The organism is Ramlibacter aurantiacus (genome assembly GCF_016722895.1).
Taxonomy (GTDB): Bacteria; Pseudomonadota; Gammaproteobacteria; order Burkholderiales; family Burkholderiaceae_C; genus Ramlibacter; species Ramlibacter aurantiacus.
The window spans coordinates 332,476-387,750 of record NZ_JAEQNA010000004.1 but is presented as its reverse complement, the minus strand read 5'-3'; the positions used below and the strand labels follow the sequence as shown (position 1 = coordinate 387,750).

Here is a 55,275-nt window from a genome sequence, read left to right as displayed (position 1 = left end):
CGGTCGATCCCGCTCGCCTGGGGCACAAGTGCCTGGCCGTCAACCTCAGTGACCTGGGCGCCTGCGGCGCCCGGCCCGTCGCCTTCACCCTGGCCCTGTCGCTGCCGCAGGCGGACGCGGCGTGGCTCGCGCCGTTCGCGAACGGACTGCTGGCGCTGGCGGACGAGCACGGCTGCGAACTGGTCGGCGGCGACACCACGCGCGGGCCCCTGACGGTCTGCATCACCGTGTTCGGCGACGTGCCCGCCGGGCAGGCCCTGCTGCGCAGCAGCGCTCGTCCCGGCGACGAGGTCTGGGTCAGCGGCCACCTGGGCGATGCCCGGGCGGCGCTGGAAGTGTTCCGGGGCCGGCTGTCGCTGCCCACCCCGGCATTCGAGAAGGCGCGCGCGCGCCTCGAACAGCCCACGCCTCGGGTGGCGCTGGGGCAGGCGCTGCGGGGCACGGCCACGGCGGCCATCGATGTCAGCGACGGCCTCGCCGGCGACCTGGGACACATCCTGCGCCAATCGGGCGTGGGCGCCTGCCTGTCGCAGCCGGCCCTGCCGCCGCTCATGGCCATCTCGGACGCGTTGGCGACCGACCCCGCACTCGCGTGCGTGCTGCACGGCGGCGACGACTATGAGCTCGCGTTCACCGCGCCGGCGGAGCGGCACCAGGCCGTGATCCGCGCCGCGGCCCGGTCGCGCACCCCGGTGCATTGCATCGGCCGCATCGAGGCCGAGCCCGGGCTGCGGCTGCGCGACGCTCAAGGTCACATCACCTCGGTGCGCGATGCCGGATTCGATCACTTTGCCTGAGCGCTCTTGCTCCTTGCCCGCGCGCCGAGCCACCTGTCGGCTGCTGCTGGCCCTGTTGCCGCTGCTGGCGCCGCCGGCTTGGGCCGAACCACGGCTGCTGCGCGGTGTGGTGACGCACGTCACCGACGGCGACTCGATTCGCGTGCGCCCGGCCGATGGGGGCGCGCCGCAGGCCGTGCGCCTGCGCGGGATCGATGCGCCGGAGATCTGCCAGCGCCACGGACGCGCCGCGCGCAGCGCCTTGCAGGAGCGCCTGCTGCACCAGCCGGTGCTGCTGCGCATGCACGGGCGTGACAGCTACGAACGCTTGCTGGCCGACGTGGCCGCGCCGCACACGCCCGACCTGGGTGCCTGGCTGGTGGCCCAGGGCCATGCCTGGGCCGCCGCACGCGGCCCCCGCGGCCGCTATGCGGCCGAACAGGCCCTGGCGCGCAGCGAAGGGCGGGGGCTGTGGGCCCAGCCACGCCCGCTCGCGCCGCGCGAGTTCCGGCGTCGCCACGGGCGCTGCGCATGACGCCGTTGCAAGCAGTCATCCCGCTCGCCGAAATCGAGGCGATGGCACCGGGTGCCGCGCCGGCGCAGCGGCCGGGCTGGCGTTTCGTGTTCGCCCACCCGGCGCACGCGCTCGCCATGGGCTTCGGAGCAGGCCTGTCGCCGGTCGCCCCGGGCACGGTCGGCACGCTCTGGGGCTGGGCCAGTTTCCTGCTCCTGCAGGCCGTGCTCGCGCCGGCCATGCTGGGCTGGGTGATTGCCGGCGGGGTCGCCCTGGGTTGGTGGGCCTGCGCGGTCACCGCGCGCCGGCTCGGCGCCTGCGATCCGCGGCCGATCGTCTGGGACGAGATCGTCGCGTTCTGGATCGTGCTGTGGCTGGTGACGCCGGCCGGCTGGCTGGCCCAGCTGGCCGCGTTCGCCCTGTTCCGCTACTTCGACGCCGCCAAGCCAGGGCCCGTCGGCTGGGCGGACCAGCTGTTCCACGGCTGGGGCTGGCGCGGTGGACTGGGCGTGATGTTCGACGACCTGGTGGCGGCGTTCTGCGTGCTGCTGGTGATGGCAGCCTGGAGATGGTGATGACCGATTCGCCCGACGCGACCGCCGTGCCGATTCTGTGCGCCGAGCTGGCCGAGCGGCTGCAGGCGCGCGGCTGGATGTTGGCCACGGCCGAGAGCTGCACAGGCGGCCTGATCGCCGCGGCCTGCACCGACCGCGCCGGCTCCAGCGGCTGGTTCGACCGCGGCTTCGTCACCTACTCGAACGAGGCCAAGACCGAGGTGCTCGGGGTCGATCCCGGCTGGATCGCCGCGCACGGCGCCGTGAGCGAGGTGGTCGCGCGGGCCCTGGCGCACGGAGCCATCCGGCATTCACGGGCGCAGGTGGCGGTGGCCGTCACCGGCATCGCGGGTCCGGGCGGTGGCAGCGCGGACAAGCCGGTGGGCACCGTGTGGTTCGGCTTCGTCGTCGATGGCCGCCTCAGCAGCGAAGCGCGGCACTTTCCAGGCGACCGCGCCGCCATCCGCGCGGCGACGGTGCGCCACGCGCTGCAGCGGCTGGTGGTGCTGGTCGATGCGGCGCCGTTTCCGCCTGCGATCGACTCGTCATCGGGCGATTCGGCCTAGGCGCCGTGGCACTTCTTGTATTTCTTGCCGCTTCCGCAGGGGCACGGATCGTTGCGGCCCGGCTCCGGCGCCTTGCGCAGGGGCTGCGTATTCGGGCCCAGGCTTTGCCAGAGGCGGTACAGGTCGAGCACCGACCACACCGAATGGCCGTATGCGTGCAGGCGCTCCTCGCTGATCGTGGGCGGCCCGTTCTCCTCGAACATGGACAGCGAAGGCGTACCGGTGTCGGGCGTGGTCAGGGCCGCGATCGCGTCCAACGCGTCGTCGAGGACGACCGCCAGCTCCTTGTCGCGCGGCGGCGCCCAGTCTTCCTCGAACGCCTCGACGGCCCACAGGAAGCCGTGCGCCCAGGCCGCGCCGAAGGGGGGCAGCTGGTCGAGGTCCACGCCTTCACGCTCGTCCTGCGGCAGCGCCAGGTGGGCGCCCCGCAGGTCCAGCATTTCAGGAAAGTAGCGCGGCACTTCGTCCGGCTTCTGGTCCATGGCCTCCTGGAACAGCACCCGCACTTCCGCCAGCCGGCGCTTGAAGCCCAGGACGAACTCCATGTGCTCCATCGGCCGGAAGGATTCGCCCATCAGCACGGGCCAGTACTCCTCGGACTCGATCTCGCGCCGCGTGCACACCAGGGCCGCCAGGAAGCCGTCGCAGAACTCCCAGTTGGGAATGGATTCGTCGTGCTCGCGCATGGCGTCGAGCGCTTCGTCCAGCGCATCGAAATCTTCGGGCGTGAGGGGAGCTTGCAGGTCTTTCATGGGCGGGACGGGGGCCAGTTCGGATGGACGGGAATCGACCAGGCCGCCAGCCGCTTGCGCAGCGCCAGCACGGCCCGGTCGCGGCTGACCAGCGCGGCACGCCGGGCGAAAGCCAGGTCGATGAACATCTGGTCGTCGGGGTCGCGGCAGCGCACGGGTGCCGCGGCGCCCGGTTCGACCCGGCGCACCTGCCGGTCGAACGCGTGCAACACGGCTTGCGCGCCCTGCCGCAGGCGCGGCGCGATGGCCGGGTAGGCCAGCACCCGCGCCAGTTCGTCGCGCATGGGGTCGGTGGCCAGCCAGTGGACCCGCTCCTCGTGCAGCGCGTGCCGCAGCGGCTCGCACCGGCTGTCCATGAAGACGAGCAGGTCGAGCGCGATGTGGGTGTCGAGGACGAGGGCCTCAGGCATGGCCGCCCCGCACGCGGGCCGAGCCGGCCACCATGTCGAAGCGGAACAGGCGGCACTCGATCGGGCCGTTCCACATCGGCACGCGGCGCGACTCCTTCAGCCGCATGCGCGTGGGCAGCTTCAGGTCGGGCGTGAGCACGTAGGCCGTCCAGCCGGCGTAGTTCTTCTTCCAGTGCGCCGCCAGGGCAGCGAAGAAGTCGCCCGCTTCGTCGGTCTGCGCGCGTTCGCGGCCGGCCTGGCTGCGGCCGGCGAAGCCCGCGGATTCAATGCGCTCGCCGTAGGGCGGATTGACCAGCATCACCCCCGGCTCCTGCACCGGCGGCAGCCGCTGCAACGCGTCGCCGCCCCGGAACTGCACCATCCCGGCGACGCCGGCGCGCTCGGCGTTGCGGTTGGCGAAGTCGACCATGCGGAAGGCCACGTCGCTGCCGTGGATGGGGACGGGCGAAGGCCGCTGCATCTGCTCGGCCTCGGCCTTGAGCTGCGTCCAGGCCGAAGCCTCGAAGGGCAGCAGGCGTTCGAAGCCGAAGCGGCGGCGCGAGCCCGGCGCGATGCGGCAAGCCAGCTGGGCCGCCTCGATGGCGATGGTGCCGCTGCCGCAGAAGGGGTCGTACAGCGGAACCTCGGCGTCCCAGCCGCTGGCCGCGAGCATGGCGGCCGCCAGCGTCTCCTTCAGCGGCGCCTCGCCCTTGTCCTCGCGCCAGCCGCGTTTGAACAGCGGCTCGCCGCTGGTGTCCACGTACAGCGTGGCCTCGGCCGGCCCGAGGTGGGCGTGCAGGCGCACGTCGGGCCGCTGCGTGTCCACGTCGGGCCGGGTGCCGGCGCGCTCGCGGAAGCGGTCGACCACCGCGTCCTTGACCTTCAGGGTGGCGAAGTTCAGGCTTTTCAGCGGGCTGTGCTGCGCGGTGAGTTCGACCTTGAAGCGCTGGCGCGCTTGGAACCAGGTTTCCCAGGCCACGCCGTGCGCCAGCTCATACAGGTCAGCCTCGTTGCGATAAGGACCGTGCGCCACCTGCACCAGCACGCGCTGCGCGAGCCGGCTGTGCAGGTTCAGCCGCAGGGCCTGGTCCCAGCCTGCGCGCAGCAGCACGCCCGCGCGGCCGACCAGCAGGTCATCGCCAGCCAGGCCGGTGAGGCGGTGCACCTCGTCGGCGAGAAAGCCCTCGACGCCGGCGGCGCAGGGCAGGAACAAGGTCATGGGGGCGGGCATCGATCGGTCCTAGAGCGCCTTGCGCAGGTTGGCCGGCGCGATCCGCAGCGCCTCGCGGTACTTGGCGACGGTGCGGCGGGCGCATTCGATGCCCTGCTCCTTGAGCATCTCGGAGATCTGGCTGTCCGACAGCGGCCTGCGGTTGTCCTCGCTGCCGACGAACTGCTGGATCAGCGCGCGCACCGCGGTGCTGGACGCGTTGCCGCCAGTCTCGGTGCCCAGCGAGGAGCCGAAGAAGTACTTGAGCTCGAAGGTGCCGTAGGGCGTGGACATGTACTTGGCGGTGGTCACGCGCGAGATGGTCGACTCGTGCAGGCCCAGCTCGTCGGCGATCTCGCGCAGCACCAGCGGCCGCATGGCCAGTGCCCCATGCTGGAAGAAGGCCTTCTGGCGCTCGACGATCGCGTTGGACACCCGCAGGATGGTGTCGAAACGCTGCTGGATGTTCTTGATGAACCAGCGGGCTTCCTGCAGCCGTTGCTGCAGGCCCTGGTGGCCGCCGCCCCGATGGGCCTTGAGCGCGCCGGCATAGATGTCGTGCACCCGCAGCCGCGGCATCACGTCCGGGTTGAGCTGCACCCGCAGGCGCAGCTGGCCCCCGCGAAGACTGCGCGTGACGATGACGTCGGGCACCACGACGTTGCGCTCGACATCGACGAAGCGGCGCCCGGGCTTGGGGTCGAGCCTGGCGATCAAGGCCAGCACCAGGCGCAGCCGGGCCTCGGGGGCGCCGGTGAGCTGGGCCAGGCGCCGGAAGTCACGCCGCGCGAGCAGTTCCATCGGGTGCCGGCAGACCTCGAGCGCCAGGTCACGCAATTCGGCATCGTCGGCCTCGCCGCCCTGCGCGCGCAGCTGCAGGCTGAGGCACTCGGCGAGGTTGCGCGCACCGACCCCGGCCGGCTCCAGGTGGTGCAGCAGGCCCAGGGCCACGGTGAAGTGGTGCACCAGCTCCTCCTGCTGGGGAGGGTCGTCCGGCGCGAGCGAGGCGGCGAGGGATTCGAGCGAGTCCTCGAGGTAGCCGTCGTCGTCGAGCGACTCGATGAGGAAGCGCAACGCCGCGGTGTCGGCCTCGTTCAGCCGCAAGGCCAGGGCCTGGCGATGCAGGTGCGCCTGCAGCGATTCGCCGCTGCGCGCCAGCTCGGTGGCATCGACCTCGTCGCCGTCGTCGGTGCGACGCGCGGGCGCATCGCCACCCCATTCGGCATCGTCGGCGGCCACGTCGGTGCTGCCATCGCCGCCCCAGTCGCTGGGCTCGACCTCAGTAGCACCGCCCTCGTCGTCCCCGCCGGACCCCGCATCAGGCAGCTCGGCCGGGCCGGCGTCCTCGGCCGGCGCATCGGCCACCGCCACCCCGAACTCCTCCCGCGGTGCCGCGTCCTGCGCCAGCTCCAGGAAGGGGTTGTCGTCGAGCATCTGCTCGACCTCCTGCGACAACTCGAGCGTGGACAGCTGCAGCAGCCGGATCGACTGCTGCAGCTGAGGCGTGAGTGCCAGGTGCTGCGAGACCCGGAGGGAGAGGCCCTGTTTCATGGGCTACATCCGGAAGTGTTCGCCGAGGTAGACGCGCCGCACGTCGGCGTTGTTGACGATCTCGTTGGGCGTGCCTTCGGCCAGCACCTGCCCGTCGCTGATGATGTAGGCGTGATCGCAGATGCCCAGCGTCTCGCGCACGTTGTGATCGGTGATCAGCACGCCGATGCCGCGCGACTTGAGAAAGGCGATGATTCGCTGGATCTCGATGACCGCGATGGGATCGATGCCGGCGAAGGGCTCATCCAGCAGGATGAAGCGTGGCTGGGTGGCCAGCGCCCGCGCGATCTCCACCCGCCGTCGCTCGCCACCGGACAGGGCGACCGCCGGCGAGGCGCGCAGGTGCTCGACCCGCAGCTCTTGCAGCAGCTCCGTCAGCCGGCGCTCGATCTCCGATCGAGCCAACGGACGGCCCTGGCCATCCCGCTGCAGTTCCAGCACGGCACGCACGTTGTCTTCGACGTTGAGGCGCCGAAAAATCGAGGCCTCCTGCGGCAGGTAGGACAGGCCCAGGCGCGAACGGCGGTGGATGGGCATGTCCTGCACCGGCCGCCCGTCGATGGAGATTTCGCCGGCATCGGCGCGCACCAGCCCGACGATCATGTAGAACGAAGTGGTCTTGCCGGCGCCGTTGGGGCCGAGCAGGCCCACCACCTCGCCCTTGGCGACGTCCAGCGTCACGTCCTTGACCACGCGGCGGCTGCCATAGCTTTTCTGCAGGTGCCGTGCCTGCAGCAGGCTTTGGCCCGGCTCTTCCAGCGGGCGAGACGAGGCAGCCTCGGTCACCGGCGCTCCCCGCCGGTGGTCGTGCTCGGGCGCAGCGGCGCAGCCGGCGCAGGGCGCGGCGCGGCGGCACCAGCCGACGACTCGGTGGTTCGCGGCGAGAGCACGGCACGCACGCGTCCACCCGGATTGGCCGGCGTGGCGCGGCCCGCGGTGGTGCTGCCATCGACCGTGTAGACCTCGGTGGTGTTGTCGTAGGTGATCAGGTTGCCGCTGGTCTCGTCGGCCACGGTGGGCCCGACCAGCCGGCGCATCTCGGCCCGCCCGATGAAGCGCACGCGGTCGGCGCGGCCGTCGTATTCGATGGTCTCGCCCTCGCCTTCGATGTACTCGTCCACGCCCTCGCGCTTCTGGCGCCAGAAGGCGCGCTGCCCAGGCTCGGCCGTCACCACGGCGTGCTGGAAGCCCTGGGGGTCCTGCCGGACCTCGATGCGCGCGCCGCGCACGACGATGGTGCCCTTGGTGGCCACCACCTTGCCGGTGAAGACGCTGGTCTGGCGCAGGTCGTCATACCGCAACGCGTCGGCCTCCACGTTCAGCGGCTTGTCGCGATCGGCCTTCTCGGCCAGCACCGGAGGGACCGCGAAGGCCCCGACCAGCAGCACCAGGGTCAGGATGTGGGTTCTCATACGGCACGAATCTTGCGTGGCATTGTAGCCACCGACCCTTGGCATCCGTGCGGCCGGGGATTGGGAGGTCAGCGGCCGTTTCAGTTCGGGCTCTTTCGCGCTTCGGCGATCAGGAAATCGGCCAGCTGCAATGAGCGGCCGAGGCTGCCCGCCATGCTGGCGTCGGTGTAGTAGCGGCCGGCGATGCCCAGCGCCGGCACCCCTTCGACGCCATACGCATCCTGCAGTTGCACGGCCTGCCGCGCCTTGGCGGTGACTTGCTCGGAAACGAACACCTCCTGGAAGCGCCGCTCGTCCAGCCCGTTCTTGACCGCCCACGCCAGCATGCCGTCGGGCCGGTTCATGGGCTGGCGCTCCATGTGGATGGCGTGGAACACCTTGGCATGCAACTCGTCGAGCTTGCCCAGGGCCTGCAGCGTGTAGAACAGCCGCTGCTGGGGCGCGAAGTCAGGCCGGAACGCCACGGGCACGCGGCGCAGCACCACGTCCGCCGGTTGCTGGCGCGACCAGGCTTCCAGCTGCGGCTCGAAGGCATTGCAGTGCGGGCAGCTGTACCAGAAGAACTCGATGACCTCGACCTGCTTCGGGCCGGCCTCGGTGGGCACGCGCCGCGCGAGCGCCCGGTAGTCCTGGCCTTCACGCGGCAGGCGCTGGGCCCGGGCCCAGCCGGTGGTCGCGAGGGCGGCGGCGCCCAGCAGGGCGGCGGACAGGTCACGTCGGTTCATGGTGCGGGCTTTCCTTCCGGTTCAGCGCTGGACGCGCACGAGGGCGGCTTCGAAGCCACCCGACTCCAGGCGCGAGCGGCTGCGCTCGGCATCCTCCTTGCGTTCGAAGGGGCCCACGCGCACGCGGTACACCTGGCGGCCCAATTGCTCGCGTTCGGTGACCCGCGCGTCCAGCCCCATCAGGGAGAGCTTGGCCCGCTGGGCTTCCGCATCCTCGGCGGTGCGGAAGGCGCCGGCCTGGACGAAGTAGATGAACGGATCGGCGGCAGCCGTGCTGGCCCGGGAGGCGGCGAATTCGCCCAGGGGATCGCCGGGTGTGGCCGCGCTGCGTGCCGGTGCGGGCGCCGGTGCCGCAGCGGCCGGCGCCTGGACCGGCGCACCGGGTTCGGCGGCAGGTGCTGCCTGCGGCCGAGCCGGGTTCTTGCCGTAGAGGGGCGCGTTGGGATCCCAGTTCTGGTTCTTGCGGGATTCGGCCGCGTCCTGCTCGGGCGTGCGGCCCTGGCTCTTGTTCAGGAAGGGGACGGGCACCTTGGTGACGTAGACCGCGACCGCCAGGGCGGCCGCGAGGCCGAGCACCACGCCGATGATGAGTCCGAGGAAGGTATTTCCTCGCTGCTGCTGGATCTTCACGCTGTTCCTGCCGATCACATCTTGTGCGGAGCGCTCACGCCCAGCATCGCCAAACCATTTTGCAGCACCTGTGCGCACGCGGCCACCAGGGCGAGACGGGCCTTCTTGACCGCCTCGTCCTCGACCAGGATGCGCTCGCTGTCGTAGTAGCTGTGATAGGCCGCCGAGAGCTCGCGCAGGTAGAAGGTGACGTCATGCGGCGCGAAGTCGGTGGCGGCCGCCGCGAGCATGGCCGGATAGCGCGACAGCACCATCATCAGCGCCTGCGCCGCGGGGCTGTCCAGCGGCGACAGGTCGGCCCCGTGCAGGTCCTGCACCCGCCCGCCCCAGGCCGACAGCACCGAGCAGATGCGGGCATGGGCGTACTGCACGTAGTACACCGGGTTGTCGTTGTTCTGCGCCAGCGCCAGGTCGACATCGAAGACGTACTCGGTGTCGGGCTTGCGCGAGAGCAGGAAGAAGCGCACCGCGTCCTTGCTGGTCCACTCGATCAGGTCGCGCAGCGTGACGTAGCTGCCCGCGCGCTTGGAGATCTTGACCTCCTGGCCGCCACGCATCACGCGCACCATGGTGTGCAGCACGTAGTCGGGGTAGCCGGGCGGAATGCCCACGCCGGCCGCCTGCAGCCCCGCGCGCACGCGGGCGATGGTGCCGTGGTGGTCGGTGCCCTGGATGTTCACCACCTTCTCGAAGCCGCGCTCCCACTTGGTGATGTGGTAGGCCACGTCGGGGACGAAGTAGGTGTAGGTTCCGTCGGACTTGCGCATCACGCGGTCCTTGTCGTCGCCGTACTCGGTGGAACGCAGCCACAGCGCGCCGTCCTGCTCGTAGGTCTTGCCCGCCTCCTGGAGCCGGCGCACGGTGTCGGCCACCTTGCCGCTGGTGTAGAGGCTGGACTCGAGGTAGTAGTGGTCGAAGCGCACCGCGAAGGCCTGCAGGTCCAGGTCCTGCTCGTGGCGCAGGTAGGCCACGGCGAACTGGCGGATGCCGTCGAGATCGTCGACGTTCCCCGAGGCGGTGAACGCGCGGTCGTCGGCCTTCACGGTCTTGCCGGCCATGAAGTCGTCGGCGATGTCGGCGATGTAGTCGCCGTTGTACGCCGCCTCCGGCCACTCGTCGTCGCCCGGCTTGCAGCCCTTGGCGCGCAGCTGGGTCGAGCGCGCCAGGGTCTCGATCTGCACGCCCGCGTCGTTGTAATAGAACTCGCGGTGCACCTGCCAGCCCTGGCTGGCGTACAGGTTGCAGATGGCATCGCCCAGGGCGGCCTGCCGGCCGTGGCCCACGTGCAAGGGACCGGTGGGGTTGGCCGAGACGAATTCGACCATCATGCGCCGGCCGTTGGCCGGCTGGTGGCCGTAGGCGGCGCCGCCTTCGAGGACCTCGCGCACGACCTGCTGCTTGGCCAGCGGCTTGAGGCGGATGTTGATGAAACCGGGACCGGCGAGGTCGACGGCATCGACCCAGCGCTGGAAGGCCTCGCGCGCGAGCAGGTCGGCGCGCAGCGATTCGGCCACCTGCCGCGGGTTCTGCTTCAGCGCCTTGGCCAGCTGCATGGCGGCGGTGCAGGCCAGGTCGCCGTGGGCCGCCGCCTTGGGCGATTCGAACGCCGCTTTTGCGCCGGCGCCGGGCTGCAGCCGTTCGAGCGCGGCGGCCAGCGCGCCGAGCAGTTCTTGGGTCACGAGGAGCATCGCGGGATTTTACGGGCCGGTCATCGCGCGCCCCGGTTGCCGCGTTGAGCCGGCATCCCGCCCCGGGATGTCGTCGAAGGACCCCTCGTGAAGCAGTACCCACGCCTCCTGATCGCCGCCCTCACCCTGGCCGCCGCCGCGGCCCAGGCCCAGGAGGCCAAGCCCAATCCGCAGCAGACCCGCATGGCCCAGTGCAACCAGGAGGCCGGCGCCCGCAAGGGCGACGAGCGCAAGGCGTTCATGTCGGCCTGCCTGAAGAAGCAGCCCGTGTCCCAGCAGGACCGCATGAAGGCGTGCAACGCCCAGGCAAAGGACATGAAGGGGGACGCCCGCAAGGCTTTCATGTCCGACTGCCTCAAGACGCGGCAGCCTGCCTGAACACGGCGGAGCGGCCGTAGTGCAGCCGCAGGAAGTCGACCCACAACCGCACCCGCAGCGGCAGGTGCCGGCGCTGCGGCAGCACGGCATAGATGCCGTTAGGCGGGGCGGCGAAAGCGGCCAGCACCTCGACCAGCCGCCCTTCTGCGATGTCGGCCTGGACCTCCCAGGTGCTGCGCCAGGCGATGCCGTGGCCCTGCACGCACCAGGCGTGCAGCACCTGGCCGTCGGAGCAGTCGAGTGGCCCGTTGGGCCGCAGGTAGACCACCTCGGCACCCTGGCGGAAGGCCCAGCCCCGCGTCTGCGAGGCATCGCTGGACAGCACGAGGCACGCGAAGCGCGCCAGGTCGGCCGGCGCCTGCGGCGTGCCGTGCCGCTTGAGGTAGGCCGGCGCGGCCACGCACAGTCGCCGGTTGTCGGCCAGGCGCACGCTCACCAGGGACGAATCGGGAAAGTCACCCACCCGCACGGCGCAGTCGTAGCCCTCGGCCGCGAGATCGACCACGCGGTCGCCCAGGTTGAGCGAGACGGTCACCTCCGGATGCTGCTCGCGAAACAGCGGCACCAGGGGGGCCACATGGTGACGGCCAAAGCCGGCCGGCGCGGTCACCCGGAGGTGGCCGCTGGCCTTGACGCCGCCGGCGCTCACGCTGGCCTCGGCACTGGCCAGTTCACCGAGCACGCGCTGGCAGTCCTCCAGGAAGGCGCTGCCCTCGTGCGTCAGCGACAGGCGCCGCGTGGTGCGCACCATCAGCTTCACGCCCAGCCGCTCCTCCAGCGCATCGAGCCGGCGTCCGATCACGGCGGGGGCCACGCCCTCGACACGCGCCGCCGCGGTCAGGCTGCCGCGCTGGGCCACCGAGACAAAGGTCTCCAATTGCTTGAGCTTGTCCACCGGCGCAGATTACATCCATCCAGGTCATGAATGTAGTGACTTCGCGCCTGCTTCATGAATGCTGCGGTATCAAATAAAGTCGCAGCTGCACGAAAAACCGGAGGACCCCCGATGACCCCACGCACTTCCATCCATGGCCTGCAAGTCGACACCGCGCTGGCCCGCTTCATCGACGAGCAGGTGTTGCCCGGCACCGGCGTGCAGCCCACGCAGTTCTGGAAGGGGTTCGACGCCATCGTGCGGGACCTCGCGCCGCGCAACGCCGCCCTGCTGGCCGAGCGCGACCGACTGCAGGGCGAACTGGATCGCTGGCACGAGGCCCACCCCGGCCCCATCCGGGACTTGCCGGCCTACACCGCCTTCCTGGAGGACATCGGCTATCTGGTGCCGCAACCGTCGGGGGTGCGGGCCACGACCGCCAACGTCGATGCCGAACTCGCCCTGCAGGCCGGCCCGCAGCTGGTCGTTCCCATCCTGAACGCCCGCTATGCGCTCAACGCCGCCAATGCGCGCTGGGGCTCGCTCTATGACGCGCTGTACGGCACCGACGCCATCCCCGAAGCCGGCGGCGCCGAGCGTGGCCCCGGCTACAACGAGGTGCGCGGCGCCCGAGTGATCGCCTATGCCCGGCAGGTGCTGGACCAGGCGGCGCCGCTGGCCAGCGGGTCGCACCGCGACTCCACCGCTTACCGCATCGAAGGCGGCCGGCTGCTGGTGTCGCTCGCCGACGGCTCCCGCACCGGCCTGCGCGACGAAGCCGCCTTCGTGGGCTACCAGGGCGACCCGTCGGCGCCTTCCGGCGTGCTGCTGCGGCACCACGGGCTGCACCTGGACATCCGCATCGACCGCAGCCAGGCCATCGGCGCCAGCGACCCGGCCGGCATGAGCGACCTGGTGCTGGAGGCGGCGCTGTCCACCATCCTCGACCTGGAAGACTCGGTGGCCGCCGTGGACGCCTCGGACAAGCTGCTGGCGTATCGCAACTGGCTGGGCATCCTCGATGGCTCTCTCACCGAGGAGGTGGTCAAGGGTGATCGCCGCTTCACCCGCGGCCTGAACCCCGACCGCGCCTACCTCACGCCCGACGGCCGGGGCGAGCTTCGCCTGCACGGCCGCTCGCTGCTGTTCCTGCGCAACGTGGGGCACCTGATGACCAACCCGGCCATCCTCTGGGACGGAGATCGGGAGATTCCGGAAGGCATCATGGATGCGGTCGTCACCACCGCCATCGCGCTGCACGACCTCCAGGGCCGGGGCAGCCAGGGGATTCGCAACTCGCGTACAGGCTCGGTCTACATCGTCAAGCCCAAGATGCACGGACCCGCCGAGGTGGCGTTCGCCAGCGAATTGTTCGCGCGGGTCGAGCAGCTGCTGGGCCTGCCCGAGTACACCGTGAAGCTGGGCATCATGGACGAAGAGCGTCGCACCAGCATCAACCTGCAGGCCTGCATCGCCGAGGCCGCCGCCCGGGTGGCGTTCATCAACACCGGCTTCCTGGACCGCACCGGCGACGAGATCCACACCGCCATGCGCGCCGGCCCCATGCTGCGCAAAGGCGACATGAAATCGAGCGCCTGGATCCAGGCCTACGAGCGCAACAACGTGCTGGTGGGCCTGTCCTGCGGCCTGCGCGGGCGCGCGCAGATCGGCAAGGGCATGTGGGCCATGCCCGACCTGATGGCTGCGATGCTGGAACAGAAGGTGGCGCATCCGCGCGCCGGCGCCAATACCGCCTGGGTGCCCTCGCCCACCGCGGCCACGCTGCACGCGCTGCACTACCACCAGGTGGACGTCGCCGCCGTCCAGCAGGAGCTGGAGCGCACGCCGGCCGAGGCGGAGCGCCAGGCGCTGCTCACCGGGTTGCTGCAGGTGCCGGTGGTCGAACAGGCCACCTGGTCGGCCCCCGAACGCCAGCAGGAGCTGGACAACAACGTGCAGGGCATCCTCGGTTACGTGGTGCGCTGGATCGACCAGGGCGTGGGCTGCTCGAAGGTACCCGACATCCACAACGTGGGCCTGATGGAGGACCGCGCCACGCTGCGCATCTCCAGCCAGCACATCGCCAACTGGCTGCAGCACGGCGTGGTGATCGCCGAGCAGGTGCACGAGACCTTCCGCCGAATGGCCGCCGTGGTGGACCAGCAAAACGCCGGCGACCCGTTCTACCGGCCCATGGCCGGCAATTGGGAACGCTCCTTCGCCTACCGCGCTGCGCTCGACCTGGTCTTCAAGGGTGCTGAGCAGCCCTCGGGATACACCGAACCGCTGCTGCACGCGTGGCGCCAGCGCTGCAAGTCCGCGCAATGAGTCGCTGAGCAGGCTGACGTAAACGTCAGTTTTCACGGGGGTGCTCGGTCCACGGGTATGAGGCCTTTCTTACACTGGCCCGGCCATGTTCCAGGTGAGCCTTCCGTTTCACACCGCGTCAAGCGAGGCGTCAGCCAGCGGCATCCGTCAACTGCTCGGCCGCGCCACGGGGATGGCGGGTTCGCGCTGGCGCCTGAGCGGTGGCTGGTCGGCTTTCTCCGGCGCGAGCTCCACGGGCGGAGAGCTGGGCGACTGGCAGGACAGCCCGCCCGATTCGCTGGTGCTCGAAATGGTGCAATTCGGCCAGCGCCGCCAGGCCCTGGCCGAACACATCGCCATGGAGCTGCTCCAGCGGCCTGACCTGCGCGAGGCACCAGGCACCGTGCAGGACTTCCTGCTCGAAGTGTGGCCACTGGTGCTCGCGCAGGCGCGGCTGTCCTGCCCCGACGACATCCAGGACCCCGGAGGCTACCTCGACACCGCCACCCGCCTGCTCTGGAGCGTGCGCCGCGACGCCGCGCTGAGGCGGCCGGGCAAGGTGCTCGAGCTGATCCCCAAGCTGCTCGAGCAGCTTCGCAGCGGCATCAGCCTGCTGGGCCGCCATCCGGGCGAGTTCGAGGGCTTCTTCCGTGCCCTGGAAGTGCTGCACCTGCCGGCCCTGCAGTTGTGTGCCAAGCGGCGCCGGGTCGACCTGTCGCTGCCGCCGCCGCCGGCCGAACCGCCGCAGCCGAGCCCGGCGGAGCTGCTGGCGCAACTGCAGCCGGGCGTGTGCATCGACCTGTACTGCGGTCGGCGCTGGCGCCAGGCCCGCCTCGACTGGGTCGACGCACGAGGTCGGCAGTTCATGTTCATCGGCGAAGGCGGCCAATCGCACGCCATGACGCGGCGCATCCTGGTGCGGCTGCTGCGTGAGCGGCTGGTGCGCATCCTGGCACCCCTGCCGCCGACCGGGGGCCCTCGCTTCTGCTAGCGTGGGCGCATGCCCGACCTGCCTCTCAGCGTGCGCCCGGACACATGCCCGTTGTGTGGCGGACCCAATGGCTGCGCCGTGGAGGTCGCCCGGGCCCGCGGTGAGCCCCCGCCGGCTAGTTGCTGGTGCACCGCGCAGCGGTTCAGCCCCGACCTGCTGGCACGCGTGCCCGGGCAGGCCCGACGCCGGGCCTGCATCTGCCCGCATTGCGTGCAAGCCCCACCGGAGCACCCGCAGGCACCACAATGACGCCATGTGCCAGCTCCTGGGGATGAACTGCAACACGCCGACGGACGTGACCTTCAGTTTCGCCGGCTTCGCCCAGCGGGGCGGCCGCACCGACCACCACGGCGACGGCTGGGGCATCGCCTTCTTCGAGGGCAAGGGCGTGCGTCACTTCGTGGACCACGAGCCGGCGTGCAACTCGCCGGTGGCCGAGCTGATCCGCCGCTACCCGATCAAGAGCCGCACGGTCATCGCGCACATCCGCAAGGCCACCCAAGGCGTCGTCGCGCTCGAGAACTGCCATCCCTTCGTTCGCGAGCTGTGGGGCCGCTACTGGGTGTTCGCCCACAACGGCGACCTCAAGGACTTCAACCCCCGGCTGCACGCCCAGTTCCAGGCGGTCGGCAACACCGACAGCGAGCGCGCCTTCTGCTGGTTGATGCAGGAGATCTGGAAGTCGCATGCCGGCGTGCCCAGCGCATCCGAGCTGACCCTCACGCTGCGCGAGCTCGCGCCGAGGATTGCGCGCCACGGGACGTTCAACTTCCTGTTGTCCAACGGCGTGGCGCTGTGGGCACACTGTTCGACCCACCTGTTCTACCTGGAGCGCGAGCACCCATTCGCCCACGCGCAGCTGGCCGATGAAGACCTGTCGGTGAATTTCGCGCACCACACCACGCCTGAGGACAAGGTGGCGTTGGTGGTCACGGCGCCGCTGACCACCAACGAGAACTGGGTGCCGTTCAAGCCGGGCGAGCTGCGGATGTTCGTGAACGGCGCGGCCGCCGCCTGAGTGCAAGGCGCGTGCGGCGCCTCCTGCAGCGGCGTTGGCGAACGGCAAGCCAGGGCATGCGACGATCGCCGCCTTTTGCGGAGCCTGACCCCATGCGCTCATCCACCTGGCGCGCGGCATTCCAGCGCACGCAGCTCGCCTTGAGCCCGTCCACAGCCGCCTTCGCACCGCCCGGTCCGGGCAACCGCCCAAGCAGATCGACAGACCGGAAAATGCCGCTTTCGGCGCTGGGTCGGCCGGGCGCGTCGGCCGCCCCTGTGAATGGCAGCCGGAGCGTCCCGGTTCGGGAGCGGACGGCCCTGAGCGTCGCTGACACTGCAGCGCCACGGATCGCCCCGATCGCGCGCGCATTTCTTCAGCCCTTCGGCCGCATCCTGTGGGTGGCGCCCTCGGGTCAGGCCGCACGTGAGGGCGCACCGGCCGGGACCTTGTTCTGCGACCCTCGCAGCGGCACGTCCCACCTGATCCGCGAACTCCAGCGCACCCGGCCGACCGCAGTGGTGCTCGGCGACCTAGCCGTCGGAGCCGACGTGCTGGGCGCGTGGCGCGCTGCGTGTCCAGGCGCTGAGCTGGTTCTTCTGCGGCGTGGGACCAGCACGGATCGCATCGACGCGCAGGCTTGCACACGCCTTGGCATTGCGCTGCTTCGGCTGCCCGGCCTGAACGCCTCGCATGTCGCCGGCTTCATCGCAACAAAGCTGGCGGATCCTGATGGGAACGTGCCTGCCGACATCCGGATCCTGGGAGGCGGGCACGTGGGCCAAGCCCTGGCGCGGCAGCTCGCCGCAGGATCCCAGCCACCCCGGATCACGATGTTCACGCGACCTGGCATCACGGGGGCATCGCTCGGCCTTCCCGGAAGCGTCCGCGTGGTGCACGAGCTCGACAGAACGCTCCAGGGTGCACGTGCGATCGCCGTCTGCCTGTCCCTGCGCGAGGACTCCCGCGCGCTCGTGAGCGCCACCCACATGGCGGACCTGGCGCGGGGCGCGAGGATCGTCTGCGTCTCCAAGCCCGACGTGTTCAGCGACGCGGCGCTGACCGCGCTCGCCGGCCGAGCGTGCGTGAGCCTGGTGCTGGATTACGGCCCCCATGTGCTTGATGCCTTCCGGGCTCGCCTGAACGCGCTCGGCAGTCCGCCGCCGATATGGGGTGCCCGCCTGACGCTGACCTCAGAAGCCGCCACGTCCGCAGCCTGCGCGGCCGAGCTCGACACAGGCGTGGTCCACTCCCTCGCACGTGAGGCATTGGACCAGCACGTGTCCCGGCTGCTGACGGATCCGGCGTTTTCGCTGCGCATTCCGCCAGGGCCACCCGGTGCTCAGGCGCCGGTGGCCCATGTGATTGGAAGCGGCATCAACGGCCTGTACACCGCTCTCGTGCTGCGCCTGCAAGGCTATGCGGTGCAGGTCACCGGCCAATCGGATGGCGCCAGCCACCGGGCGAACATTCGCCACGTCAGCCTGACCGAAACCTCGGCCCAGCCCCTGCGCAATCCTCGCCTGCAAGAGATCAACCAGGCGCTGGTGACCTCGACCAATGCGGCCGGCTACGCTCTGCTTCGTCGCTTCGTGCAGGACAACCCCAGGTTCGGCGGCCTGTTCGACGAAGGCCTGATTCGCACGACCCCGGCAACGGACACGGACGCCACCGCGGCTTTGTCCGCTCAGACCGCTATCCACCAGCGGGCATGGATCCGGGGGTTTGCACCGGGTCGGGTGGAGGCGATTCCTGCGGGGACGCTGGGGTCGGCCGTGAAAGCCATCGGACCCGCTGTTCGATGCCCGGGACTTTCCGTGCCCGTCCTCGACTTGCTGCGGGAGCTGAAAAGCGCCCTGGCGCAAGCGGGCGTCGGGTTTGTCGAGGGCCGGGTCGGCCGCGCTGAACTCGAAGCCCGTTCGGCCCGCGGCGAGCCCGTGATCATCGCCACTGGCGCCGACCAGCCAGGCATCGTGCCGGTCACGGGCTGGTTCTTCCGACTGCCGGCACAAGACGGCGAAGGCCAGGCCGGCGCCGGCGTCAAGGTGCATCACCCGCTGCCGATCGGCGTGATGAACGTGCGGCGTGACGGCACCGACCTGCTCGTCTCCGCCGGGCAGGTGCCGCCGCACCTGGGCGCCGCACGGGCGCAAGCGGTGAAGGCCTTGGTGTTGGCCGCCGCACGGCAGCACTTCCCGGCCTCCTTCTTCCATGCGGAACGCCAGGGCCTGTTGCAGGTGACCGAGTGCGTACGCCCCGGGTCCGAAGACGGGCTGTCACGAATCGAGCAGGCGGCTCACCAGCAAATCCTCACAGGCGGCACCTTTGCCGCCGGATTCACCCAGGCGCTGGTACTGCCACTGTTCGTCCGGGAATTGCTGCAGGCGCGCGCGGATCAGAGCCCGGTGCCGGCGCAGCACCCAGGCGAGCTCATGGGGCAGTGAACACCGCCGCTTCGAGGGCGTCGATGAACATCGCCGGCACATCGAAGCCGGTCTGCTCGGTGATCTCCTGGAAGCAGGTCGGGCTGGTGACGTTGATCTCGGTGAGACAGTCGCCGATCACGTCGAGCCCCACCAGCAGCAGGCCTCGCGCCGCCAGCACCGGGCCCAGGGTTTGCGCGATCTCGCGGTCGCGCGCGGTGAGTGGCTGCGCCACGCCCTTGCCGCCGGCCGCCAGGTTGCCGCGCACCTCGCTGCCCTGCGGAATGCGCGCGAGGCTGAAAGGAACCGGCTTGCCGCCGATCACCAGCACCCGCTTGTCGCCCTGGACGATCTCGGGCACGAAGCGCTGCACCATCATCGTGGTGGTGCCACCGCCGTTGAGCGTCTCGGTGATGGAGCCGAGGTTGAGCCCGTCGGCGCGCACCCGGAAGATGCCCATGCCGCCCATGCCATCGAGTGGCTTGAGGATGATGTCGCCGTGCGCCTCGTGGAAGCGCCGCACCTCCTGCTCGTCGCGGGTGACCAGGGTCGGGCTGACGAACTGGGGAAACTCCATCACCGCCAGTTTTTCAGGGTGGTCGCGCAGCGCGGCCGGCTTGTTGAACACGCGCGCGCCCTCTCGCTCGGCCTGCTCCAGCAGGTGCGTCGCATAGAAGTACTCGCTGTCGAAGGGCGGGTCCTTGCGCATCAGCACCGCGTCGAACTCGCGCAGTGGCCGCGACGCGACGTCGTTCTGGATGAACCAGGGCTCGACCTGCCCCGTCAGCTGCAGCTCGCGCACCCGGGCATGGACCTCACCACCGGAGCGCCAGCTCAGGAAGCGCGGCTCGCAGGCGAACACCGCGTGGCCGCGGCGCTGTGCCTCCCGCATCATGGAGAAGGTGGTGTCCTTGTAGATCTTGAAGGATTCGAGCGGATCGGCAACGAAGAGGATGTTCATCGGGTGCAGGCATTCAGATGGAGACTTTGGAGCCCAGCTCCACCACCGCATTGTTGGGAAGCTTCAGGAAGTCGGCCGCCGCACTGGCGTTGCGGTGCATCTGGGCGAAGAGTTTCTCGCGCCACAGCGCCATGCCACTACCCACATGCGGGACGACCACGTCCCGCGACAGGAAATAGCTGGTCGTCATCGGGTCGAGCTCGCAGCCCCGGTTGCGCATCAGCTCCAGCGCGCGCGGCACGTCGGGGTCATTCTTGAAACCGTAGTGGACGATGACCTGCCAGCAGTCGTGGCCCAGCGCCTCCACATCGAGCCGGCGACTCATCCCCACCCAGGGCGTTTCGTGGCTGCGCACCGTGACGAAGACGTTCTGCTGGTGCAGCACCTTGTTGTGCTTGAGGTTGTGCAGCAGCGCATTGGGCACCGAGCCCGGCTCCGCCGTGAGGAAGACCGCGGTTCCCGAGACCCGCACCGGCGGGCTCACGAACACGGCGTCGAGGAAGCTGCGCAGGTCGATGGCGTCGGTGCGCAAGGCCTCGTTGAGGATGGTCCGGCCGCTCATCCAGGTCATCATGAGCGTGAAGATGCCGATGCCGATCAGGATGGGAAACCAGCCACCGTCGAAGAACTTCAGCAGGTTGGAGGCGAAGAAGGCGGCGTCGATGACGAAGAACACACCGGTGGCGGCCACGCACAGCCACAGCGGGTACTTCCAGCCGTAGCGGATGACGAAGAAGGTCAGGACGGTGGTGATCAGCATGTCCAGGGTCACCGCGATGCCATAGGCCGATGCCAGGTTGCTGGACGAGCGGAACAGCACCACCGCCAGCACGATGGCGACGAACAGGCCCCAGTTGACGAAGGGCAGGTAGACCTGGCCGGCTTCGCGCACGCTGGTGTGCTGGATCGCCAGCCGCGGCAGGTAGCCCAGCTGGATCACCTGCTTGGTGACGCTGAAGGCACCGGTGATGAGCGCCTGGGAGGCGATCACGGTGGCCGCCGTCGCCAGCCCCACCAGCGGCAGCAGCGCCCACTCGGGCGCCATCATGTAGAACGGGTTGCGCACGGCCGCCGGCTGCTCCAGCAGCAGGGCGCCCTGGCCGAAATAGTTGAGGGTCAGCGCCGGCATGACGGCCGAGAACCAGGCCAGGCGGATCGGTCGCTTGCCGAAATGGCCGAGGTCCGCATAGAGCGCCTCGGCGCCGGTGACCACCAGCACCACCGCGCCCAGGATGATGAAGGTGGTGCCGGGCTCGGCCAGCATGAAGCGCAAGGCGTGGTGCGGCGACAGGGCCAGCAGGATCTCCGGATGGCGCAGGATGTGCATCACCCCCATCAGGGCGATCACGCCGAACCAGGCGAGGGTGATCGGCCCGAAGAACTTGCCGATCCCGGCCGTGCCTCGCTTTTGCACCGCGAACAGACCGAACAGGATCAGCAGCGTGAGCGGGATCACATACCCGGTGAAGCGGGGCGAGACGACCTCCAGGCCCTCGACCGCCGACAGCACCGAGATCGCCGGCGTGATGACCCCGTCGCCGTAGAACAGGCAGGTGCCGAAGATTCCGATGGTGAGCAAGGCGCTGCGCAAGCGCGGCTTGTCCTTCACCGCCTGGGAGGCGAGCGCCAGCATCGCCACCAGCCCGCCCTCGCCCTTGTTGTCCGCGCGCAGGACCAGCACCACGTACTTGAGCGACACGATGGTGGTGAGCGTCCAGAACAGGATGGACAGGATGCCGTAGACGTTGGCCTGGGTGAACGGCACGTGGCCGGAGCCGAACACCTCCTTGAGCGCATACAGCACGCTGGTGCCGATGTCACCGTAGACGACTCCGATGGCGGCCAAGGTGAGGCCCGCGAGCGAGGATTTGGGAGTTGGCACAAGAAGAGGCCGCCCGATGAGGCGGCCGGTCATGGAAGGCGGTATTGTGCGCCCGCCGCCCGGACGGCCTGGACGGCCGGGACGGCGGGTCAGTCGTAGATTTCGGCTTCGGGATCGGTGGCTTCGAGTTCGTAGCTGGCCGCCAGCATGGCCAGCCGGGCGATCACGCCGTACATGTAGAAGCGGTTGGGGGCGCTGGCGCCGGGCTTCTGGCCCGGCTGCGGCAGCCGGGTGCTCTCCGCGAAGGCCAGCGGGACGAACCCGGCGCCCGGCGCGTTGAGGTTCTCGTCGACACCGCGCTCGGCATGCACGCGGTAGAAGCCGCCCACCACGTAGCGGTCCATCATGTAGACCACCGGCTCGGCCACTGCCTGGTGCATGCGCTCGTTGGTGAGCACGCCCTCCTGGATGATCACGCCGCGCGCGGCCTGGCCGCCGGGACGGTTGGCACGCTCCTGCAGGGCCGGCAGCAGCCGCTCGAGGTCGCGCACGTCGCGCACCGTCACGATGCCCATGCCGTAGCTGCCGTTGTCGGCCTTCACGATCACGAACGGCTTCTCGTTGATGCCGTATTCCTTGTATTTCTTGCGGACGCGGCCAAGCAGCGCGTCGACGTTGGTCCGCAGGCACTCCATGCCTTCGTCCTGGCTCATGTCGACTTCGCCGCAGGTGTTGAACATCGGGTTGATGAGCCAGGGGTCGATGCCCAGCATCTTGCCGAAGCGCTTGGCCACTTCCTCGTAGCTCTGGAAGTGCCGGCTCTTGCGCCGCACGGTCCAGCCCGCGTGCAGCGGCGGCAGCAGGTACTGCTCGTGCAGCTCTTCCAGGATACCCGGCGGCCCCGCCGACAGATCGTTGTTCAGCAGGATGGTGCAGGGATCGAAGTCCTTCAGGCCCAGGCGATATTTGCCGCGCACCACCGGCTCGAGGCAGAGGGTCTCGCCGCCGGGGATGTCGATGCGGGTCGGCTCCTTGATGTCCGGGTTCACCGATCCGACGCGCACGTTCAGCCCGGCCATGTGGAAGATCCGTTCGAGCTGGGCGATGTTGCTCAGGTAGAAGGTGTTGCCGGTGTCGTTCTCCGGAATGATCAGCAGGTTCTTGGCTTCCGGGCAGATCTTCTCGATGGCCGCCATGGCCGCCTGCACCGCCAGCGGCAGCATCTCCGGGGTCAGGTGGTTCCAGCCGCCGGGGAAGAGGTTGGTGTCCACCGGCGCGAGCTTGAACCCGGCATTGCGGATGTCGACCGAGCAGTAGAACGGCGGCGTGTGCTCCATCCACTCGAGGCGGAACCAGCGCTCGATGGCGGGCATGGACTCGAGCACGCGCTGCTCGAGCTCGTTGATGGGGCCGCTCAAGGCGGTGGTGAGATGGGGAACCATGCGGGGGATCGCCTTCCGGGAACGGGAATGCCGAAGCCCATTCTAGATTTGGGCTGCGGCGCGCAGGGCAAGGCCCGGCGCGGGCTCGGCCGCACCTGCGCCTACGACGGCCGCGCCAGGGGCAGGTTCAGCAGCAGGTTCTGGGGCTTGAGCCGCAGCCGCTGGGCGGCGTCCATGGCCATGGCCAGGTACACCGGATGGCCCGCCAGCTCGGGGCGCGCGGCCGACGGGTCGGCGAACCGGAGGCTGAACAGGCAGAGCATGCGCTCCATGCGCGCCGATTCGATTTCCTGGCCCTGGTAAAGCGCGTTGAGCACGGCGCTGGCTTCGGCGTCCAGGCCCACGTGCCAGACCCATTGCTCGTCGTCGATCTCGCGTTCGACCGCCACCCGAACCTGCAGCCCGAGCAGCTGCGCGATCCAGCGCTCCATCACCCGGCACAGGGCCTCGAGCCCGGGCTGGCCATGGTGGATGGGCAGCACCCAGTCATGCGCTTCGCTGCGCGGCCAGTAATCGTCCTCGACCTCCGGGCGCAGCACGTCGAGCTCGGCGCTGCGCAGCGGCGCGCCGGCTTGCCGCAGCAGTTCGCCCAGATCGCCGAAGGAGGCCACGGCCAAGCGATCCACGGTGTCGTCGTCGGCCGCCATCACCTGCCCATCGCCCGGCAACGCGATCTTCTGGGGCCGGAACAGCATCTCGGCGGCGCGCGCTTCGAAGGGCGTGCAGGCATCGCCCAGCGCCTGCCGCAGCAGCACCTGGGTGAGCTCGTGCACCAGCAGCGGCGGCACGTCGACCTGGGAGCGGAAGATCTGCAGGTAGCTGGCCTCCAGCGTGGGCTGGGCCAGCAGGCGCTGGCGGAACCGCAACCAGATGGCGTAGTTGGCGCGGGCATCGGCGTCCTGCAGACGGTCGAGCTCGGTATCGGCGACGCTGCGGCGTGGCTCGCTCAGCAGCGCCCTGTGCAGCGCCTGTTCCGCATCGCACGATTGCGCGATGGGCGCCAGCTCCGGCCGGCCCAGCAGGTGCCGCAGGTAGTCGTCCGTGACGAGCAGGCGCCCGTGCGCGTCATGCTGGAGCAGCTCCCAGCCGCAGGAGGGCCAGTAGGTGGTCATCCCTTGCGAATCTCGCCTTCGCCCAGCACCACCCACTTCAGCGAGGTCAGGCCCTCGATGCCCACCGGCCCGCGGGCGTGGAACTTGTCGGTGCTGATGCCGATCTCGGCGCCCAGCCCGTACTCGAAGCCGTCGGCGAAGCGGGTGCTGGCGTTGACCATCACGCTGGCCGAATCGACCTCGCGCAGGAAGCGCTGCGCGTGCAGGTGGTCGCGCGTGAGGATGGCGTCGGTGTGGTGGCTGCCGTAGTGGTTGATGTGCGCGATGGCTTCATCCAGCCCGGCCACCACCTTGATGCTGATGATGGGCGCCAGGTATTCCTCGAACCAGTCCTGCTCGGTGGCGTCGACCACGCGGGCCCCGGGCACGCCACGCATCAGCGCGCCAGACTCGGCGTCGCAGCGCATCTCGACGTCCTTGGCGGCGAACACCGCGCCGATGCGCGGCAGGAACTGCGGCGCGACCGCGCGCGCCACCAGCAGGCCTTCGCTGGCGTTGCAGGGGCTGTATTTCTGGGTCTTGGCGTTGTCGGTCACGCGCACCGCCATGTCGAGGTCGCATGGGTCGTCGACATAGGTGTGGCAGTTGCCGTCGAGATGCTTGATGACCGGCACCTTCGCGTCGCGGCTGATGCGCTCGATGAGGCCTTTGCCGCCGCGCGGGATGATCACGTCGACGAACTGCGGCATGGCGATCAGCTGGCCCACGGCCTCGCGGTCGGTGGTGGGCACCAGCTGCACCGCATCCGGCGGCAGGCCGGCGTCATCGAGGGCGCGGCGCACCAGCGCCGCCAGTGCCTTGTTGGACTCGATGGCCTCGGAGCCGCCGCGCAGGATGCAGGCGTTGCCGCTCTTGATGGACAGGCTGGCCGCCTCGATGGTGACGTTGGGCCGGCTCTCGAAGATCATGCCGAACACCCCGATGGGCACGCGCATCTGGCCCACGCGGATGCCGCTGGGCTGCTGCCGCATGCCCACGATCTCGCCAATGATGTCGGGCATGGCCGCCAGCTGCTCGCAGCCCTCGGCCACCGTATCGATGACCTTGGGCGTGAGTCGCAGGCGATCGACCAGGGGCGCCGCCAACCCGGCCCGGGTGGCGCGTTCGATGTCGCGGGCGTTGTCCGCGCCCAGCGCCTGCGCGTTCTCCCGCAGCAGGGCGGCCAGTCGCTTGAGGGCTCGGCTGCGCACGGCGGCCGGCGACCTGGCCATGGCGGCCGAGGCCTGCCGGGCCTGCGCACCCATGGCGTTCATGGTCTCGGCGATGTTCAAGGCGTTCATGATTCGATTCTGGCACGCGGTGGAAGGGCACACGCCAGGCACAGTTCCATGGCCAGGCGGTGCAGCGCCTGCCAGCCGTTGCTCGGCCAACCGGGCGCCTTCAGGCCCTTGACGATGCCATCGACCTGGTGCGCCGAGTGCAGCAGGCTTTCGAGGGTGAGCGGGGTGAGCAGCGGCAGCACGCGTTCGAACAGGCGCTCCTTGAGCCCCCAGACGCGCTGCTCGCGCAAGGCCATCGGCAACGGCCGGCCCTCGGCCATGGCGTCGCTGACTCGCTTGAGCGCCCGGATGTCCTCGGCCAGCGTGTAGTGCACCAGCACTTCGGCCTCGCCTTCGGCCTGCAGCCCGTCGAGCATGCGCTGCACGCGCCGCGCCTGCCCCGCCAGCACCGCCTCGGACAGCTTGAACACGTCGTAGCGGGCCACGTTGAGCACCGCGGCTTCCACCTGCTCGAAGGACAGCTCCCCGGCGGGGTACAGCAGGGCCAGTTTCTGGATCTCCTGGTGGGCCGCCAGCAGGTTGCCTTCGACCCGGTCGGCGAAGAACTGCAGGATGCGCTGGCCGGCCTCGCCGGAGGGCACCTGCTGCTGCTGACGCGCCAGGCGCTGCGCGATCCACTGCGGCAGGGCCGAGCGCTCCACCGGGTCGGCCTGCAGCGTGACCCCGTGGCTTTCGAGGGCGCCAAACCAGCCGCCGTTGCGGGTGGCGCGGTCCAGCCGAGGCAGCAGCACCAGCGTGAGCGTGCTGTCGTTGCCGCGCGCCTGCTCGGCCAGCTGCTGGAGCGCCTGGCTGCCGTCCTTGCCGGGCTTGCCGGTCGGGATGCGGACCTCGAGCACCTGCCGGTCCGCGAACAGGTTGAGCGAGCCGCCCGCGGCCAGCACCGCGCTCCAGTCGAAGTGCGCGCCGGCCACGGTGAACACCGAGCGCTCGGTGTAGCCCTGGCGCCGGGCTGCCGCACGAATCGCGTCGGCCGCTTCCTGCACCAGCAGGGGCTCGTCGCCGTGGATGGCGTACAGCGGCCGCAGCGTCTTTTGCAGGTGCGCCTCGAGCTGCGCGATGGGCAATTGCATTTCAGTTCTCCAGGTACGCCACGACCGAAGCGGCTCAAGACCAGTGCCACCGCGGATCCGGCTCCGCCCGTCCGCCGGTGGCGCCCCCTGGGGGGAGGCGCCGCCGGCACTTCGGGGGGGTCAAGTCTTCACGGCCGCCAGCCGCCGCATGAGCTGCTGCACCAGGTCGGCCTGCATGTCGCGGTAGAGGAGGTTCTCCTCGGCTTCCTTGGAGAGCACGGCCGATTCGTTGAAGCTGATGTCCCGGTGCTGGCTCAGTTCGGTCGGCGGAATGACCGTGGCCCCGTTGGGCCGGCGCAGGTTGAAGCTGATGATGGTGCGCAACTGGAACTCGCGGATCTGCCCGCCGGAGCTGCGCGCCACCACGGTCTTCAGCCGCCGCTCGGGCCCAAGCTCGAGCACGACGTCCGCGGACTGCGGCGGCTCCCCCGCGTCGAGCACGCGCAGGTTGCGCGCCGACTGCAGGTTGCGCCGCAGCTCGGCCACCAAGGGCGAATTGCCGGGCACCGCCAGGTAGACGCTGCCGAAGCCGAATTCGGGCGGCTGCCGCAGCTGGAAGCCGCAAGCCCCCAGCAGCGCGGGCCCGGCCATGACGATCAGGGAACGACGATCCACGATGGGTTCACCTCACGATGCGGCTCGCACGTCTGCACGACAGAAGTGACCGAACGCACGGCCAGGCCGAAGGCGCTTCGAGGAAGGGCTCACGTTCAGACGACGACGTTGACCAGGCGGCTGGGAACGATGATGACCTTCTTCGGCGCCTTGCCCTCGGCGAACTTCTGGAAGGCCTCGCTTGCGAGCGCTGCGCGCTCGATGTCTTCGCGGCTCGCGCCCGCGGCCACCGAGATGGTGCCCCGGTGCTTGCCGTTGACCTGCAGCACCAGCTCGACCTCGTCCTGCACCAGCGCCTGTTCGTCCAGGTGCGGCCAGGGGGCGTCGATCAGGTCACCGTGCAGGTCGGCGTAGCCGAGCTGCTGCCACAGCGCATGGGCGATGTGCGGCGTGGCCGGATAGAGCACGCGCAACAGGATGCCGAAGCCTTCCGCCAGCGCGGCACGGGCGCCCGGCTCTTGGGGCGCCTTGAAGTCTTCCAGCGCGTTGAGCATCTTCATGGCGCCGGAGACCACGGTGTTGTATTGCATGCGGCCGTAGTCGTAGTCGACCTGGCGCAGCACCGTGTGGATCTCGTGGCGCAGCGCCTTGACCGCCTTGCCGAAGCCGCTCGGGTGGGCCAGCGCGTGGGTCTGGCCGGCCACCGCCTCGTGGCCACCGAGCTTCTGCCCGAACTGCCAGACCCGGCGCAGGAAGCGATAGCTGCCTTCCAGCGCCGCGTCGTTCCATTCGAGCGTGGCCTCGGGCGGAGCGGTGAACATGGTGTACAGGCGGGCGGTGTCAGCGCCGTATTTCTCGATCAGCGCCTGCGGATCGACGCCGTTGTTCTTGGACTTGGACATCGTGGTCCAGCCCTCGTAGTCCACCGGCAGGCCATCGGCTTTGGAACGGGCCGAGATCACGCGGTTGTGCTCGTCGCGCTCGATGTCCAGCTCGTGCTGCCAGTAGTACTGCTTGCCCGTGGTGGTGCGGGAAAACGCCTCGTTGAGCACCATGCCCTGCGTGAGCAGCCTGGTGAAGGGCTCGTCGATGGTGACCAGGCCCAGATCGCGCATGACCTTGGTCCAGAAGCGCGCGTACAGCAGGTGCAGGATGGCGTGCTCGATGCCGCCGATGTACTGGTCCATCGGCATCCAGTAGCGGGTGCCCTCGCCCACCATGGCGGTGTCCAGCTGCGGATCGCAATAGCGCATGAAGTACCAGGAGCTGTCCACGAAGGTGTCCATGGTGTCGGTCTCGCGCCGCGCGTCCTTGCCGCATACCGGGCAGGTGCAGCGCAGGAAGTCCTCTCGGCGGTTCAGCGGGTTGCCGGTGCCGTCGGGCACGCAGTCGGGCGGCAGCACCACCGGCAGGTCCTGCTCGGGCACCGGCACCGCGCCGTGCTCCTCGCAGTGGATGATGGGGATCGGGGTGCCCCAGTAGCGCTGGCGGCTGATGCCCCAGTCACGCAGGCGCCAGGTGGTCTTCTTCTCGCCCAGGCCCTTGCGCTCCAGCGCATGGGCCACCGCATTGACCGCATCCTTGTAGTTGAAGCCGCTGAAGTCGAAGGAGTTGCAGGTCAGCCCGCGCTCCTTGTCGGCATACCAGTCCTGCCAGCGGCCGTAGTCGTAGGCTTCGCCATCGATCTGCACCACCTGCACGATCGGGATGCCGTACTTCTGCGCGAAGGCGAAGTCGCGTTCATCGTGGCCGGGAACGCCCATCACGGCACCGTCGCCGTAGCCCATGAGCACGTAGTTGCCGACCCAGACCTCGACCGGCTCCTGGGTGATGGGATGGATCACCGACAGGCCGGTGCGCATGCCCTCCTTGTCCTTGACCGCGAGTTCGGCCTCGGTGGTGCCACCCTTCTTGCACTCCTCGATGAAGGCGGCCAGCGCGGGATCGCGGCGGGCCGCCTGGGTGGCCAGCGGATGCTCGGGTGCCACGGCGCAGAAGGTCACGCCCATGATGGTGTCGGCGCGCGTGGTGAACACGTACATGCGCCCGCCGCCGATCAGCTCTCCGGCGTCGTCGCGGATGTCGTGCGTGAAGGCGAAGCGCACGCCCTCGCTCTTGCCGATCCAGTTCTCCTGCATCAACTTGACGCGCTCCGGCCAGCCGGGCAGCTTGTGCTGCACGTGCTGGAGCAACTCCTCGGCGTAGTCGGTGATCTTGAGGTAGTAGCCCGGGATCTCGCGCTTTTCGACCACGGCACCGGTGCGCCAGCCCTTGCCGTCGATGACCTGCTCGTTGGCCAGCACCGTCTGGTCCACCGGGTCCCAGTTGACGACCTGGGTCTTGCGATAGGCGATGCCCTTTTCGAGCATCTTGAGGAACAGCCACTGGTTCCAGCGGTAGTAGGCCGGATCGCAGGTGGCGACCTCGCGCGACCAGTCGATGGCCAGCCCCATCGCCTGCATCTGCTTCTTCATGTAGGCGATGTTGTCGTAGGTCCACTTCGCCGGCGGCACGCCATTCTTCAGCGCGGCGTTCTCGGCCGGCAGGCCGAAGGCATCCCATCCCATGGGCATCAACACGTTGTAGCCGCTCATGCGCAGGTACCGCGTGAGCATGTCGTTGATGGTGTAGTTGCGCACGTGGCCCATGTGCAGCTTGCCGCTGGGGTACGGCAGCATCGAGCAGGCGTAGAACTTCTTGCGGTGCGAATCCTCGACGACCCGGTAGGCATCGCGGGCGGTCCAGTGCGCCTGCGCCGCGCGCTCGACTTCCAGGTGGTTGTACTTGTCTTGCATGGTGGCGCAAATTGTAGGGTGGGCTGTCGTGCCGCCCTGCGCCCGGCCCGCTCGCCTACGGGCGCTCGGCGACGAAACCGATGCGATTCAGGCCCGCCTGCTGTGCCGCCCCGATGACCTCCACCACACGGCCGTAGGGCACGCCGCGGTCCGCCCGCAACTGGATCTCGGTGTCGGGGTTGGCCGCCGCCGCCTGCGCCAGCCGCCCGGCCAGTTGCGCGGCATCGACCGGTTGTTCGTCGACGAACAGCCCGCCCTGCGCGTCCAGCGCCACCGTGATCGCGACCGCCGGTTCGGCGGGTTGCGCCGCGTCGGTGCGTGGCAGGTCGAGCCGGATCGACGAGGCCAGCAGCGGTGCGGTGACGATGAAGATCACCAGCAGCACCAGCATGACGTCGACCAGCGGCGTGACATTGATGTCGCTGAAGGGCTTGCTGCCCTGGGCCCGCTCGAGCCGGCCGAAGCTCATGCCTCAGGCACCGACGCTGGCCACGCCAGGTGCGCGCATGCCTTCGGAAGCGCCGAGGTCATCCGCTGCCGAATGCGGCGCCTGGGCCAGCAGCTCGCGCAGGTCGAGGGCGAAGCCTTCCAGGTCGGCTTCGATGCGGGCGATGAGCCGGCCGAAGATGTTGTAGCCCAGCACCGCGGGAATCGCGACCGCGAGTCCGGCCGCGGTCATGACCAGGGCTTCCCCGACCGGGCCTGCGATCTGGTCGATGGTGATCTGGCCCGCGGCGGCGATCCCGGTGAGCGCGTGATAGATGCCCCACACGGTGCCGAGCAGTCCGATGAAGGGGGCCGTCGAGCCGACCGTGGCCAGCAGGACCTGGCCGAACTGCAGCTTGTCCAGCACCCGGTGCAGCGCATCGCGCAGCAGCCGCGTGAGCTGCTGGCTGCGGTCTCCGGCAGCCCCGAGCAGACCGGGCGCCGGAGCCTGGGTGGCCTGCACCAGGGGCAGCACCAGCGACTCGCGATCGAAATGAGGCAGCCGCTGGCAGGCCTCGGCCACCGAGCCGGCCTGCCAGAAGGCAGCGGTGCCGCGCGGCACGTCACGGGCTGCGCGCCGCAGCAGCCACCCCTTCCAGACGATGACGACCCAACTGCCGACGGACATGAACAGCAGCAGGAGCGCGAGCACCTGCGTGAGCGCGTCTCCCTGGCGCAGCAGCTCCCAGACGGCCACTTAGTGCACCGTGGGGCCAAGCCGCGGGGACGGGCAGGCGGACCCGCTCACGGGCGCAGCCCCAGCACGTCGAACATGTCGAACAGGCCGCTGCTGCGTCCGGCGAGGAAGCGCACCGCACGCAAGCTTCCCTGCGCGTAGGTGGCCCGGCTGCTGGAGCGATGCGTGATCTCGATGCGCTCACCGGTGCCGGCGAAGAGCACGGTGTGGTCGCCCACGATGTCGCCCCCGCGGATCGTGGAGAACCCGATCGTGGATGGATCGCGCTCGCCGGTGATGCCCTCGCGGGCGTACACCGCGCACTGCCTGAGGTCACGGCCGACCGCCTCGGCGATCACCTCGCCCATCTTGAGGGCCGTGCCCGACGGGGCGTCGACCTTGTGCCGGTGGTGCGCCTCGATCACTTCGATGTCGTAGCCCGACGCCAGGGCCTGTGCCGCCGTCTCCAGCAGCCTGAGCATGACGTTCACGCCGACGCTCATGTTGGGCGCCATGACGATCGGCACGTCACGCGCCACTTCCGCGATCTGGGCCTTCTGGGCGTCGGAAAAGCCGGTGGTGCCGATCACCGCGCCCACCCCGAGTTCGCGGCAGGCGGCCAGGTGAGCCAGCGTGCCTTCGGGCCGGGTGAAGTCGATCAGGACATCGACATCGGACAGCCCCTCGCGCACATCGGCCGTCACGGGCACGCCGCTCGCGTGCCCGAGGAACGCCGAGGCATCGTTGCCGATGGCCGGGCTGCTGGGCAGGTCGAGCGCGCCAGCCAGGCGGCAATCGTCGGCGGCCCGAATGGCCTCGATCAACATGTGTCCCATGCGGCCCGATGCGCCGGCGACGGCCACGCGATGCACGGAAGGGGTCGGGGCGGAAATCGCCATGGTGTTCTTGTTCAACGGACGGCGCTGGACTCCAGCGGGGGATAACTGGCGCTGGCGGGCGGCTGCACCGGCACGGGCGCGGCGGGTGCTCCGGGCCGCTCGAAGCGTTGCAGCTGGGCCTCGGTGGCCTCGAGGACCGGCACGCGAGCCGTACGGCGACGGGTGTCGATCTGGTCGGCGAACTCCGATTCGGTGGGCAGCTTGTCTGCCTCGAACCGGTCGAGGGCGTCGCCACGGAAATACACGGTCAGGTGGTGCGACTGCTCGGGCCGGCCTTGTCGCCTGAGGGTGAAGACGTAGTCCCAGCGGTCGGCATGGAAGAGGCTGCTTACCAGCGGGGTGCCGAGGATCTCGCGCACCTGCTGGCGCGACATGCCGGGTTTGAGCTGCTCGGCCTGCTCGCGCGAGACGAAGTTGCCTTGCACGATCGGGGGCCGGTGCGGCGTGAGCGAGGACGCCAGACGGCTGGTGGAGGAGTCCAGGGCCCCACAGGCGCTCAGAGCGACACCGGCCAAGACAGCCATGGCGAAGCGGCTCAGGCGAAGGGATGGGGCAGGCATCAGGAGGCTGGCGTTTATGATCGAACCATTGTAGCGGCCGGCCCTCGCTGGCCTTGGCACAGCGCGGCACATGACAAACATCGACGAACTCAAGAGCACGGGACTCAAGGCCACCCTGCCCAGGCTGAAGATCCTCGATGTGTTCCAGAAAGGCGCGCAGCGCCACATGACCGCGGAAGACGTGTTCCGCGTGCTGCTCGAAGAGCGTTCCGACATCGGCCTGGCCACGGTGTACCGCGTGCTCACGCAGTTCGAGCAGGCCGGCATCCTCTCGCGCAGCCACTTCGAAAGTGGCAAGGCGGTTTACGAGCTCAACGAGGGCCAGCACCATGACCACCTGGTGTGCCTGGACTGCGGCCGGGTCGAGGAGTTCTACGACGCGGAGATCGAGAAGCGGCAGCATGCGGTGGCGGCCGCCAAGGGCTTCGAGATCGCAGACCATGCACTGAGCCTGTACGCCCACTGCACCAAGGCCGATTGTCCCCACCGGCCACGCCGGCCCTGAGAAGGCCCAACGCGGGCCCGTCCCTCTGCCGCCCAGGCTCCTACTGGTCGCGCTCCATGGCGCGACGATGGCGCTCGACGAATTCCTGGTAGGTGTCCACCCCGCGCAATTGCAGGATGGTGTTGCGCACCGCCGCTTCCACCAGAACGGCGATGTTGCGGCCCGCGACCACCTGGATGACCGCCTTGCGAATAGGCACCCCCAGCACGTCCTGGGTCAGCGGCTCGTAGGGCAGCCGCTCGTACTCGCGCTCCAGCGTCTCGCGCCGAACCAGGTGCACGATCAGCTTCAGCCGCATCTTGCGGCGCACCGCCGTCTCGCCAAAGATCGCGCGGATGTCGAGCAGGCCAATGCCGCGCACCTCCAGCAGGTTCTGCAGCAGCTCGGGGCAACGGCCCTCGATGGTGGTCTGGTTGATGCGATAGAGGTCCACCGCGTCGTCGGCCACCAGCCCGTTGCCGCGCGAGATCAGCTCGAGGCCCAACTCGCTCTTGCCCAGACCCGACTCACCGGTGATCAGCACGCCCAGTCCGAGGATGTCCATGAACACGCCGTGCATGGACGTGCGCTCGGCGAAATGCTTGGACAGGTAGGCGCGCAGCACGTCGATGACGAAAGCCGACGATTCGGCCGTCGCGAACATCGGGATCTGGGCGCGCTCGCACATGGCGATCAGCGCGTCCGGCGCCACCTGGCCGTCGGCCAGCACCAGCACCGGCGGCTCCAGCGTCACGATGCGGGCGATACGCCGGGCGCAGTCGTCCTGCGTGGCATTGGTCAGATAGGCGATCTCACGCTCGCCGATGATCTGGACCCGGTAGGGATGGATGTAATTCAGGTAGCCGACCAGGTCAGCGCCGGAACGAGCCGCCCGGATGGCCACTTCGTCGAAGCGCCGCTCGGAGGCGCCGAGGCCGGCGATCCACTCCCACCGGAGCTGCCCGCGATGGTCCTCGAACAGGACATCGGCACTGACGACCGTCGGCTTCACGGCGCGGGTGCGGTCACGTTGGCGTTCAGTCCGACTGGGCCGACTGCCAGTTGGCGATCAAGCCATGCAGCTCATCGGCGCTGCCGCTGCTCTTCATCTTCTCGCGCAACGGCGAGTCACTGAGCAGCTCGGCGATTTCGGAAAGGATCTCCAGGTGCTTTTGCGTCGCCGCCTCCGGCACCAGCAGGAAGATCAGGAGATTGACCGGCTGCTCGTCGGGGGCGTCGAAGCCGATCGGCTGTTCCAGCTGGAACAGGGCCGCCATGGGCGACTTCAGGCCCTTGATGCGACCGTGCGGAATGGCGACGCCGTGGCCCAGCCCGGTGGAGCCCAGTCGCTCCCTGGCGAAGAGGCTGTCGGTCACCAGGGCGCGGGAGAGCCCGTGCAGGTTCTCGAACAGCAGCCCGGCTTCCTCAAAGGCCCTCTTCTTGCTGGTGGCATCGACGCTCACGAGCACTTGAGCGACGGGCAGGATGGACGCGAGGCGGTTCATGGGGGAGTGAATTATGCACCCGACCTCGCGCCTGCCCGACCGCAGAGCCAGGACGGGCCCGACGCAAAAAAAGCGCCCTCGGGCGCCTTGGCCAATCAAGCGACCGCGAGTCGCTTGGGCGTACGGTGGTGGTGCTCCTGGACCTTGGACTTGTATCGACCCACCAGGCGGTCGAGCTTGTCGGCCAGCTGGTCCAGGGCCGCGTACAGGTCCTCGTGCGAACTCTCGGCGAACAGGTCGCTGCCTTTCACATGAATGAGGCACTCGGCACGTTGCCGTCGATCCTTCTCGGTCTCGTTCTCGATGACCAGTCGCACGCGAATATCCTCGATCTGATCGAAATGACGAGTGATGCGTTCCAGCTTGGCGAGTACGTAGTTGCGAAGAGCCTGCGTGACTTCAAGATGGTGACCGCTGATCGTCAAGTTCATTGGCGTTCTCCTGTGTTGACTTGCCTGGCAGAGAAAGGGTGGCCTCGAACCCGGGAGTTCGCGCACCCCAGGGCCACTATGCGCCGGTGCCTGCTGAATTTCAATCCGAATGGCGGCGCGTCCTTGGGGGAATAGCCAGGCACTTGACGCAGCGCAAGCCAGCACCTTCACTTCAGAAGCGACAACGCCCTGGACCAGCCAGGGCGTCGCGAAGAATGTGGCGACTCAGCGCCAGCCAGGCGCAGCCACTTTGCGATAAGCGTCCCAATTCGCGGGCTTCGCAAGCTGTTGCCAGCTGCGGGCACGGGGATGCAGCAGCGCCCCCGGGCGCCGATCGAGGTTGGCGTGCTGTTCGGTCCGGTCCACCTGCGGCTTGTCGCGCGGCAGGTCGATCGGGCGGGTGCGCTCGGTGACTTCAAGGGCCATGGGAACTCCGGCTACAACTTGATGCGGGTTCAGCTGCCGCCGTCCTGGCCGCCCGGCTTGGGCGAGTCCGGGGTGGCAGGGCGCTCGGCCAGCTTGCTCAGGAAAGGCCAGGCGTGGCCCGCGCGGGCGCGGGGGGCCGAGGCGCGCTTGGCGGCTTCGGCAGAGGTTGAAGGTCGCCAGCCGGCGCGGCTGGCGTTCGGGTCGGTCGCGAGCTGGATCATGGGATGGGCACTTCGGATGACGATCGGGCCCAATGTAGGGAAGCCGCCTCAGCCGGTATGTCGGACGTTCCGACGCGGCTGTGTAGGAATCTTCCTTCCGCGGAGTGGGCCGCATCCGGCCGGCCGCGGGGGCCACCCACAGGCACGATGCGCGCCATGCCACCTCCTCCACGCTCCGAACACCGCCGCCCGGACACGCCGCAGAGCGATCGCGTGCTGCTGCTGGTCGACTACATCAATCCGCTGGATTTTCCAGGCGCCGAGCGGCTCGCCCCCAGGGCCCGGGCAGCGGCCCAGGCCACGCGGCGGCTCAAGGATCGGCTGGCCGCGCAGGGGGTCCCCGCCGTCTATGCCAACGACAACTACGGCTTCTGGCAGTCCGACTTCCGCACCCTGGTGGCGGACTGCGTCAAGCGCCCTGGCAACGTGGGCGAGATCGCCCGGCTGCTGGAGCCGCAGGACAGCGACATCACCATCTTGAAGCCGCGCCATTCGGCCTTCTTCGGCTCGCCACTGGAGCTGCTGCTGTCCGAGATGGGCGCGCGCCAGCTGGTGATATGCGGGCTGGCCACCGACATGTGCGTGCAGATGACGGCGGCGGACGCCTTCCTGCGGGAGTACCACTGCTGGGTGCCGGCCGACTGCAGTGCCGCCGAGACCGCAGAGGCCGAGGCGGCCAGCACCGCCTACATGAAGTCCATCCTCAAATGCGATGTACGTCCTTCGACTGAAACGAATGGAAACGAGTAGCCTTTTTGCTGGCGCCAGGTCGCCCGCTGCCCTACCATGGCTGCTCAGCCGGCCATGCTCAGCGACGTCCTCCTCCAACCCGACAACCCTGCTCCGACACCACCGGTCCGGGCGCTCGTGCTCATGGGTGGCGGAGCCCGGGCCGCCTACCAGGTGGGCGTGCTGCGGGGGCTGGCGGGCCTGATCGAAGAACGCTTCGGGTACGGCGCACCTTTTCCATTCCAGATCGTGGTGGGCACCTCGGCCGGAGCGATCAACGCCACCGCGTTGGCCATCAACGCCCACCAGGATCTGGCGGCCTTCTATGAACTGGGCGCCCTCTGGTCCGAGTTGGTCAGCGAGGCGGTGTACCGCCTTCCCGACGGCGCCTGGACCGGGGTCTCCCGCCTGGCCACGGCACTGCACCTGTGGGGCCGCGCCCGGCGCGAGGGCGCCATGCTGGACAACCGGCCGCTGCTGGACACGCTCACGCAGCGCTTCTCGCTGGCAGAAATCGACCGCAGCCTGCGATCGGGCCGGCTGCAAGCCTTGGCCGTCACCGCATCGAGCTACAGCACCGGCACGCACTGGACCTTCTGCCACACCGCGGACAACGCGTCGCAGCGGCCCTGGAAAAAGCCGGGCCGGCGCGGCGAGTTCCAGCCCATCACGGTGGATCACCTGCTGGCATCCAGTTCCATTCCCTTCGTGTTTCCACCCGTGCCGCTCGACGTGGACCAGCGCTGCGAGTACTTCGGCGACGGCGCCTTGCGGCAGATCTCGCCCCTGGCGCCGGCCATGCGCTTGGGCGCCAACCAGGTCCTTGTGATCGGCGCCAGCAAGACGCTGCGCAGCGAAGGCTGGACCGTGGACGGCGGGCCGCCCAGCTTTTCGAGCATCGCCGGCCACGCCCTGGCGGGCGTCTTCCACGACACCGTGCGAGCCGACGTGGAGCAGGCGCACCGCGTGAACCGCACGCTGGAGCAACTGCCGCGCGATGTCGCGACCTCCATGAAGTACCGCCCGGTGCAGACCCTCTACCTCGAACCTTCCGAGTCGGTGGACGCCCTCGCGCTGGAGCACCTGAACTCCATGCCCCGCTCCATCCGGCGTGCCCTGGGCGGCCTGCGCCAGGGCGGCTCGCTCGCCAGCTACCTGATGTTCGAAGGTCCGTACGTGCAAGCGCTGATCGAGATGGGAGAGCGCGACGCCCTCGCCAACAGCGTCGGATTGCTCGCATTCTTCGACCACCAGGACGAGCTCGCGCGGGCATAATCCACGCCGCCGCAGGCCGAGCGCCTGCCCATCCCGCGCGCGACTGCCGGCCCCGTCACGGACGCAGCAATGCTCAACATCTTCACGCTCGTCAACGGACGCCTGTTCCAGGAAGAAATCGAATCGCTGGAGGAGCTGTCCCGCTTCCAGCCGATCTGGGTCGACCTCGAATCGCCCACGCCGGAAGAAACGCGCTGGGTCACCGAGTACTACAACCTCTCCATCCCCAAGGACGCCACCTACGAGGACATCGAGGAGTCGGCGCGGTTCTACGAAGAAGACAACGGCGACCTGCATATCCGCAGCGACTTCCTGATCGCCGGCGACGACGAGCCGCGCACGGTGCGGGTGGCTTTCATCCTCAACCTGGTGAACGAATCGGTGCGCAGCAAGGGCGTGCTGTTCTCCATCCACGAGGAAGACGTGCCGGTGTTCCGCCTGCTGCGTATGCGGGCGCGCCGCGCACCGGGCCTGATCGAGGATGCCAAGGAAGTCCTGCTGAGCCTGTTCGACACCGACGCCGAGTACTCGGCCGACACGCTGGAAGGCATCTACGACGAACTCGAACAGGTCAGCAAGCAGGTGCTGGCCGGTGACGTGACGGACGAACGCGCCGGCGAGGTGCTGGGCCGCATCGCGCGCCAGGAAGACCTCAACGGACGCATCCGCCGCAACATGATGGACACCCGCCGCGCGGTGAGCTTCATGATGCGAAGCCGCATGCTTTCGGCCGGCCAGTTCGACGATGCGCGGCAGATCCTGCGCGACATCGAATCGCTGGACAACCACACGGCCTTCCTGTTCGACAAGATCAACTTCCTGATGGACGCCACCGTCGGCTTCATCAACATCAACCAGAACAAGATCATCAAGATCTTCTCGGTCGCCAGCGTGGCGCTGCTGCCGCCCACCTTGATCGCCAGCATCTACGGCATGAACTTCCGCTACATGCCCGAACTCGACTGGGCCGCCGGCTATCCCTTCGCCCTGGCGCTCATGGTGTCCAGCGCCGTGGTGCCCATGTGGTACTTCCGCAAGCGCGGCTGGCTCAAGTAAGCAGCGCCTGCACGATCGCCGCCGTGTGGCGGCTGGCCACCTCGCCCAGGAAGCTCACGAAGTCGCCGAAGGCTTCGTCATCGGCCCGGTCCGAGATGGTCCGCACCGCGGCGAAGCCGATGCCATGGTCCTCGCACACCTGCGCCATGGCCGCGCCTTCCATCTCCACCGCCAGCGCATCGGGCAGGTCCTGCTGCAATTCCAGGGCTTCGGCGGCGGTGTCGACGAAGCGGTCACCGCTGACCACCAGGCCCTGGTGCAGCGCCGTGCCGGGCAGCGCACGCCACACCGCCTCGGCCAGGCGGTCGCTCAGCGCCGCATCGGTGGCGAACTCCGCCTTGCCGTACCGCGGCACCTCATAGCGCGGGAACAGCGGGCTCACGTCCAGGTCGTGCTGCAGGAAGCTGCGCGCCACCACCACGTCGCCCCGCTTCACCTGCGGCGCCAGCCCGCCGGCCACGCCGGTGAACACGATCTGGCGCACGCCGTAGCGCTGGGCCAGCACGGCGGCCGTCGTGGCCGCGGCCACCTTGCCGATGCCCGAGAGCACGGCCACCACCGGATGCCCGTGCAGCTCGCCGCGCCAGAAGTCGCGGCCAGCCACCTGCTCGCGCTGTTCGTGCGGCATGAGCGCCAGCACCGCGGAAAGCTCTTCGTGCATGGCGGAAACGATGGCGATCATGGGCACGTTCTCCTGAGGTTCACCCGTCCATCTTCGCACCGAATAAAACTAGCTTGCGAGGCCGTCGGGACGCGACAGGTCCCTCCAGCAGCAACCGCGGAACCGGCTTGGCCGGGCCGCTGGTTGCGCCCCCCTCGGGGGGAGGCGCCGCAAGGCGCTCGGGGGGTTACCTCAGTTCCCGGCGCAGCACCTTGCCCACCGGCGTCTTGGGCAGGTCGGGCCTGAACTCGATCAGCTGCGGCCGCTTGTACCCCGTGAGCCGCTCTCGGCAGTACTCACGCACCTGGTGCTCGTCAAGCGCGGGGTCGCGCTTGACCACCACCAGCTTCACGGCCTCGCCACTGCGTTCATCGGGCACGCCGACGGCTGCGCACTCGAGCACGCCGGGCATGCTGCCGACCACGTCTTCGATTTCGTTGGGGTACACGTTGAAACCGGACACGAGGATCATGTCCTTCTTGCGGTCGACGATGCGGAAATAACCCTGCTCGTCCATGGTGCCGATGTCACCGCTGCGGAAAAAGCCGTCGGGCGTCATGACCTTGGCCGTTTCGTCGGGACGCTGCCAGTAGCCGGGCATGACCTGCGGCCCCTTGATCGCGATCTCGCCGGGCTGCCCCACCGGCACCTCGTCGCCCGCGTCGTCGATGCAGCGCATCCAGGTGGACGGCAGCGGCAGGCCGATGCTGCCGCTGAAGTCGCGGCGCGTCACTAGATTGCAGCTCACCGACGGCGAGGTTTCCGACAGGCCATAGCCCTCGGTGATCGGGCAGCCGGTGCGCTCCAGCCAGCGCTTGGCCACCGCGCTCTGCACCGCCATTCCTCCGCCGATCGAGACCTTCAGGTGGGACCAGTCCACCTTGGCGAAGTCGGGGTGATTGAGGATGGCGTTGAACAAGGTGCTCACGGCCGGGAAGCTGTGGAAGACCTGCCCTGACAACGCCTTGAGCAGGGCCGCGCAATCCCGTGGGTTGGGAATCAGGATCAGGCGCGAGCCCGTGCGCATGCACAGCAGCAGTCCCACCGTGAAAGCGAAGATGTGATAGAGCGGCAGGGCGCAGACCGTGGTGGACGCTTCGCCCTGCGGCACCTTGCGCATCACCGGATCGTTCCAGGCCTCGGACTGCAAGGTGTTGGCGATGAGGTTGCGGTGCAGCAGCACCGCGCCTTTGGCGACGCCGGTGGTGCCGCCGGTGTACTGCAGCACGGCCACGTCGTCGGGGCCGAGCACCGGACGCTTGAACGGTTGCCGGGCGCCGCGCGCCAACGCCTGGTTGAAACGCACGGCGCCGGCCAGTTCGAACGCCGGCACCAGCTTGCGCACCCGCCGCACGACGTGGTTGACCACCGCGCCCTTGAGGACGCCGAGCCGATCGCCCATCGCCGCCAACACCACGTGGCGGACCTGCGTTCGGGCGATGCAAGCCTGCAGCGTGGCGCCGAAGTTCTCCAGCACGATGATGGCCTTGGCGCCCGAGTCGGCCAGCTGGTGCTCGAGCTCACGCCAGGTGTAGAGGGGGTTGACGTTCACCACCACCAGGCCGGCGCGCAGCACCGCCGCCACGGCGACCGGGTACTGGGGGACGTTGGGCATCATCAGGGCCACCCGGTCGCCGCGCTCCAGGCCCAGCGCCTGCAGGTAGCCGGCCAGCGCCTGGCTCTGGACGTCGACCTCGCCGAACCGGTAGCTCTTGCCCATGAAGACGTAGGCGGGGCGGTCGGCGTGCTTGCGGAAGCTCTCCTCCATCAGCTCCACGAGCGACGCGTAGGCCGAGGGATCGATGTCGGCCGGCATTCCCGGTGGATAGGCGTCTAGCCAGGGGCGCTCTGTCATGGTGTGTCCTCCAATTCGGCGAGGCCCGAAAGCACGGGCTGCCAAATTGTTAGCGAGCACAGCAGTCCCGCCGGCACCTGTTTTCCCTAGCAGGACACGGGGCCCTGGTGCCACTGCCAGGGTTTGCCGGCCGTCTACTCGACCGCCTTGACCATGTCCTCGACCACCTTCTTGGCGTCGCCGAACACCATCATGGTCTTGTCCATGTAGAACAGCTCGTTGTCCAGGCCGGCGTAGCCCGCGGCCATGGAGCGCTTGTTCACGATGATGGTCTTGGCCTTGTAGGCCTCGAGGATGGGCATTCCGTAGATGGAGGTGCCCTTTTGCAGCGCCGCCGGGTTCACCACGTCGTTGGCGCCCAGCACGATGGCCACGTCGACCTGGCCGAACTCGCCGTTGATGTCCTCCATCTCGAACACCTGGTCGTAGGGCACCTCGGCCTCGGCCAGCAGCACGTTCATGTGGCCGGGCATGCGGCCGGCCACGGGGTGGATGGCGTACTTCACCGTGATGCCCTTGTGCGTGAGCTTCTCGGCCAGCTCCTTCACGGCGTGCTGCGCCCGCGCCACCGCCAGGCCGTAGCCGGGCACGATCACCACCGTCTCCGCGTTGCCCAGGATGAACGCCGCGTCGTCGGCGCTGCCGCTCTTGACGCTGCGCTGCACCGCATCCCCCGCCGCCGCGGCCGCGGTGTCACCGCCGAAGCCGCCCAGGATCACGTTGAAGAACGACCGGTTCATCGCCTTGCACATGATGTAGGACAGGATGGCGCCGGACGACCCCACCAGCGAGCCGGCGATGATCAGCATGCTGTTGTTCAGCGAGAAGCCGATGCCTGCCGCCGCCCAGCCCGAGTACGAGTTGAGCATCGACACCACCACCGGCATGTCGGCCCCGCCGATCGGGATGATGATCAGCACGCCCAGCACGAAAGACAGCAGCAGCATCAGGTAGAACGCCGGCCAGTTTTCAGTGGCCATGAAGAACAGGCCCAGGACCACGGTCGCCACGCCGAGCGCCAGGTTCAGCATGTGCTGCCCCGCGAACACCACCGGTGCGCCCCTGAACAGCCGGAACTTGTAGCGTCCGGAGAGCTTGCCGAAGGCGATCACCGAACCCGAGAAGGTGATGGCGCCGATGGCCGCGCCCAGGAACAGCTCGAGCCGGTTGCCCGCCGGGATCTCGCCCACGGCGCGGGCGATGCCGAAGGCCTGCGGCTCGGTGACGGCCGCCACCGCGATGAACACCGCCGCCAGGCCGATCATGCTGTGCATGAAGGCGACCAGCTCGGGCATCTTGGTCATCTCGACGCGGAAGGCCATCACGGCCCCCACGGAGCCGCCGACCAGCAGCCCCAGCAGCACCCAGCCCAGGCCTGCTCCCATGCCGCCGGTCAGGCCGACGATGAGGGCCGCGGTGGTGACGATGGCGATGGCCATGCCGGCCATGCCGAACAGGTTGCCGCGGATCGAGGTGGTGGGATGCGACAAGCCCTTGAGGGCCTGGATGAAGCACACCGACGCCACCAGGTACAGCAGCGTCACGAGGTTCATGCTGAGAATCATTTGGCCCCCTCCCCCGGTTGCTTGCGCTCCTTCTTCCTGAACATCTCCAGCATGCGGCGCGTGACCAGGAAGCCGCCGAAGACGTTGACCGCGGCCAGTGCCACGGCCAGCACGCCCATGGTCTTGGCCCAGCCGCCGACGGTGAGCGCCGCCGCCAGCATGGCCCCGACGATCACGATGGCCGAGATCGCATTGGTCACCGCCATCAGCGGCGTATGCAGCGCAGGGGTGACGTTCCAGACCACGTGGTAGCCGACGTAGACCGCCAGCACGAAGATGATCAGGTTGATGACGGTGGGTGAGATGTCCATTTACTTCTTGCTCCGCAACTGGCCGTTCTGCGCCACCAGGCACGCGGCCACGATGTCGTCCTCGAGGTTGATGTCCAGCGTGCCCTCCTTGGTGAGCACCAGCTTCAGGAAGTCGAGCACGTTGCGCGCATACAGCGCCGAGGCATCGGCGGCCACCAGGGCCGGCAGGTTGGTCTCGCCCACCAGGGTGACGTTGTGCCGCGCCACGGTCTGGCCCGGCACGGTCAGCGGACAGTTGCCGCCCTGGGCCGCCGCCAGGTCGACGATGACCGAGCCCGGCTTCATGGCCTGCACCATCTCCTCGGTCACCAGCACCGGCGCGGGCCGGCCGGGAATGAGGGCGGTGGTGATCACGATGTCGGCCGCGGCCACCCGCTTGGCCACCTCCTGCTTCTGGCGGTCCAGCCAGCTTGGCGGCATGGGCCGGGCATACCCGCCCACGCCTTCGGCCGCTTCCTTCTCCTCGGCGGTTTCGTAGGGCACGTCGATGAACCTGGCGCCCAGCGACTCGACCTGTTCCTTGACGCTGGGGCGCACGTCGGAGGCCTCGATCACCGCGCCCAGGCGCTTGGCGGTGGCGATGGCCTGCAGGCCGGCCACGCCGACTCCGAGGATCACCACGCGCGCGGCCTTCACCGTGCCGGCGGCGGTCATGAGCATGGGGAAAAAGCGCTGGTAGGCGTTGGCGGCGATCATCACGGCCTTGTAGCCCGCGATGTTGGCCTGCGAGGAGAGCACGTCCATGCTCTGCGCGCGGGTGGTGCGGGGCGCGGCCTCGAGCGCGAACGCGGTGACGCCGGTGGCGGCGAGTCGCTGCAGGCCTTCGGTGTCGAACGGGTTGAGCATGCCGACCACGGCTGCCCCGGGCCGCAGCGCGGCGAGTTCGGCACCCTGCGGCGGCCGCACCTTGAGCACCAGGTCGCAAGCCAGGGCGCTCGCCTGATCCACGATCTCGGCACCGGCTGCGCGCAAGGCCTCGTCGGGGACGCTGGCCGCCAGGCCGGCCGCCGAAGCCACCTTGAGCACGTGGCCCTGGGCCACCAGTTTCTTCGCCGTCTCGGGCGTGACAGCCACACGGGTTTCACCCGCCGTGGTTTCGGCGGGTACACCGATCTGCATGAAGGCTCTCCTCGGAATTCTGAAGGGGACCGGAATCGTGTCGGGGCGCAACAGGAGCTTACATGAAGCGCTCATCCGCCCCGGGCGCAGGCGCCGCGCTGGCGCAGACGGGTCCTACAAGGACCCGAGGCGGCGTCCGACATTGCTGAGCATGGCCCAGACCAAAAACTGCCGCGATGGCACGACTGGCACACCTCTCCCAAAGCGCTGGCGGCGCGCGCGCGAACAACGTCAGCTACCTCGGTGCGGCGCGTTGTCGCCGCAAATTCGAGCTCTATTACCCCGACGGTTTCAGCGACGAGGCGTACCTGATCGCCGAGCGATCGCACCGCGAACGTGCCCACATGGAGTGGCAGGCCGAACTCGGCCCGGACGCCTTTCGCAAGCTGCTCGCCCGTGGCGAATACCGGCAGATCGCCGACACCGCCCTGCGCATCGAGTCGCGCACCAACCTGCTGTTCTCGTTCGAGAAGATGGCGCTGCGCGACGCGCTGCGCCCGGCCGCCGGGGCCCGGCTCTTCGCGCACGAGCTGTACGCCTTCCTGTGGGGCCGCGGCCCGGCGCAGCGCCGCTTCGACGACTGGCTGCAGGCCGTGACCGAGCTGCCGCGCACCCGTGGGCGCGTGCTCACGTGGCCGGTGGTCACCGCCTTCGGCTTCATCGCCCGGCCCGACCGGCACCTGTTCCTGAAACCGCGCGTCACGCGCAAGGCCTCGCACGCCTACGGCTTCGACCTGGCCTACCAACCCGCGCCCTCGTGGCGGGTGTACGAGTCGCTGCTGACTTTCGCGGCCATCATCCGCCGCGACCTCGAGCGCCGCCCCGGGCTGCGGGCGCGCGACATGATCGACGTGCAGTCGTTCATCTGGGTGCAGGGGGCGAATGAATACGAGGCTTGACCCCCCGAAGCGCCTGCGGCGCCTCCCCCCGGCCGGGCGCCACCGGCGACCTGGCTGTGACGCGGACAGGGATCCTTATCATCGCGCCGCATGAGCGACAGCCGTTGGAAACCCAGTGTCACCGTGGCGGCCATCATCGAGCGTGATGGCCGTTTCCTGTTGATCGAAGAAGAGACGGTCGAAGGGCTCAGGCTCAACAACCCGGCTGGGCACCTGGAGCCGGGCGAGCCGCCCGAAGACGGGTGCGCGCGCGAGGCGCTGGAGGAGACGGGGCACGTCTTCGAGCCCACGGCGCTGGTGGGCGTGTACCTGTCGCGGTTCCAGCGCGCCAGCACCGACGAGGACGTGACCTACCTGCGCTTTGCCTACTGCGGCGCGCTGGGACCGCACGATCCACGGCGCCCGCTCGACCTGGGCATCGTGCGCACGCTGTGGATGACGCCCGATGAAGTCCGCGCCAGCGTGGAGCGTCACCGCAGTCCGCTGGTGCTGCGCTGCATGGAGGACTACCTGGCGGGCGTGCGGCATCCGCTGGCCCTCATCCATACCGACCCCAGCGTGGTGGACTTGCAGCGGCCGGGATAATCCGGCCCCATGGTTTCAAGACAGCGGGTGGTGGTGGGCCTGAGCGGCGGTGTCGATTCCGCGGTGTCGGCCTGGCTGCTGAAGGCGCAGGGCCACGAGGTGGTCGGCATCTTCATGAAGAACTGGGAAGACGACGACGACACGGGCTACTGCTCGTCGAACGAGGATTTCGTCGACGCCGCCAGCGTGGCCGACGTGCTGGGGATCGAGATCGAGCACGTCAATTTCGCGGCCGAGTACAAGGACCGGGTCTTCGCCGAGTTCCTGCGCGAATACCAGGCCGGCCGCACCCCCAATCCCGACGTGCTGTGCAACGCCGAGATCAAGTTCAAGGCCTTCCTGGACCATGCCATGCGCCTGGGGGCCGGCAAGATCGCCACCGGCCACTACGCGCGGGTGCGTGAGCGCGATGGCCGCTTCGAGTTGCTCAAAGGGCTGGATCCGTCCAAGGACCAGAGCTATTTCCTGCACCGCCTGAACCAGCAGCAGCTGTCGAAGACGCTGTTCCCGGTGGGCGAGCTGCACAAGTCCGAGGTGCGGCGGCTGGCGGCGGAGATCGGCCTGCCCAACGCGAAGAAGAAGGATTCGACCGGCATCTGCTTCATCGGCGAGCGGCCCTTCCGCGAGTTCCTCGGCCGCTACCTGCACAAGGAGCCCGGGCCCATCAAGGACGAGCGCGGCCGCACCATCGGCCAGCACCAGGGGCTGAGCTTCTACACGCTGGGCCAGCGGCAGGGCCTGGGCATCGGCGGCATCCGCGAGCGCGGCGCGCAAAAGGGCGGCGGCGAGCACGCACCCTGGTTCGTCGCGCGCAAGGACGTGCAGAAGAATGTGCTGTGGGTGGTGCAGGGGCACGACCATCCGTGGCTGCTGTCGCAACAGTTGAAGGCCGCGGACGCGAGTTGGATCGCCGGCACCCCGCCGGTGCCGGGCGCCTACGCGGCCAAGACGCGCTACCGGCAGCAGGATGCGGCTTGCACGCTTTCGGGCGCCGAAGATGGCCACCTCAGCCTGGCGTTCGGCGAGCCGCAGTGGGCCGTCACGCCGGGACAGTCGGCGGTGCTTTACGACGGTGAGGTCTGCCTGGGTGGGGGCGTGATCGACAGCAGCGGATGAGCAGGGGGCTGCGCGCTGATTGCGTAGGCCAAGACGCCGTCGAGGCCCGCGCGAGCCTGCTGCTACGCGGCGGACGTTCGGCCGCTGAAGTCAGGGTAACAAGCCCACCGAACTGAAAGCGAACCCACACGACCGAGCCGGAGCACGAGAGCATCGCGAGCGACCCCACCTGGGACGCTTTCTGCATGGGTATCCTCCTCGATTTCCAGGGCCAACCCCTCTGGCTCAACGCCTCTGTATTCGCCGTCGCGGCCGTCATCGTGTGGATCGCCGGGACACGAGTCGCGCACTACGCGGACGCGCTGGCCACGGCCACCGGCGTCGGGCACGCCGCCGTGGGACTGGTGCTGCTGGCGGGCATCACCTCGCTGCCGGAGGTGGCGGTCTCGCTGAGTTCGGCGGTCACCGACAGTCCGTCGCTGGCGGTGAACAACCTGTTGGGCAGCATCGCCTTGCAGATCGCGCTCCTGGCGGTGGCGGATGCGGTCTTCGGAAAAGACGCGCTGACCGTGGTCGCTGGCTCCTCGGTCGTGCTGCTGCAGGTGGTGATGAACATCCTCCTGCTGACCTTGCTGGCGGTAGCGCTCATGGTGGGCGACGTGGCCTTCCTGGGTGCAGGTGCATGGTCCTGGTCGCTGCTGGGGCTCTATGTGTTCGCGATCTGGAAGATCTCGCATTCACAGGACCGCCACGCCTGGGTCGCCAACATGTCCGAAGGCCAGCGGCGGCGGCGCGAGGAACGACGCAAGTGGCGCGATCAGCAAGCGTCGGCATCGGCCGAAGAATCGGTGAAGTCACTCACCTGGAAACTGGCGCTCGGCGGACTCGCGATCCTCGTGGCCGGCTACGTCTTGAGCCGCACGGGCGACGCCCTCGCACGCCAGACCGGCCTGGGCCAGAGCTTCGTGGGCGCCGTGCTAGTGGCGATTTCCACCTCGCTGCCCGAGCTCAGCTCGGTCCTGGCTGCGGTCAAACTGCGCCGGCTGGAGATGGCGATCTCGGACATCTTCGGCACCAACCTGTTCAACGTGGGACTGGTGTTCGTGGTGGACATCGCCTGGCGGGGCGGGCCGGTGATCAACGAGTTGGGCAGGTTCTCCCAGTTCGCCAGCTTGCTCGGGGCTTTGCTGGCTGCCATCTACATGGGGGGACTGATCGAGCGACAGGACCGCACGGTGCTGCGCATGGGCACAGACTCGGCGGCGGTGCTGGTGGCCTACGTCGCGGGGCTGTACTTCCTGTATCAGCTGCGCTGACACCTGGCACAAGCCCGCGCCCTGTGCGCCAGCCGCAGCGCGACCGGTGCCCATCGGGGTCAGGCCCGTCGCACCCGCCAGTCATGGAATCCAAGGAAAGAAAAGCTCGAACCCCAGGGGCACAAGCCTTCCATCAACATGCAATGAAGGCTTTAGAAAGGGATGTCGTCGTCCATGTCGCTGAAGTCCTGCGCCGGCTTGGACGCAGGGGCCGGGCGCTGGGGAGCACCGCCACCGCCGGCCGGGCGCGATGCCGGCGCGGCCGCCCGGCGCTGCGGGGCACCGCCGCCACCGCCGCCGCCACCCGCGAACTCGTCGTCGCCGCCACCCCCACCGCCACCGCCCATGCCCTCGCGGCCGCCGAGCAGCTGCAACTCGGTGGCGATGATGTCCACCGTGTTGCGCTCGACCCCGTCCTGGCCGGTGTACTTGCCGTACTTCAGGCGGCCTTCCACGTAGATGGGACGGCCCTTCTTGACGTACTCGCCGGCGATCTCGGCCAGGCGGTCATAGAAGGTGACGCGGTGCCACTGGGTGTCTTCCACCGTCTCGCCGCTGGTCTTGTCCTTGCGGCGGCTGGAGGTGGCCACGCTGACGTTGGCGACGGCCTGCCCGGAGGGCAGGTAGCGGATTTCGGGATCGCGGCCGCAATTGCCGACGAGGATGACTTTGTTGACGGATGCCATGAGGTTCCTCCGGAATGATCCGGGCGATTATGTGGCCTGCGCTTCGTCGGCCAGCGTCTGCTCGGCCGTCGGCGCGGCGACCGGCGCGCGCATGTGCCAGGCGACCGCCAGCCACAGCAGCATGAAGGCGGCGCAGGCGCCAAAAACGCCATGCACGCCCGCGTGCTTGGCCAGCCAGCCGCCGGCCGCGCCGCCGGCGAAGAAGCCGATGGACTGCAGGGTGTTGTAGACGCCCAGCGCCGCCCCGCGAACCTGCGCGCGCGCGAGGCGCGAGGCCATGCTGGGCTGGCTGGCTTCCAGCACGTTGAAGCCGCAGAAAAACAGGAAGAGCAGCACGGCCAGCTCGACCACGCCCGGCTGGCCCGCCACCAGCAGGAAGCCCAGCTGCACCAGCGTGATCAGCGCCACCGCACCCAGGAAGACCGCCCGCAGGTAGCCGCGCCGCTCCAGGGGGAAGAGCACCGCCGCCATGACGACGAAGGATGCCAGCACGGCAGGGAGGTACACACGCCAGTGGTGCTCGGCGGCCAGCCCGGCGGCGACCAGCAGGCCCGGCACGGCCACCCACATGGCCAGCTGCACCGCATGCAGCACGAACACGCCCACGTCCAGGCGCAGCAGGTGAGGGTGCCGCAGCACCTCCATGAGCCCGCCGCGTGCCACGGCGCGGTGCTGCTCCGGCTCGGGCGGGGTCCACCAGCGGATGATGGCCATGCAGCCCAGCGCCAGCACCCCGGTGAGGGCGAACAGGCCAGACAGCCCGACCAGGCCGGCCAGCACCGGCGCCGCCACCAGCGACAGCGCGAACATCAGCCCGATGCTGGCGCCCACCAGGGCCATGGACTTGGTGCGCACTTCGTCCCGGGTCTGGTCGGCCAGCAGCGCGGTGACGGCGGCCGACACGGCCCCGGCGCCCTGCAGCGAGCGCCCGACGATGAGCCAGAACAAGCTGCCGGCGGCCGCGGCGATGAAGCTGCCGATGGCGAACACCAGCAGTCCCGCGATGATGGTGCGCTTGCGGCCGAATCGATCGGACGCCATGCCGAAGGGGATCTGCAGCAGGCCCTGGGTCAGGCCGTAAATGCCCATGGCCAGGCCGATCATCGCGGGGTCGTCGCCGCCCGGGTAGCGCGCGGCCTCCAGGGCGAAGACCGGCAGCACCAGGAACAGCCCCAGCATGCGGGCGGCGAACACCGACGCCAGGGAACCGCTGGCCCGCCGCTCGAGCGCGGTCATGCGGCTGGAAGAGGAAGAAGAAGGTCTCACGGGAACGGGAAAGGAAGGCGAGGTGCCGGGCGGCCGCGCCGGCCGGCGGACCGTGCATTGTCCGCCATGGCCAACCAGGGCCTGGCCAGCCGGCCGCCAGCGCGTCCCCAACTATGATGTTTGGTTTTTCTTTCCCGGCCTTCGCCCTTGAACACCCCCGCCGACGGCGCCTACCTGGGCCATGCCTTGCAGCAGCGCATCGCCATCCGCGGTGCGCGCACGCACAACCTCAAGAACCTCGACCTCGACATTCCGCGCAACCAGCTGGTGGTGATCACGGGGCTGTCGGGTTCGGGCAAGTCGTCGCTGGCGTTCGACACGCTCTACGCCGAAGGGCAGCGGCGCTACGTGGAGAGCCTGTCGGCCTACGCCCGGCAGTTCCTGCAGCTGATGGACAAGCCCGACGTCGACCTGATCGAAGGCCTGTCGCCGGCCATCGCCATCGAGCAGAAGGCCACCAGCCACAACCCCCGCTCCACCGTGGGCACGGTGACCGAGATCCACGACTACCTGCGCCTGCTGTTCGCCCGCGCCGGCACGCCCTACTGCCCGACCCACGACATCCCGCTGAGTTCGCAGACCGTGTCGCAGATGGTGGACACCGTGCTGGCCCTGCCGGCCGACACCCGGCTGATGATCCTGGCGCCCGTGGTGCGCGAGCGCAAGGGCGAGTTCGGCGAGCTGTTCGCGCAGATGCAGGCCCAGGGCTACGTGCGCTTCCGCGTCGGCGGCGAGGTGGTCGAGGTCGAGCAGCTGCCCGGCCTGAAGAAGACCGAGAAGCACGACATCGACGTGGTGATCGACCGCCTGCGGGTGCGGCCCGAGGTGCAGCAGCGGCTGGCCGAGAGTTTCGAGGCGGCCATGCGCCTGGCCGAGGGCCGCGCGGTGGCGCTGGAGATGGACACCGGGCGCGAGCACCTGTTCAACGCCCGTTTCGCCTGCCCGATCTGCCACTACGCCATCGCCGACCTGGAGCCCCGGCTGTTCTCCTTCAATTCGCCGGTGGGTGCCTGCCCGGGCTGCGACGGCCTGGGACAGGTGGACCACTTCGATCCGCAGCGCGTGGTGGCGTTTCCGTCCCTTTCGCTGGCCTCGGGCGCCATCAAGGGCTGGGACCGGCGCAATCCCCACTACTTCAGCCTCATCGAGAGCCTGGCCAGGCACTACGGTTTCGACGTGGAGACGCCCTTCGAGAGCCTGCCGCCGGCCGTGCAGCAGGCCCTCCTGCAAGGCTCGGGCGAGGAGGCCATCAAGTTCAGCTACTTGATGGAGTCGGGCACCAGCAGCGGCGGCCGCAAGGTGAGCAAGAAGCACCCCTTCGAGGGCGTGATCCCCAACCTGGCGCGGCGCTATCGCGAGACCGACTCGGTGGCGGTGCGCGAGGAGCTGGGCCGCATGCGCAGCCCCCAGCCCTGTCCCGAATGCCGCGGCACCCGGCTGCGCACCGAAGCCCGCCATGTGCGCGTGGGAAGCGGCGAGCAGGCCCGCGCGATCTACGAAATCAGCCACGCCACGCTCCGTGAGAGCCAGGCCTACTTCGAGCAGCTGCGCCTGCAGGGCGCCAAGGCCGAGATCGCAGACAAGGTGGTGCGCGAGATCGCGGCGCGTCTGAAGTTCCTGAATGACGTGGGCCTGAGCTACCTCAGCCTGGATCGCAGCGCCGAGACACTCTCGGGCGGCGAGGCGCAGCGCATCCGCCTGGCCAGCCAGATCGGCTCGGGGCTCACCGGCGTGATGTACGTGCTGGACGAGCCCAGCATCGGCCTGCACCAGCGCGACAACGACCGGCTGATCGCCACGCTCAAGCACCTGCGCGACATCGGCAACAGCGTGCTGGTGGTCGAGCACGACGAGGACATGATCCGCGCGGCCGACCAGGTGATCGACATGGGGCCCGGCGCCGGCCTGCATGGCGGCCAGGTGATGGCCCAGGGCACGCCGGCCGAGGTGCAGGCCGACGAGCGCTCGCTCACCGGCCGCTACTTGGCCGGCGTGCTCCAGATCGAGGTGCCCGCGCGCCGCAGGGCCTGGCTGCCGCAGCCGGAAGGCAAGCCCGGGCAGGTGCAGGCGCTGGCCATCCGCAAGGCCCGCGGCAACAACCTCAAAGGTGTGGACGTCGACGTCCCGGTCGGGCTCTTCACCTGCGTCACCGGCGTCTCGGGATCGGGCAAGTCCACGCTGGTCAACGACACGCTGTATGCGGCCGTGGCCCGCACCCTGTACCGCGCCCACGAAGACCCCGCGCCGCACGACGAGATCGAGGGTATCGAACACTTCGACAAGGTGATCAACGTCGACCAGTCGCCCATCGGCCGCACCCCGCGCAGCAACCCCGCCACCTACACCGGCGTGTTCACGCCGATCCGCGAGCTGATGGCCGACACCAACCTGGCCAAGGAACGCGGCTACGGCCCCGGTCGCTTCTCCTTCAACGTGCCGGGCGGGCGCTGCGAGGCCTGCGAGGGCGACGGCGTGGTCAAGGTGGAGATGCACTTCCTGCCCGACGTGTACGTGGCCTGCGACGTCTGCCGCGGCCAGCGCTACAACCGCGAGACGCTGGAGGTCCAATGGAAGGGCCGCAACATCGCCCAGATCCTGGACATGACGGTGGAAGACGCCCATGCCTTCCTCAAGCCCGTGCCGGCCATCGCGCGCAAGCTGCAGACGCTGCTGGACGTGGGCCTGTCGTACGTCAAGCTGGGGCAGGCGGCCACCACCCTGTCGGGCGGCGAGGCGCAGCGCGTGAAGCTGGCGCTGGAGCTGTCCAAGCGCGACACCGGGCGCACGCTGTACATCCTGGACGAGCCCACCACCGGGCTGCATTTCGGTGACATCGACCTGCTGCTCAAGGTGCTGCACCAGCTGCGCGATGCGGGCAACACCATCGTGGTGATCGAGCACAACCTCGATGTGATCAAGACCGCCGACTGGATCATCGACATGGGCCCCGAAGGCGGCTCGGGCGGGGGCCGGGTGGTGGCCGTGGGCACGCCTGAAGCGATCGCCGATCATCCCGACAGCCACACCGGGCGCTACCTCAGGCGCCTGCTGCCCTGACCACCTCTTCGAGGGTCGCCGCCCATGGATTCCGTCTCCCAGTTCGCCCTTGGTGCCGCGCTCGGCGTGGCGGTGATGGGCCGCCGCACGGCCGTGTGGAAGGCCGCGCTGTGGGGCGGGATGGCCGGGACCATTCCCGACCTCGACAGCTTCATCGACTACGGCGACGCGGTGCGCAACATGACCTTCCACCGGGGCCACAGCCATGGGCTGTTCTGGCTCACGCTGGGGGCGCCGGCGCTGGCGGCGCTTGCGAAATGGCTGCCACCCGATGCGGCCTCGTTCAAGCGCTGGTGGCTGGCGATGTGGCTGGCCCTGTTCACGCACCCGCTGCTCGACTGGTTCACGGTGTACGGCACGCAGCTGCTGCAGCCATTCTCCGAGCATCCGTTCGGCCTGGGCAGCATCTTCATCATCGATCCGCTCTTCACGGTGCCCCTGCTGGTGGGACTGGGGGTGGCACTGGCGCGCCGGTCTGGGCGGGGGCTGCGCTGGAACATCGCCGGACTGGCGTTGTCCACCGCCTACCTCGGCTGGAGCTTCGCGGCCCAGGACCATGTGCGGGGTGTCGCGCAGGAGAGCCTGGCCGCCAGCGCAGCGGCGCCGGCCCGCGTGCTGGTCACCCCCACGCCCTTCAACACCGTGCTGTGGCGCGTGGTGGCCATGGACCAGGACGGCCGCGGGTATCGCGAGGGCTTCTACTCGCTGCTCGATGCCGATCGCTCGATGCGGTGGCGCCGCTTCGAGCGTGACCCCGCGCTCGATCGCGAACTGGGCGGGCTGTGGGCGGTGCAGCGCATGGCGTGGTTCACGCACGGTTTCTGGCGCTTGCGCGAGGTCGATGGACAGGCCGTGCTCAGCGACCTGCGCATGGGGCAGGAGCCGTTCTACACCTTCTCCTTCCGCGTGGCGCAGCGCGGCTCGGGCTGGCAGGAGGTGCGGCCGGTGAACCTCGGTTCGCGCGGGGCCGATCCCAAGGCCTGGCTGGCCTGGACCTGGCAGCGGCTGTGGGGGCGCGACCTGCCGACGCCGGCGGAATCGACCGCGCCCTGAAACAGGGCGGGCGGCGTCACGTCCGGGGAACGAAGGCGGGGGGCCAGGCCACGCATCCCCTGGCTTCGCGACTGGCACCGCCACGGGGTGACCGCACGCTGGCCCAGCCGAGCCGTCACCTGCCTCACCTTCACCGCAGACCATGCCCCCCATCAGTCCGAGCGCCCGATACGCATCTTCTTTCGCGCCTGTATCCTCTTTCGCACCTGCGAGTCCCGAAACGCGCAGGCCCGACCGCCCTGCCGAGCGGACTCTTGTCGACCTGAACCCACACGGCAAGGACGGCGAGGTCCTCGGCTCCCCGGTCACGCAGCCGCAGCGCCGGGCCCGCTCCAGCGTGCCCTCGGCATGTGCGTCGATCGCGCCGCCAGCCGCATCGGGCGAACTGCTCGATCGCGCCACGCAGGCCCCCTCCCTGATCGAGCGCGTGGACAGCTTGCGCGCGATGCATGCCTGGATGGCCCCGGCAGAGATTCGTGCCGCCCTGGTGACGGTGTCCAACTGGCGGCGCACGCCTGTTTCCAGTGCGGCCGCCCGAATGAACGTGATGCGCGTAACCGACCCCCTGCTGGCGAGCCTGTACGGACAGCTGTCCGCTGAAGACCGCCAGGCCGCCTGGGTCAGGCTCACCGACGAGGCCAGCCTTCGCGGCTTCGGCCGCGCCGCACTCGCCACCGCCCTGTTCGACCGTGCGGGCCACCTCTTCGCACTCGGTCCATTGCTGCGGCACGATCAACGGGCAGGCGCCCGGGCGGCAGCCCGCGAGCCGCGCACCCTGCCCGCGCCTTCCGATGCGCACTGGGAAACCGTGCAGAAGCTTCGCGGCCTGACGATCAGGGCGCTGTCCCGACCGGACGAGCCAGGCGCGCAGGCCGACCTCGCGAAGCTTCTGCGGCCCGCCACGCTGCAGGATGCCCCGCCCAACGGTCAGTGGCTGCGCTACGAACTGCTTCGCGAGGCCTACGCCGGGCGACCGCCCGGCGTCTGGGCTGCCGTCCTGGCAGCTGCCACCAGCCTGACCGCGGCCGCGGCCACGGCCACCGCCACCACCACGGATGCCCAGCGGGCGATGCACTGGATCCACCTGAAGGCCCTCTATGCGCTGCGGTCCCGGGCTGAACGGCTGGCTGCCCTGGAGATGGTTCGCGATCCGCACACGCTGCCGCCTCCGGGCTCGCCCCGCTGGCGCATCGCCATCGACATGCGCTGCATGCAGTTGGGCGCCCTGATGTCCCTGGCCAGTCCGTCGGACCTCGCCGCCGCCACGCTTCGGGCCGAAGATCCCGGCTCCCTGCCGCAGTGCCGCGAGGGCGACGCCTGGGTG

General features: G+C 69.2%; 55 protein-coding genes (2 of these 55 cut by a window edge). 21 read left to right on the top strand and 34 right to left on the bottom strand.

The window, feature by feature from the left end:
- The 4 genes in view from thiL to JI739_RS13745 are tightly spaced (at most 41 nt apart) and all read left to right on the top strand, a layout consistent with a single transcriptional unit that may run on beyond the window.
- Positions 1 to 797 carry the 3' portion of a thiamine-phosphate kinase gene (gene thiL / locus JI739_RS13760; RefSeq protein WP_201684479.1) on the top strand. It extends 157 nt beyond the left edge of the window, so the window shows 797 of its 954 coding nt (coding positions 158–954); its start codon lies off the left edge, out of view; its stop codon occupies positions 795 to 797.
- 13 nt (positions 798 to 810) lie between these two features.
- Positions 811 to 1,311: a thermonuclease family protein gene (locus JI739_RS13755; RefSeq protein WP_236589565.1), complete on the top strand. Its 501-nt coding sequence runs from the start codon at positions 811 to 813 to the stop codon at positions 1,309 to 1,311.
- A 41-nt stretch (positions 1,312 to 1,352) separates the two neighbouring features.
- A complete protein-coding gene (locus JI739_RS13750; RefSeq protein WP_201684519.1) occupies positions 1,353 to 1,865 on the top strand; it encodes a phosphatidylglycerophosphatase A family protein in 513 nt (170 codons plus the stop codon).
- Entirely contained in the window at positions 1,859 to 2,410 is a 552-nt protein-coding gene (locus JI739_RS13745) for a CinA family protein (protein WP_201684477.1), read from the top strand. The genes JI739_RS13750 and JI739_RS13745 overlap by 7 nt, the downstream gene beginning before the upstream one ends.
- Here the strand turns inward: JI739_RS13745 and JI739_RS13740 are convergent.
- The 9 genes from JI739_RS13740 to argS form a co-directional block, all read right to left on the bottom strand.
- Positions 2,407 to 3,162: a YecA/YgfB family protein gene (locus JI739_RS13740; RefSeq protein WP_201684476.1), complete on the bottom strand. Its 756-nt coding sequence runs from the start codon at positions 3,160 to 3,162 to the stop codon at positions 2,407 to 2,409. The two genes, JI739_RS13745 and JI739_RS13740, sit on opposite strands and share 4 nt — an antisense overlap.
- Positions 3,159 to 3,572, bottom strand: coding sequence for a putative toxin-antitoxin system toxin component, PIN family (locus JI739_RS13735; RefSeq protein WP_201684475.1), 414 nt, complete (start codon positions 3,570 to 3,572; stop codon positions 3,159 to 3,161). The genes JI739_RS13740 and JI739_RS13735 overlap by 4 nt, the downstream gene beginning before the upstream one ends.
- Complete coding sequence (locus tag JI739_RS13730; protein WP_236589561.1) at positions 3,565 to 4,782, bottom strand: THUMP domain-containing class I SAM-dependent RNA methyltransferase; 1,218 nt, start codon at positions 4,780 to 4,782, stop codon at positions 3,565 to 3,567. The genes JI739_RS13735 and JI739_RS13730 overlap by 8 nt, the downstream gene beginning before the upstream one ends.
- A gap of 9 nt (positions 4,783 to 4,791) precedes the next feature.
- A complete protein-coding gene (gene rpoN / locus JI739_RS13725) occupies positions 4,792 to 6,312 on the bottom strand; it encodes an RNA polymerase factor sigma-54 (protein ID WP_201684474.1) in 1,521 nt (506 codons plus the stop codon).
- 3 nt (positions 6,313 to 6,315) lie between these two features.
- On the bottom strand, positions 6,316 to 7,098 hold the full coding sequence (gene lptB / locus JI739_RS13720; RefSeq protein ID WP_201684473.1) for an LPS export ABC transporter ATP-binding protein: 783 nt from the start codon (positions 7,096 to 7,098) through the stop codon (positions 6,316 to 6,318).
- Positions 7,095 to 7,724: a lipopolysaccharide transport periplasmic protein LptA gene (gene lptA / locus JI739_RS13715; RefSeq protein WP_201684472.1), complete on the bottom strand. Its 630-nt coding sequence runs from the start codon at positions 7,722 to 7,724 to the stop codon at positions 7,095 to 7,097. Before lptA ends, lptB begins: the two co-directional genes overlap by 4 nt.
- 80 nt (positions 7,725 to 7,804) lie before the next feature.
- Entirely contained in the window at positions 7,805 to 8,449 is a 645-nt protein-coding gene (locus JI739_RS13710; protein ID WP_201684471.1) for a thiol:disulfide interchange protein DsbA/DsbL, read from the bottom strand.
- Positions 8,450 to 8,470: 21 nt separating this feature from the next.
- A complete protein-coding gene (locus JI739_RS13705) occupies positions 8,471 to 9,073 on the bottom strand; it encodes an SPOR domain-containing protein (RefSeq protein WP_201684517.1) in 603 nt (200 codons plus the stop codon).
- 20 nt (positions 9,074 to 9,093) lie between these two features.
- The gene (argS, locus tag JI739_RS13700) at positions 9,094 to 10,767 is read right to left on the bottom strand and encodes an arginine--tRNA ligase (RefSeq protein WP_201684470.1); all 1,674 of its coding nucleotides are present in this window, start codon (positions 10,765 to 10,767) and stop codon (positions 9,094 to 9,096) included.
- Positions 10,768 to 10,854: 87 nt separating this feature from the next.
- Between argS and JI739_RS13695 the strand changes: the two genes are divergently transcribed.
- Positions 10,855 to 11,145: a PsiF family protein gene (locus JI739_RS13695; RefSeq protein ID WP_435531609.1), complete on the top strand. Its 291-nt coding sequence runs from the start codon at positions 10,855 to 10,857 to the stop codon at positions 11,143 to 11,145.
- Here the strand turns inward: JI739_RS13695 and JI739_RS13690 are convergent.
- Positions 11,123 to 12,040 (bottom strand): LysR family transcriptional regulator, encoded by a 918-nt coding sequence (locus JI739_RS13690; protein ID WP_201684469.1) that lies wholly within the window; start codon positions 12,038 to 12,040, stop codon positions 11,123 to 11,125. The genes JI739_RS13695 and JI739_RS13690 overlap by 23 nt on opposite strands.
- Positions 12,041 to 12,151: 111 nt before the next feature.
- Here JI739_RS13690 and JI739_RS13685 point away from each other — a divergent pair, with 111 nt between their 5' ends.
- From JI739_RS13685 to JI739_RS13665, 5 genes are all read left to right on the top strand, one after another.
- The gene (locus JI739_RS13685; RefSeq protein WP_201684468.1) at positions 12,152 to 14,347 is read left to right on the top strand and encodes a malate synthase G; all 2,196 of its coding nucleotides are present in this window, start codon (positions 12,152 to 12,154) and stop codon (positions 14,345 to 14,347) included.
- Between the two features lie 85 nt (positions 14,348 to 14,432).
- Entirely contained in the window at positions 14,433 to 15,317 is an 885-nt protein-coding gene (locus JI739_RS13680) for a DUF1631 family protein (RefSeq protein ID WP_201684467.1), read from the top strand.
- Between the two features lie 9 nt (positions 15,318 to 15,326).
- Positions 15,327 to 15,566, top strand: coding sequence for a cysteine-rich CWC family protein (locus tag JI739_RS13675; protein WP_201684466.1), 240 nt, complete (start codon positions 15,327 to 15,329; stop codon positions 15,564 to 15,566).
- Positions 15,567 to 15,570: 4 nt separating this feature from the next.
- Entirely contained in the window at positions 15,571 to 16,335 is a 765-nt protein-coding gene (locus JI739_RS13670) for a class II glutamine amidotransferase (protein ID WP_201684465.1), read from the top strand.
- A gap of 92 nt (positions 16,336 to 16,427) precedes the next feature.
- Positions 16,428 to 18,758: an FAD-dependent oxidoreductase gene (locus JI739_RS13665; RefSeq protein ID WP_201684464.1), complete on the top strand. Its 2,331-nt coding sequence runs from the start codon at positions 16,428 to 16,430 to the stop codon at positions 18,756 to 18,758.
- Here JI739_RS13665 and gshB read toward each other — a convergent pair.
- The 12 genes from gshB to JI739_RS13605 form a co-directional block, all read right to left on the bottom strand.
- Positions 18,745 to 19,698, bottom strand: a complete 954-nt coding sequence (gene gshB, locus JI739_RS13660) for a glutathione synthase (protein WP_201684463.1) — start codon at positions 19,696 to 19,698, stop codon at positions 18,745 to 18,747. The genes JI739_RS13665 and gshB overlap by 14 nt on opposite strands.
- Before the next feature lie 13 nt (positions 19,699 to 19,711).
- Entirely contained in the window at positions 19,712 to 21,580 is a 1,869-nt protein-coding gene (locus JI739_RS13655) for a potassium transporter Kup (protein ID WP_201684515.1), read from the bottom strand.
- A gap of 89 nt (positions 21,581 to 21,669) precedes the next feature.
- A complete protein-coding gene (gene gshA, locus JI739_RS13650) occupies positions 21,670 to 22,962 on the bottom strand; it encodes a glutamate--cysteine ligase (RefSeq protein ID WP_201684462.1) in 1,293 nt (430 codons plus the stop codon).
- A 101-nt stretch (positions 22,963 to 23,063) separates the two neighbouring features.
- Positions 23,064 to 24,074: a DUF6352 family protein gene (locus JI739_RS13645; protein ID WP_201684461.1), complete on the bottom strand. Its 1,011-nt coding sequence runs from the start codon at positions 24,072 to 24,074 to the stop codon at positions 23,064 to 23,066.
- Positions 24,071 to 25,354, bottom strand: coding sequence for a glutamate-5-semialdehyde dehydrogenase (locus JI739_RS13640; RefSeq protein ID WP_201684460.1), 1,284 nt, complete (start codon positions 25,352 to 25,354; stop codon positions 24,071 to 24,073). Before JI739_RS13640 ends, JI739_RS13645 begins: the two co-directional genes overlap by 4 nt.
- Entirely contained in the window at positions 25,351 to 26,424 is a 1,074-nt protein-coding gene (holA, locus tag JI739_RS13635) for a DNA polymerase III subunit delta (RefSeq protein WP_201684459.1), read from the bottom strand. The genes JI739_RS13640 and holA overlap by 4 nt, the downstream gene beginning before the upstream one ends.
- A gap of 120 nt (positions 26,425 to 26,544) precedes the next feature.
- Positions 26,545 to 27,039: an LPS-assembly lipoprotein LptE gene (locus JI739_RS13630; RefSeq protein WP_354003726.1), complete on the bottom strand. Its 495-nt coding sequence runs from the start codon at positions 27,037 to 27,039 to the stop codon at positions 26,545 to 26,547.
- Between the two features lie 95 nt (positions 27,040 to 27,134).
- Positions 27,135 to 29,774, bottom strand: coding sequence for a leucine--tRNA ligase (gene leuS / locus JI739_RS13625; RefSeq protein ID WP_201684458.1), 2,640 nt, complete (start codon positions 29,772 to 29,774; stop codon positions 27,135 to 27,137).
- A 55-nt stretch (positions 29,775 to 29,829) separates the two neighbouring features.
- Complete coding sequence (locus JI739_RS13620; RefSeq protein ID WP_201684457.1) at positions 29,830 to 30,243, bottom strand: ExbD/TolR family protein; 414 nt, start codon at positions 30,241 to 30,243, stop codon at positions 29,830 to 29,832.
- A gap of 3 nt (positions 30,244 to 30,246) precedes the next feature.
- Positions 30,247 to 30,957: a MotA/TolQ/ExbB proton channel family protein gene (locus JI739_RS13615; protein ID WP_354003725.1), complete on the bottom strand. Its 711-nt coding sequence runs from the start codon at positions 30,955 to 30,957 to the stop codon at positions 30,247 to 30,249.
- Between the two features lie 47 nt (positions 30,958 to 31,004).
- A complete protein-coding gene (gene dapB, locus JI739_RS13610; protein WP_201684456.1) occupies positions 31,005 to 31,835 on the bottom strand; it encodes a 4-hydroxy-tetrahydrodipicolinate reductase in 831 nt (276 codons plus the stop codon).
- 11 nt (positions 31,836 to 31,846) lie between these two features.
- Complete coding sequence (locus JI739_RS13605; RefSeq protein ID WP_201684455.1) at positions 31,847 to 32,395, bottom strand: outer membrane protein assembly factor BamE; 549 nt, start codon at positions 32,393 to 32,395, stop codon at positions 31,847 to 31,849.
- A gap of 70 nt (positions 32,396 to 32,465) precedes the next feature.
- Here JI739_RS13605 and fur point away from each other — a divergent pair, with 70 nt between their 5' ends.
- Positions 32,466 to 32,900: a ferric iron uptake transcriptional regulator gene (gene fur, locus JI739_RS13600; RefSeq protein ID WP_201684454.1), complete on the top strand. Its 435-nt coding sequence runs from the start codon at positions 32,466 to 32,468 to the stop codon at positions 32,898 to 32,900.
- Positions 32,901 to 32,940: 40 nt separating this feature from the next.
- Here the strand turns inward: fur and hprK are convergent, their stop codons facing one another.
- The 5 genes from hprK to JI739_RS13575 all read right to left on the bottom strand — a co-directional run bounded on the left by hprK (position 32,941) and on the right by JI739_RS13575 (position 35,462).
- Positions 32,941 to 33,891 (bottom strand): HPr(Ser) kinase/phosphatase, encoded by a 951-nt coding sequence (hprK, locus tag JI739_RS13595; RefSeq protein WP_201684453.1) that lies wholly within the window; start codon positions 33,889 to 33,891, stop codon positions 32,941 to 32,943.
- 25 nt (positions 33,892 to 33,916) lie between these two features.
- On the bottom strand, positions 33,917 to 34,384 hold the full coding sequence (locus JI739_RS13590; protein ID WP_201684452.1) for a PTS sugar transporter subunit IIA: 468 nt from the start codon (positions 34,382 to 34,384) through the stop codon (positions 33,917 to 33,919).
- A 95-nt stretch (positions 34,385 to 34,479) separates the two neighbouring features.
- Positions 34,480 to 34,815, bottom strand: coding sequence for a ribosome hibernation-promoting factor, HPF/YfiA family (gene hpf, locus JI739_RS13585; protein ID WP_201684451.1), 336 nt, complete (start codon positions 34,813 to 34,815; stop codon positions 34,480 to 34,482).
- Between the two features lie 225 nt (positions 34,816 to 35,040).
- A complete protein-coding gene (locus JI739_RS13580; protein ID WP_201684450.1) occupies positions 35,041 to 35,241 on the bottom strand; it encodes a hypothetical protein in 201 nt (66 codons plus the stop codon).
- 29 nt (positions 35,242 to 35,270) lie between these two features.
- A complete protein-coding gene (locus JI739_RS13575) occupies positions 35,271 to 35,462 on the bottom strand; it encodes a hypothetical protein (RefSeq protein WP_201684449.1) in 192 nt (63 codons plus the stop codon).
- Between the two features lie 156 nt (positions 35,463 to 35,618).
- Between JI739_RS13575 and JI739_RS13570 the strand changes: the two genes are divergently transcribed.
- The 3 genes from JI739_RS13570 to corA all read left to right on the top strand — a co-directional run bounded on the left by JI739_RS13570 (position 35,619) and on the right by corA (position 38,522).
- Entirely contained in the window at positions 35,619 to 36,212 is a 594-nt protein-coding gene (locus JI739_RS13570) for a cysteine hydrolase family protein (RefSeq protein WP_201684448.1), read from the top strand.
- Positions 36,213 to 36,266: 54 nt separating this feature from the next.
- Positions 36,267 to 37,466, top strand: a complete 1,200-nt coding sequence (locus JI739_RS13565; RefSeq protein ID WP_201684447.1) for a patatin-like phospholipase family protein — start codon at positions 36,267 to 36,269, stop codon at positions 37,464 to 37,466.
- Positions 37,467 to 37,535: 69 nt separating this feature from the next.
- Positions 37,536 to 38,522: a magnesium/cobalt transporter CorA gene (gene corA / locus JI739_RS13560; RefSeq protein WP_201684446.1), complete on the top strand. Its 987-nt coding sequence runs from the start codon at positions 37,536 to 37,538 to the stop codon at positions 38,520 to 38,522.
- Here the strand turns inward: corA and JI739_RS13555 are convergent.
- The 5 genes from JI739_RS13555 to JI739_RS13535 form a co-directional block, all read right to left on the bottom strand.
- Positions 38,515 to 39,204, bottom strand: coding sequence for a 5'-methylthioadenosine/adenosylhomocysteine nucleosidase (locus JI739_RS13555; protein ID WP_201684445.1), 690 nt, complete (start codon positions 39,202 to 39,204; stop codon positions 38,515 to 38,517). The two genes, corA and JI739_RS13555, sit on opposite strands and share 8 nt — an antisense overlap.
- Positions 39,205 to 39,370: 166 nt before the next feature.
- On the bottom strand, positions 39,371 to 41,038 hold the full coding sequence (locus JI739_RS13550; RefSeq protein WP_201684444.1) for a long-chain-fatty-acid--CoA ligase: 1,668 nt from the start codon (positions 41,036 to 41,038) through the stop codon (positions 39,371 to 39,373).
- Between the two features lie 134 nt (positions 41,039 to 41,172).
- Entirely contained in the window at positions 41,173 to 42,591 is a 1,419-nt protein-coding gene (locus JI739_RS13545) for an NAD(P)(+) transhydrogenase (Re/Si-specific) subunit beta (RefSeq protein ID WP_201684443.1), read from the bottom strand.
- Positions 42,592 to 42,599: 8 nt separating this feature from the next.
- Positions 42,600 to 42,914, bottom strand: a complete 315-nt coding sequence (locus JI739_RS13540) for an NAD(P) transhydrogenase subunit alpha part 2 (RefSeq protein ID WP_201684442.1) — start codon at positions 42,912 to 42,914, stop codon at positions 42,600 to 42,602.
- A complete protein-coding gene (locus tag JI739_RS13535) occupies positions 42,915 to 44,033 on the bottom strand; it encodes a Re/Si-specific NAD(P)(+) transhydrogenase subunit alpha (RefSeq protein ID WP_201684441.1) in 1,119 nt (372 codons plus the stop codon). It abuts the gene before it with no gap.
- A 176-nt stretch (positions 44,034 to 44,209) separates the two neighbouring features.
- Here JI739_RS13535 and JI739_RS13530 point away from each other — a divergent pair, with 176 nt between their 5' ends.
- The 4 genes from JI739_RS13530 to JI739_RS13515 all read left to right on the top strand — a co-directional run bounded on the left by JI739_RS13530 (position 44,210) and on the right by JI739_RS13515 (position 47,889).
- A complete protein-coding gene (locus tag JI739_RS13530; protein ID WP_201684440.1) occupies positions 44,210 to 44,932 on the top strand; it encodes a hypothetical protein in 723 nt (240 codons plus the stop codon).
- A gap of 90 nt (positions 44,933 to 45,022) precedes the next feature.
- The gene (locus JI739_RS13525) at positions 45,023 to 45,517 is read left to right on the top strand and encodes an NUDIX hydrolase (protein WP_201684439.1); all 495 of its coding nucleotides are present in this window, start codon (positions 45,023 to 45,025) and stop codon (positions 45,515 to 45,517) included.
- A 9-nt stretch (positions 45,518 to 45,526) separates the two neighbouring features.
- Entirely contained in the window at positions 45,527 to 46,633 is a 1,107-nt protein-coding gene (mnmA, locus tag JI739_RS13520) for a tRNA 2-thiouridine(34) synthase MnmA (RefSeq protein ID WP_201684438.1), read from the top strand.
- Positions 46,634 to 46,818: 185 nt separating this feature from the next.
- Positions 46,819 to 47,889: a sodium:calcium antiporter gene (locus JI739_RS13515; protein ID WP_201684437.1), complete on the top strand. Its 1,071-nt coding sequence runs from the start codon at positions 46,819 to 46,821 to the stop codon at positions 47,887 to 47,889.
- Positions 47,890 to 48,041: 152 nt separating this feature from the next.
- On the opposite strand, the gene ssb is transcribed toward JI739_RS13515, so the two are convergent.
- Both ssb and JI739_RS13505 read right to left on the bottom strand, forming a co-directional pair.
- Complete coding sequence (gene ssb / locus JI739_RS13510) at positions 48,042 to 48,575, bottom strand: single-stranded DNA-binding protein (RefSeq protein WP_201684436.1); 534 nt, start codon at positions 48,573 to 48,575, stop codon at positions 48,042 to 48,044.
- 27 nt (positions 48,576 to 48,602) lie between these two features.
- Positions 48,603 to 49,811: an MFS transporter gene (locus tag JI739_RS13505; RefSeq protein WP_201684435.1), complete on the bottom strand. Its 1,209-nt coding sequence runs from the start codon at positions 49,809 to 49,811 to the stop codon at positions 48,603 to 48,605.
- A 177-nt stretch (positions 49,812 to 49,988) separates the two neighbouring features.
- Here JI739_RS13505 and uvrA point away from each other — a divergent pair, with 177 nt between their 5' ends.
- From uvrA to JI739_RS13490, 3 genes are all read left to right on the top strand, one after another.
- Positions 49,989 to 52,898 carry an excinuclease ABC subunit UvrA gene (gene uvrA / locus JI739_RS13500; protein ID WP_236589557.1) on the top strand — a complete coding sequence of 970 codons (2,910 nt, stop codon included), beginning with the start codon at positions 49,989 to 49,991 and terminating at the stop codon, positions 52,896 to 52,898.
- Positions 52,899 to 52,922: 24 nt separating this feature from the next.
- The gene (locus JI739_RS13495; protein WP_201684433.1) at positions 52,923 to 53,951 is read left to right on the top strand and encodes a metal-dependent hydrolase; all 1,029 of its coding nucleotides are present in this window, start codon (positions 52,923 to 52,925) and stop codon (positions 53,949 to 53,951) included.
- Between the two features lie 337 nt (positions 53,952 to 54,288).
- Positions 54,289 to 55,275: the 5' portion of a hypothetical protein gene (locus tag JI739_RS13490; RefSeq protein ID WP_201684432.1), read on the top strand. The gene runs 372 nt beyond the window's last position; only the first 987 of its 1,359 coding nucleotides appear in the window; it begins with the start codon at positions 54,289 to 54,291; the stop codon falls past the right edge of the window.

What these genes read in the sequence shown, in the direction of transcription:
- JI739_RS13750 (WP_201684519.1), top strand. Translation starts at nt 1,353, where the DNA reads ATGGCACCGGGTGCCGCGCCGGCGCAGCGGCCGGGCTGGCGTTTCGTG.
- JI739_RS13745 (WP_201684477.1), top strand. Translation starts at nt 1,859, where the DNA reads ATGGTGATGACCGATTCGCCCGACGCGACCGCCGTGCCGATTCTGTGC.
- JI739_RS13740 (WP_201684476.1), bottom strand. Translation starts at nt 3,162, where the DNA reads ATGAAAGACCTGCAAGCTCCCCTCACGCCCGAAGATTTCGATGCGCTG.
- JI739_RS13735 (WP_201684475.1), bottom strand. Translation starts at nt 3,572, where the DNA reads ATGCCTGAGGCCCTCGTCCTCGACACCCACATCGCGCTCGACCTGCTC.
- JI739_RS13730 (WP_236589561.1), bottom strand. Translation starts at nt 4,782, where the DNA reads ATGCCCGCCCCCATGACCTTGTTCCTGCCCTGCGCCGCCGGCGTCGAG.
- rpoN (WP_201684474.1), bottom strand. Translation starts at nt 6,312, where the DNA reads ATGAAACAGGGCCTCTCCCTCCGGGTCTCGCAGCACCTGGCACTCACG.
- lptA (WP_201684472.1), bottom strand. Translation starts at nt 7,724, where the DNA reads ATGAGAACCCACATCCTGACCCTGGTGCTGCTGGTCGGGGCCTTCGCG.
- JI739_RS13710 (WP_201684471.1), bottom strand. Translation starts at nt 8,449, where the DNA reads ATGAACCGACGTGACCTGTCCGCCGCCCTGCTGGGCGCCGCCGCCCTC.
- argS (WP_201684470.1), bottom strand. Translation starts at nt 10,767, where the DNA reads ATGCTCCTCGTGACCCAAGAACTGCTCGGCGCGCTGGCCGCCGCGCTC.
- JI739_RS13685 (WP_201684468.1), top strand. Translation starts at nt 12,152, where the DNA reads ATGACCCCACGCACTTCCATCCATGGCCTGCAAGTCGACACCGCGCTG.
- JI739_RS13680 (WP_201684467.1), top strand. Translation starts at nt 14,433, where the DNA reads ATGTTCCAGGTGAGCCTTCCGTTTCACACCGCGTCAAGCGAGGCGTCA.
- JI739_RS13675 (WP_201684466.1), top strand. Translation starts at nt 15,327, where the DNA reads ATGCCCGACCTGCCTCTCAGCGTGCGCCCGGACACATGCCCGTTGTGT.
- JI739_RS13670 (WP_201684465.1), top strand. Translation starts at nt 15,571, where the DNA reads ATGTGCCAGCTCCTGGGGATGAACTGCAACACGCCGACGGACGTGACC.
- JI739_RS13665 (WP_201684464.1), top strand. Translation starts at nt 16,428, where the DNA reads ATGCGCTCATCCACCTGGCGCGCGGCATTCCAGCGCACGCAGCTCGCC.
- gshB (WP_201684463.1), bottom strand. Translation starts at nt 19,698, where the DNA reads ATGAACATCCTCTTCGTTGCCGATCCGCTCGAATCCTTCAAGATCTAC.
- gshA (WP_201684462.1), bottom strand. Translation starts at nt 22,962, where the DNA reads ATGGTTCCCCATCTCACCACCGCCTTGAGCGGCCCCATCAACGAGCTC.
- JI739_RS13645 (WP_201684461.1), bottom strand. Translation starts at nt 24,074, where the DNA reads ATGACCACCTACTGGCCCTCCTGCGGCTGGGAGCTGCTCCAGCATGAC.
- JI739_RS13640 (WP_201684460.1), bottom strand. Translation starts at nt 25,354, where the DNA reads ATGAACGCCTTGAACATCGCCGAGACCATGAACGCCATGGGTGCGCAG.
- holA (WP_201684459.1), bottom strand. Translation starts at nt 26,424, where the DNA reads ATGCAATTGCCCATCGCGCAGCTCGAGGCGCACCTGCAAAAGACGCTG.
- leuS (WP_201684458.1), bottom strand. Translation starts at nt 29,774, where the DNA reads ATGCAAGACAAGTACAACCACCTGGAAGTCGAGCGCGCGGCGCAGGCG.
- JI739_RS13620 (WP_201684457.1), bottom strand. Translation starts at nt 30,243, where the DNA reads ATGAGCTTCGGCCGGCTCGAGCGGGCCCAGGGCAGCAAGCCCTTCAGC.
- dapB (WP_201684456.1), bottom strand. Translation starts at nt 31,835, where the DNA reads ATGGCGATTTCCGCCCCGACCCCTTCCGTGCATCGCGTGGCCGTCGCC.
- JI739_RS13605 (WP_201684455.1), bottom strand. Translation starts at nt 32,395, where the DNA reads ATGCCTGCCCCATCCCTTCGCCTGAGCCGCTTCGCCATGGCTGTCTTG.
- fur (WP_201684454.1), top strand. Translation starts at nt 32,466, where the DNA reads ATGACAAACATCGACGAACTCAAGAGCACGGGACTCAAGGCCACCCTG.
- JI739_RS13590 (WP_201684452.1), bottom strand. Translation starts at nt 34,384, where the DNA reads ATGAACCGCCTCGCGTCCATCCTGCCCGTCGCTCAAGTGCTCGTGAGC.
- hpf (WP_201684451.1), bottom strand. Translation starts at nt 34,815, where the DNA reads ATGAACTTGACGATCAGCGGTCACCATCTTGAAGTCACGCAGGCTCTT.
- JI739_RS13580 (WP_201684450.1), bottom strand. Translation starts at nt 35,241, where the DNA reads ATGGCCCTTGAAGTCACCGAGCGCACCCGCCCGATCGACCTGCCGCGC.
- JI739_RS13575 (WP_201684449.1), bottom strand. Translation starts at nt 35,462, where the DNA reads ATGATCCAGCTCGCGACCGACCCGAACGCCAGCCGCGCCGGCTGGCGA.
- JI739_RS13570 (WP_201684448.1), top strand. Translation starts at nt 35,619, where the DNA reads ATGCCACCTCCTCCACGCTCCGAACACCGCCGCCCGGACACGCCGCAG.
- JI739_RS13565 (WP_201684447.1), top strand. Translation starts at nt 36,267, where the DNA reads ATGCTCAGCGACGTCCTCCTCCAACCCGACAACCCTGCTCCGACACCA.
- corA (WP_201684446.1), top strand. Translation starts at nt 37,536, where the DNA reads ATGCTCAACATCTTCACGCTCGTCAACGGACGCCTGTTCCAGGAAGAA.
- JI739_RS13555 (WP_201684445.1), bottom strand. Translation starts at nt 39,204, where the DNA reads ATGATCGCCATCGTTTCCGCCATGCACGAAGAGCTTTCCGCGGTGCTG.
- JI739_RS13550 (WP_201684444.1), bottom strand. Translation starts at nt 41,038, where the DNA reads ATGACAGAGCGCCCCTGGCTAGACGCCTATCCACCGGGAATGCCGGCC.
- JI739_RS13545 (WP_201684443.1), bottom strand. Translation starts at nt 42,591, where the DNA reads ATGAACCTCGTGACGCTGCTGTACCTGGTGGCGTCGGTGTGCTTCATC.
- JI739_RS13540 (WP_201684442.1), bottom strand. Translation starts at nt 42,914, where the DNA reads ATGGACATCTCACCCACCGTCATCAACCTGATCATCTTCGTGCTGGCG.
- JI739_RS13535 (WP_201684441.1), bottom strand. Translation starts at nt 44,033, where the DNA reads ATGCAGATCGGTGTACCCGCCGAAACCACGGCGGGTGAAACCCGTGTG.
- JI739_RS13530 (WP_201684440.1), top strand. Translation starts at nt 44,210, where the DNA reads ATGGCACGACTGGCACACCTCTCCCAAAGCGCTGGCGGCGCGCGCGCG.
- JI739_RS13525 (WP_201684439.1), top strand. Translation starts at nt 45,023, where the DNA reads ATGAGCGACAGCCGTTGGAAACCCAGTGTCACCGTGGCGGCCATCATC.
- mnmA (WP_201684438.1), top strand. Translation starts at nt 45,527, where the DNA reads ATGGTTTCAAGACAGCGGGTGGTGGTGGGCCTGAGCGGCGGTGTCGAT.
- JI739_RS13515 (WP_201684437.1), top strand. Translation starts at nt 46,819, where the DNA reads ATGGGTATCCTCCTCGATTTCCAGGGCCAACCCCTCTGGCTCAACGCC.
- ssb (WP_201684436.1), bottom strand. Translation starts at nt 48,575, where the DNA reads ATGGCATCCGTCAACAAAGTCATCCTCGTCGGCAATTGCGGCCGCGAT.
- JI739_RS13505 (WP_201684435.1), bottom strand. Translation starts at nt 49,811, where the DNA reads ATGACCGCGCTCGAGCGGCGGGCCAGCGGTTCCCTGGCGTCGGTGTTC.
- JI739_RS13495 (WP_201684433.1), top strand. Translation starts at nt 52,923, where the DNA reads ATGGATTCCGTCTCCCAGTTCGCCCTTGGTGCCGCGCTCGGCGTGGCG.